This window comes from Alteromonas sp. 38 (assembly GCF_902506055.1).
GTDB classification, from domain to species: domain Bacteria; phylum Pseudomonadota; class Gammaproteobacteria; order Enterobacterales; family Alteromonadaceae; genus Alteromonas; species Alteromonas lipotrueae.
This window is the reverse complement of sequence record NZ_LR733300.1, coordinates 1,211,099-1,268,769: the sequence shown is the minus strand read 5'-3', so window position 1 is coordinate 1,268,769 and position 57,671 is coordinate 1,211,099. Positions and strand designations below refer to the sequence as shown.

Annotated in this window: 44 protein-coding genes, 3 tRNA genes, 1 other RNA gene and 1 pseudogene (2 of these 49 running past the window's edge); 22 read left to right on the top strand and 27 right to left on the bottom strand. The window is 43.5% G+C overall.

The window, feature by feature from the left end; genetic code table 11:
* Positions 1-1,007 carry the 5' portion of a serine hydrolase gene (locus tag FLAVO9R_RS05420; RefSeq protein ID WP_159529482.1) on the bottom strand. 577 nt of this gene lie to the left of the window's left edge, so 1,007 of the gene's 1,584 nt are visible here — the first part of the coding sequence; its start codon is at positions 1,005-1,007; the stop codon falls past the left edge of the window.
* 263 nt (positions 1,008-1,270) lie between these two features.
* Here FLAVO9R_RS05420 and FLAVO9R_RS05415 point away from each other — a divergent pair, with 263 nt between their 5' ends.
* The 5 genes from FLAVO9R_RS05415 to FLAVO9R_RS05395 all read left to right on the top strand — a co-directional run bounded on the left by FLAVO9R_RS05415 (position 1,271) and on the right by FLAVO9R_RS05395 (position 7,610).
* Positions 1,271-2,338, top strand: a complete 1,068-nt coding sequence (locus FLAVO9R_RS05415; protein ID WP_159529480.1) for a S66 peptidase family protein — start codon at positions 1,271-1,273, stop codon at positions 2,336-2,338.
* 178 nt (positions 2,339-2,516) lie between these two features.
* On the top strand, positions 2,517-3,695 hold the full coding sequence (locus FLAVO9R_RS05410; protein WP_159529478.1) for a DUF819 family protein: 1,179 nt from the start codon (positions 2,517-2,519) through the stop codon (positions 3,693-3,695).
* 7 nt (positions 3,696-3,702) lie between these two features.
* Positions 3,703-5,094, top strand: a complete 1,392-nt coding sequence (locus FLAVO9R_RS05405; RefSeq protein WP_159529476.1) for an SH3 domain-containing protein — start codon at positions 3,703-3,705, stop codon at positions 5,092-5,094.
* A gap of 20 nt (positions 5,095-5,114) precedes the next feature.
* Complete coding sequence (locus FLAVO9R_RS05400) at positions 5,115-6,206, top strand: dipeptide epimerase (RefSeq protein ID WP_159529474.1); 1,092 nt, start codon at positions 5,115-5,117, stop codon at positions 6,204-6,206.
* A gap of 201 nt (positions 6,207-6,407) precedes the next feature.
* A complete protein-coding gene (locus FLAVO9R_RS05395) occupies positions 6,408-7,610 on the top strand; it encodes an anhydro-N-acetylmuramic acid kinase (RefSeq protein WP_159529472.1) in 1,203 nt (400 codons plus the stop codon).
* A gap of 25 nt (positions 7,611-7,635) precedes the next feature.
* Here the strand turns inward: FLAVO9R_RS05395 and alr are convergent, their stop codons facing one another.
* On the bottom strand, positions 7,636-8,712 hold the full coding sequence (gene alr, locus FLAVO9R_RS05390) for an alanine racemase (protein WP_159529470.1): 1,077 nt from the start codon (positions 8,710-8,712) through the stop codon (positions 7,636-7,638).
* Between the two features lie 352 nt (positions 8,713-9,064).
* On the opposite strand from alr, the gene FLAVO9R_RS05385 reads away from it, so the two are divergent.
* From FLAVO9R_RS05385 to murQ, 3 genes are read left to right on the top strand one after another with little or no spacing between them, the layout of a single operon-like run.
* A complete protein-coding gene (locus tag FLAVO9R_RS05385) occupies positions 9,065-10,633 on the top strand; it encodes a sodium:solute symporter (protein ID WP_159529468.1) in 1,569 nt (522 codons plus the stop codon).
* Positions 10,634-10,655: 22 nt separating this feature from the next.
* Positions 10,656-11,564 carry a BadF/BadG/BcrA/BcrD ATPase family protein gene (locus FLAVO9R_RS05380; RefSeq protein WP_159529466.1) on the top strand — a complete coding sequence of 303 codons (909 nt, stop codon included), beginning with the start codon at positions 10,656-10,658 and terminating at the stop codon, positions 11,562-11,564.
* Positions 11,565-11,571: 7 nt separating this feature from the next.
* Positions 11,572-12,495, top strand: a complete 924-nt coding sequence (murQ, locus tag FLAVO9R_RS05375) for an N-acetylmuramic acid 6-phosphate etherase (RefSeq protein WP_159529464.1) — start codon at positions 11,572-11,574, stop codon at positions 12,493-12,495.
* Positions 12,496-12,561: 66 nt separating this feature from the next.
* On the opposite strand, the gene FLAVO9R_RS05370 is transcribed toward murQ, so the two are convergent.
* From FLAVO9R_RS05370 to FLAVO9R_RS05360, 3 genes are all read right to left on the bottom strand, one after another.
* Positions 12,562-13,437, bottom strand: a complete 876-nt coding sequence (locus FLAVO9R_RS05370; RefSeq protein WP_159529462.1) for a MurR/RpiR family transcriptional regulator — start codon at positions 13,435-13,437, stop codon at positions 12,562-12,564.
* 233 nt (positions 13,438-13,670) lie between these two features.
* Positions 13,671-15,545 (bottom strand): glycoside hydrolase family 3 protein, encoded by a 1,875-nt coding sequence (locus tag FLAVO9R_RS05365; protein WP_232370584.1) that lies wholly within the window; start codon positions 15,543-15,545, stop codon positions 13,671-13,673.
* A 212-nt stretch (positions 15,546-15,757) separates the two neighbouring features.
* Positions 15,758-18,763: a TonB-dependent receptor gene (locus FLAVO9R_RS05360; protein WP_159529460.1), complete on the bottom strand. Its 3,006-nt coding sequence runs from the start codon at positions 18,761-18,763 to the stop codon at positions 15,758-15,760.
* A 383-nt stretch (positions 18,764-19,146) separates the two neighbouring features.
* Here FLAVO9R_RS05360 and pbp4b point away from each other — a divergent pair, with 383 nt between their 5' ends.
* The 5 genes and pseudogenes from pbp4b to FLAVO9R_RS05335 all read left to right on the top strand — a co-directional run bounded on the left by pbp4b (position 19,147) and on the right by FLAVO9R_RS05335 (position 26,038).
* A complete protein-coding gene (pbp4b, locus tag FLAVO9R_RS05355) occupies positions 19,147-21,627 on the top strand; it encodes a penicillin binding protein PBP4B (RefSeq protein WP_159529458.1) in 2,481 nt (826 codons plus the stop codon).
* 344 nt (positions 21,628-21,971) lie between these two features.
* Positions 21,972-22,970 (top strand): glucosamine-6-phosphate deaminase NagB-II, encoded by a 999-nt coding sequence (gene nagB-II, locus FLAVO9R_RS05350; protein ID WP_159529456.1) that lies wholly within the window; start codon positions 21,972-21,974, stop codon positions 22,968-22,970.
* Positions 22,971-22,977: 7 nt separating this feature from the next.
* Positions 22,978-24,123, top strand: a complete 1,146-nt coding sequence (nagA, locus tag FLAVO9R_RS05345) for an N-acetylglucosamine-6-phosphate deacetylase (RefSeq protein WP_159529454.1) — start codon at positions 22,978-22,980, stop codon at positions 24,121-24,123.
* A 26-nt stretch (positions 24,124-24,149) separates the two neighbouring features.
* Positions 24,150-25,457, top strand: coding sequence for a sugar MFS transporter (locus tag FLAVO9R_RS05340; RefSeq protein ID WP_159529452.1), 1,308 nt, complete (start codon positions 24,150-24,152; stop codon positions 25,455-25,457).
* A 293-nt stretch (positions 25,458-25,750) separates the two neighbouring features.
* Positions 25,751-26,038 (top strand): annotated as a pseudogene (locus tag FLAVO9R_RS05335) (late competence development ComFB family protein).
* 28 nt (positions 26,039-26,066) lie between these two features.
* Here the strand turns inward: FLAVO9R_RS05335 and ffs are convergent.
* Positions 26,067-26,163, bottom strand: an RNA gene (gene ffs / locus FLAVO9R_RS05330) — signal recognition particle sRNA small type.
* Between the two features lie 85 nt (positions 26,164-26,248).
* Positions 26,249-27,307 carry a Glu/Leu/Phe/Val dehydrogenase dimerization domain-containing protein gene (locus FLAVO9R_RS05325; protein ID WP_159529448.1) on the bottom strand — a complete coding sequence of 353 codons (1,059 nt, stop codon included), beginning with the start codon at positions 27,305-27,307 and terminating at the stop codon, positions 26,249-26,251.
* Positions 27,308-27,501: 194 nt separating this feature from the next.
* On the opposite strand from FLAVO9R_RS05325, the gene FLAVO9R_RS05320 reads away from it, so the two are divergent.
* Complete coding sequence (locus FLAVO9R_RS05320; RefSeq protein WP_013785046.1) at positions 27,502-27,969, top strand: Lrp/AsnC family transcriptional regulator; 468 nt, start codon at positions 27,502-27,504, stop codon at positions 27,967-27,969.
* Positions 27,970-28,024: 55 nt separating this feature from the next.
* Here the strand turns inward: FLAVO9R_RS05320 and maiA are convergent, their stop codons facing one another.
* From maiA to pspA, 7 genes are all read right to left on the bottom strand, one after another.
* Entirely contained in the window at positions 28,025-28,681 is a 657-nt protein-coding gene (maiA, locus tag FLAVO9R_RS05315) for a maleylacetoacetate isomerase (RefSeq protein ID WP_159529446.1), read from the bottom strand.
* Between the two features lie 106 nt (positions 28,682-28,787).
* A complete protein-coding gene (locus tag FLAVO9R_RS05310; protein WP_159529444.1) occupies positions 28,788-29,798 on the bottom strand; it encodes a fumarylacetoacetate hydrolase family protein in 1,011 nt (336 codons plus the stop codon).
* Between the two features lie 207 nt (positions 29,799-30,005).
* A complete protein-coding gene (gene tyrR / locus FLAVO9R_RS05305; protein ID WP_013785049.1) occupies positions 30,006-31,562 on the bottom strand; it encodes a transcriptional regulator TyrR in 1,557 nt (518 codons plus the stop codon).
* Positions 31,563-31,739: 177 nt separating this feature from the next.
* The gene (gene phhA, locus FLAVO9R_RS05300) at positions 31,740-32,543 is read right to left on the bottom strand and encodes a phenylalanine 4-monooxygenase (protein ID WP_159534401.1); all 804 of its coding nucleotides are present in this window, start codon (positions 32,541-32,543) and stop codon (positions 31,740-31,742) included.
* A gap of 221 nt (positions 32,544-32,764) precedes the next feature.
* Positions 32,765-33,217 (bottom strand): envelope stress response membrane protein PspC, encoded by a 453-nt coding sequence (pspC, locus tag FLAVO9R_RS05295; RefSeq protein ID WP_159529442.1) that lies wholly within the window; start codon positions 33,215-33,217, stop codon positions 32,765-32,767.
* Positions 33,214-33,453 (bottom strand): envelope stress response membrane protein PspB, encoded by a 240-nt coding sequence (pspB, locus tag FLAVO9R_RS05290; RefSeq protein WP_013785052.1) that lies wholly within the window; start codon positions 33,451-33,453, stop codon positions 33,214-33,216. The genes pspC and pspB overlap by 4 nt, the downstream gene beginning before the upstream one ends.
* 120 nt (positions 33,454-33,573) lie before the next feature.
* Positions 33,574-34,257: a phage shock protein PspA gene (gene pspA, locus FLAVO9R_RS05285; protein ID WP_159529440.1), complete on the bottom strand. Its 684-nt coding sequence runs from the start codon at positions 34,255-34,257 to the stop codon at positions 33,574-33,576.
* Between the two features lie 199 nt (positions 34,258-34,456).
* Here pspA and pspF point away from each other — a divergent pair, with 199 nt between their 5' ends.
* The 6 genes from pspF to FLAVO9R_RS05255 are packed head-to-tail and all read left to right on the top strand — an operon-like array spanning position 34,457 to position 40,919.
* Positions 34,457-35,584, top strand: coding sequence for a phage shock protein operon transcriptional activator (gene pspF, locus FLAVO9R_RS05280; protein WP_159529438.1), 1,128 nt, complete (start codon positions 34,457-34,459; stop codon positions 35,582-35,584).
* A gap of 4 nt (positions 35,585-35,588) precedes the next feature.
* Positions 35,589-37,211, top strand: coding sequence for an ABC transporter substrate-binding protein (locus FLAVO9R_RS05275; protein WP_159529436.1), 1,623 nt, complete (start codon positions 35,589-35,591; stop codon positions 37,209-37,211).
* Positions 37,208-38,239, top strand: coding sequence for an ABC transporter permease (locus tag FLAVO9R_RS05270; RefSeq protein WP_201299238.1), 1,032 nt, complete (start codon positions 37,208-37,210; stop codon positions 38,237-38,239). The genes FLAVO9R_RS05275 and FLAVO9R_RS05270 overlap by 4 nt, the downstream gene beginning before the upstream one ends.
* Positions 38,226-39,119 (top strand): ABC transporter permease subunit, encoded by an 894-nt coding sequence (locus FLAVO9R_RS05265; protein ID WP_159529434.1) that lies wholly within the window; start codon positions 38,226-38,228, stop codon positions 39,117-39,119. Before FLAVO9R_RS05270 ends, FLAVO9R_RS05265 begins: the two co-directional genes overlap by 14 nt.
* 1 nt (position 39,120) lies before the next feature.
* Positions 39,121-40,116 carry a peptide ABC transporter ATP-binding protein gene (locus tag FLAVO9R_RS05260; RefSeq protein ID WP_159529432.1) on the top strand — a complete coding sequence of 332 codons (996 nt, stop codon included), beginning with the start codon at positions 39,121-39,123 and terminating at the stop codon, positions 40,114-40,116.
* Complete coding sequence (locus FLAVO9R_RS05255; protein WP_159529430.1) at positions 40,113-40,919, top strand: ATP-binding cassette domain-containing protein; 807 nt, start codon at positions 40,113-40,115, stop codon at positions 40,917-40,919. Before FLAVO9R_RS05260 ends, FLAVO9R_RS05255 begins: the two co-directional genes overlap by 4 nt.
* 160 nt (positions 40,920-41,079) lie before the next feature.
* On the opposite strand, the gene FLAVO9R_RS05250 is transcribed toward FLAVO9R_RS05255, so the two are convergent.
* The 10 genes from FLAVO9R_RS05250 to FLAVO9R_RS05205 form a co-directional block, all read right to left on the bottom strand.
* Positions 41,080-42,210, bottom strand: a complete 1,131-nt coding sequence (locus tag FLAVO9R_RS05250; RefSeq protein ID WP_013785060.1) for a sodium ion-translocating decarboxylase subunit beta — start codon at positions 42,208-42,210, stop codon at positions 41,080-41,082.
* 3 nt (positions 42,211-42,213) lie between these two features.
* Positions 42,214-44,010, bottom strand: coding sequence for a sodium-extruding oxaloacetate decarboxylase subunit alpha (gene oadA / locus FLAVO9R_RS05245; protein ID WP_159529428.1), 1,797 nt, complete (start codon positions 44,008-44,010; stop codon positions 42,214-42,216).
* Positions 44,011-44,035: 25 nt separating this feature from the next.
* Positions 44,036-44,296, bottom strand: a complete 261-nt coding sequence (locus tag FLAVO9R_RS05240; RefSeq protein ID WP_159529426.1) for an OadG family protein — start codon at positions 44,294-44,296, stop codon at positions 44,036-44,038.
* Positions 44,297-44,458: 162 nt separating this feature from the next.
* Positions 44,459-44,935, bottom strand: coding sequence for an acyl-CoA thioesterase (locus FLAVO9R_RS05235; protein ID WP_159529424.1), 477 nt, complete (start codon positions 44,933-44,935; stop codon positions 44,459-44,461).
* 191 nt (positions 44,936-45,126) lie between these two features.
* Positions 45,127-45,203, bottom strand: a tRNA-Arg gene (locus FLAVO9R_RS05230).
* 54 nt (positions 45,204-45,257) lie between these two features.
* A tRNA-Arg gene (locus FLAVO9R_RS05225) sits at positions 45,258-45,334 on the bottom strand.
* A gap of 41 nt (positions 45,335-45,375) precedes the next feature.
* A tRNA-Ser gene (locus FLAVO9R_RS05220) sits at positions 45,376-45,466 on the bottom strand.
* A 282-nt stretch (positions 45,467-45,748) separates the two neighbouring features.
* The gene (gene csrA / locus FLAVO9R_RS05215) at positions 45,749-45,940 is read right to left on the bottom strand and encodes a carbon storage regulator CsrA (protein WP_013785064.1); all 192 of its coding nucleotides are present in this window, start codon (positions 45,938-45,940) and stop codon (positions 45,749-45,751) included.
* A gap of 133 nt (positions 45,941-46,073) precedes the next feature.
* Entirely contained in the window at positions 46,074-48,671 is a 2,598-nt protein-coding gene (gene alaS, locus FLAVO9R_RS05210) for an alanine--tRNA ligase (protein WP_159529422.1), read from the bottom strand.
* A 231-nt stretch (positions 48,672-48,902) separates the two neighbouring features.
* Positions 48,903-49,352, bottom strand: a complete 450-nt coding sequence (locus FLAVO9R_RS05205; protein WP_159529420.1) for a regulatory protein RecX — start codon at positions 49,350-49,352, stop codon at positions 48,903-48,905.
* 104 nt (positions 49,353-49,456) lie between these two features.
* On the opposite strand from FLAVO9R_RS05205, the gene FLAVO9R_RS05200 reads away from it, so the two are divergent.
* Positions 49,457-50,731: a GNAT family N-acetyltransferase gene (locus FLAVO9R_RS05200; RefSeq protein ID WP_159529418.1), complete on the top strand. Its 1,275-nt coding sequence runs from the start codon at positions 49,457-49,459 to the stop codon at positions 50,729-50,731.
* Entirely contained in the window at positions 50,728-52,806 is a 2,079-nt protein-coding gene (locus tag FLAVO9R_RS05195) for a M13 family metallopeptidase (protein WP_159529416.1), read from the top strand. The genes FLAVO9R_RS05200 and FLAVO9R_RS05195 overlap by 4 nt, the downstream gene beginning before the upstream one ends.
* A gap of 164 nt (positions 52,807-52,970) precedes the next feature.
* Here FLAVO9R_RS05195 and betI read toward each other — a convergent pair whose 3' ends face one another.
* The 3 genes from betI to FLAVO9R_RS05180 all read right to left on the bottom strand — a co-directional run.
* Positions 52,971-53,552 (bottom strand): transcriptional regulator BetI, encoded by a 582-nt coding sequence (betI, locus tag FLAVO9R_RS05190; RefSeq protein ID WP_232370582.1) that lies wholly within the window; start codon positions 53,550-53,552, stop codon positions 52,971-52,973.
* A gap of 74 nt (positions 53,553-53,626) precedes the next feature.
* The gene (locus FLAVO9R_RS05185) at positions 53,627-56,041 is read right to left on the bottom strand and encodes a TonB-dependent receptor domain-containing protein (RefSeq protein ID WP_159529414.1); all 2,415 of its coding nucleotides are present in this window, start codon (positions 56,039-56,041) and stop codon (positions 53,627-53,629) included.
* A 185-nt stretch (positions 56,042-56,226) separates the two neighbouring features.
* Positions 56,227-57,671 carry the 3' portion of a SulP family inorganic anion transporter gene (locus FLAVO9R_RS05180; protein ID WP_159529412.1) on the bottom strand. Its footprint extends 193 nt past the window's final position, so the window shows 1,445 of its 1,638 coding nt (coding positions 194-1,638); its start codon lies beyond the right edge, outside the window; it ends in the stop codon at positions 56,227-56,229.

The following is a 57,671-nucleotide window of genomic DNA, read 5'->3' as shown; positions in this document are numbered from 1 at the left end:
TAGCCTAAAATATTTCTTAGTTGCCATCCCATTGCATAACTACGATATTGCGTATGGTCGAGTTGTTTATCATTTTTTGATATTTTCAATAATGTATTGGGGGACCACATTTCACGTAAACTCTCAGCTGAAAATACGGGCTTGTTTTGAATATCCATTTGGGTGTCAGCTAACCGAAAAGGTACTTGTTTATTGTTCGATGCATTGAGCGTTAATAAAAAATCGAGCCACTTGAGCATGTCACTGACGTTGCACACTATACCGCCCGCGGCTGCGGAAATCAGTCCCTCACCATTAATACTGTTGCGAGGAATTGAGTAAATTCCCATTTCATCATTATGGCCATAGGCATTTGCTACGTTGCTTAGCGTTGATGAAGGCATATCGCCAGCGAAGCACGCCATTCCTAGAGGCACAAAGATTCGTTCAGCAACAAAGTCTTCCCAACGCTGTTGGGCAATTTTAGCCACTACCTCTCCCGCGGTAATGTAAAGTACATTGTTGTACGCATAAGTATTCCTAAAGCTATATTCTGGGGAGAGGTAACGTAAATTATGAATCATCTCACTGCGTGAAAATCCGGAAGGCTCAGGCCAAATCATGCTATCTCCAGCCCCCGCTACCAAGCCACTACGATGACTCAGTAAGTCACGAATAGTGAATTCCGCAGTCACCCAAGGGTCCATCATCCGAAATCCAGGCAAGTGATCGATGACCTTGTCGTCCCACTGCAACTTCCCTTCGTCAACCAAAATAGCCAAACTGGCTGCCGTAAAGGCCTTGCTAGTTGACGCCAACCTAAAATAGGTACTTTTATCGACAGGAGAATTTGTTTCGCGATTAGCTATACCAAAACCATCGAGGTGCACTATTTTACCTTGATGGATCACACCCACCGCCATGCCTGGTGTATTAAAATGCAATAAAGCTCGATTGACCGCATTTGCCAAATCCTGTGTATTTAATTCGGTCGTTTTTCCAATGGCCCCGAGAGAAAACAACAACATACAAGACAAGCAAAGGGTTTTAATAGCTTTTTTGAATAGTGCATAGATAGAGTTGAACATAGGGTTTAAAAATACATATCTGCATGAGTGGTAATTACACCCTATCATAGAGTATTCTTATTTATACTAAAAATAAGAATTAAATATGAATGAGTGCTTATTTATCACAGTGATAAGTGGCGCACGTTTTCATTAAGATTACAGTACAGTCTATATCGAGATTGCAATACGACACTGCTCAACAATAGGAAACGGGAAGACAAATGACTCAAAGACGTGCCTTTATTAAAGCGATGCTACTTTCGGCTGTCGCCAGCGCTACGGCGTCTGCTAATACGCAAGACATGCTTACAAAAAGATCACCAAGTCTCTCGGGGCCAGCAATCAAACCAAAACGACTGGCGTCTGGCGATACCATTGGTTTGATCGCGCCAAGTAGCAATACTTGGGAAGATCAAGAAATCCACTTTGCTATGGATATATTGCATTCTTTCGGCTTTAACGTCAAACCAGGTAAGTATCTTTTTGAGCGTCATGGTTATTTGGCTGGAATCGACAAGCAGCGCGCAGCAGATCTCAACGCTATGTTTGCCGATAACAATGTGGACGGTATTATTTGTTTACGAGGGGGATACGGCTCACCACGTATTTTACCTGACATTGATTACGCACTAATTACCGATAACCCAAAAGTTTTCCTTGGTTACAGCGATGTCACAGCTTTACTCAATGCGATATATGCCCGCAGTGGATTGATGACTTTTCATGGCCCCATCGCTAAGCAAAATTTCTCGGACTATACCTTAGATAGTTTCAAAAAGGTGCTATTTAACCCCGAAGCGAATATCGAGTTGGCCGCCCCTCCTTTTTTTGAACCTGCGGAAGGGCATGCAGAGAAAGATAACCGACTCACAGTGATCAGCCCAGGTAAAGCCACAGGCAGATTAATAGGCGGTAATTTATCGCTGATGGTCAAATTAATCGGAAGCCCATATGAACCCGACTATAAAGGAAAAATTCTCTTCCTCGAAGATGTAGAAGAAGCACCTTATCGTATTGACGGTATGTTAACCCACCTCAGACTAACGCAGCACCTCAATGATCTGGCGGGTATTGTGTTTGGAAAATGCACACAATGTGAAGCCACAAACGCTAATTCTTTAAGCGTTGAACACGTATTACAAGACCGTCTAGGCGACTTAGGTATACCTGTATTAAGCGGCGTGATGATTGGTCATATTGACGATATGGCAACCATTCCACTCGGGGCACTAGCAACACTTGATGCGACCAATAAGCGTCTAGTGCTTAACGAAACGGCAGTAAGTTAACTACGCATTCATGAGTGATAACACAGAGCAATGTTTCAGGGTGACATCATACTTTCTCCCTAGTAACATTGCCGTCAAAGAATAATTAATTCAAAAAAAACAATTAACCACAAATATATATTTACAACAGTTGGCGGACTGGTTAATCTTGAGTTTTGGATATTGCTAGAGCGACTGAATGTTCACAACCGCCTTTCCTTATATAAGCATATTATTGTTTATTGCGGGTTCATTGTCTTTGCTCGAAGAGAAAACGCGTTGGAAGCTCTTTGACTACTTACCCTCAATTGTATTGCTCTACTTTGTGGTCATGCTGTTATCTACCCTAGGTCTCTGGAAAAAAACTCATGAAATAACAACCACTTACCTGCAACTGAAATCTAATTTACTTCCCGCTATGATTTTCCTCATGCTGTTAAATGCTGATTTGCGTAAAATTCGTAAATTAGGTGGGAAAATGCTGTTAGCTTTTTTTGCTGCATCAATCAGTATTGGTGTTGCCTTTGTGCTTGCCTATTCACTTTTTCATAACTACTTGCAAACAGATTCTTGGAAAACCTTCGCGGCCCTAAGTGGTAGTTGGATGGGGGGAACAGGAAACATGGCTGCAATTCAATTGGCGCTTGATGTGCCAGACGCTAGCATGGGCTACACCTTATTAATTGACTCTATTGACTATGCATTGTGGGTAATGCTGCTGCTTGCTCTTGTACCATTCTCGGCGAAATTTAATCAATGGAGTGGCGCAGACGGCAAAGCGCTAACACAGGTCAGCCAAGCATTAGAACGCGATGAAAAGCATAGTAAAAGTAACGTGAAAGCCGTGAACACGACGCAACTATTAGTCCTATTGGGCGCGTCTATGCTGGTATCGGTTAGTGCTCAATATATTGCCAGCCACATGCCAAGCAGCACCTTCTTCACCACTACCGCTTGGACAGTAGCCTTGGTCACTTTGACCGGTGTGCTCGCCGCATTAACGCCTCTGAGTAAGCTTAAAGGTGCAAATGAACTATCAGGCGTTATGCTCTACCTATTTATAGGGCTGATTGCATCAAGAGCGAATTTCAATGAACTGACTCAAGCGCCCATATACATAATCATGGGGCTGGTTATTTTATTGATTCACGGCATCTTAATGTTAATGGTTGCGAAGCTTTTAAAGTTGGATCTCTTCACCTGTGGTATTGCCTCCCTGGCTAATATCGGTGGAGTAGCATCCGCCCCTATTCTCGCAGCGTCTTATTCTAGAGCGCTCATCCCAGTGGGTGTATTAATGGCCATGCTAGGGTACATTGTTGGCACCGGTGGTGGCTTGTTAGTGGGTCGTATTTTGGCATGGATAAGTGGAGTCTAAAATTTTAATGAAAACTCGTCATTTTGGAATGAAAATCAGCACCGCAAGTTTGTTTTTTTTTTGCAGTGTCCTCTTTGCAGTTAAACCTGCCTGGTCTTCCGATGTACCTGGGGTCGATGTGATGCAACTCTCTGCTGAATACTGGATACAAAAACTAGAAAAACCACATACCCCCTTATTAAGTCCGACTGAAATAACCCAGTATAATCAGGCATTAATTGAATCTTCTCCTCACGTGGCTGACCCCCTGTTGGTATCTGAAACGTTGAGCAAGCAGACATTGTTAACAATGACTCAATCAATACGCAAGCCCCCTTCAAGCCCCAGATTCTATGCCGATGGCCAACCCGTAACTAAAACTGACTATGAAGCCTATGAGGGCAATATCGATTTAGCACAAATATCGAATGAGAATGCCATTCGATATGGGCTTGTAGTAAAGCGCGCCTCGCTAAGGAAGTACCCCACCAGCGACAGGGTTTTTAACGCTGAAATGGATACGGATTTGGATCGTTTTCAGGAAAGTGGCATATTCCCTGGCGCTGCCGTTGCCATCTTATTGACCAGTAAAGACAAAAAGTGGTTGTTAGTTCAAGCATATCACTATGTAGCGTGGATCGCCGCAGACACCGTTGCCATTGGGGACAAGCAACGAATTGCTGACTACGTTAATGCCGAAAATTTTCTTTTGGTAACAGGCAGCAAGATAAATACAAATTATGTACCCGACTTACCTGCTATTTCTCAATTACAACTGGACATGGGTGTACGCCTTCCTGTTGTGCCCCAAGCCGATATTCCCGATCAGTTATACGGGCAGAACCCTTACTCTTCGCATGTCGTTTACTTACCCACTCGTGATGATTCAGGGGCGTTACATATTGTAAAAGTCATGATTGCACGTAGTAACGACGTCCATTTAGGTTATTTGCCCTTCACGACGGCTAATATTGTCACACAAGCCTTTAAATTTTTAGGGGAAAGGTATGGTTGGGGTCATGATTATAATGGTCGAGATTGTACTGGCTTTGTCAGCGAAATTTATCAAAGCTTTGGGATCTTGATGCCAAGAAACTCCGGCGCGCAAGGAAACTCTGAATCAGGTATCAACTTTCGCTTCGATGAAGCCGCTGACAAACATGAAAAGTTAACCACCCTGTCTACTTTGCAAGTGGGGGACTTAATTTATATTCCCGGCCATGTACTTATGTATTTAGGGGAAGAAAAAGGAGTCCCTTATGTTATCCATGATGTAAAGGGATTAGCCTATTTCGATACTAAGGGCGAGTTTTATCGTGGCACACTCAATGGCGTGGCTGTTACCCCTCTCTTGCCCCTTCAAGTATCTGAAACCAAAAGCTACCTTGAGAGCACCTACAATATCAAACGTATTAGATAACCACTTTGAAGGGCGCCACAATGAAAATTACCGACATTAAATGCTATCGTTCTAAAGTACCACTTGTGACACCATTTAAAACGGCACTTCGCAGCGTTGACCATATTGAAGACTTTGTCATCATTATTGAAACCGATTCAGGCGAAGTGGGTGTCGGTTCCGCCCCATCCACCCCCATCATCACTGGCGATACACATGACTCCATTTATGCTGCTATTACCCAAATTATATTTCCTCGGCTAAAAGGGCGATATATAGCGGAGTTAAATGACTTACTCGCCCTTGTTCATACTAGTATATTGACAAACTACAGTGCCAAAGCCGCTGTAGAAACAGCTTTATATGACCTATGGGGGAAATTGAACAAAGCACCTTTGTATCAGCTATTCGGTGGAAAAAAATCTGAACTCCATACCGACATCACCATTAGTGTTGATAGCATCGACAAGATGTTGCAAGACTGTGAACTCGCCTTGGAAGCAGGTTTCGGCGTACTTAAAGTTAAAATAGGTTTACACCTTGATGATGACATAAAGCGCATAAAGGCAATTCATGATGGGGTACGTAATCGCGCGAAACTGAGACTCGATGTTAACCAAGGGTGGACCGCAAAACAAACCGTGTTCGCGGTTAATCAACTAGAAGCGCAAGGGGTAAATTTAGAGTTAATTGAACAACCCGTTAAAGCCAACGATATTCAAGGTATGCGTTTTATTTCTCAGCATACCGTTACTCCTATTATGGCTGATGAAAGTGCGTTTTCTCCTGAACAAGTCATTGAACTTATTACCACAGGTGCTGCTGACATCATTAACATTAAGCTAATGAAAACGGGTGGTTTATCTCGCGCTATTCGCATTGCTGACATCGCAGATACCTACCATATTCCTTGTATGATGGGCTGCATGCTAGAGGGTAATATTGGTGTAACTGCAGCGGCACACTTGGCCGTGGCTCGCAGCAAAAATATTAGTTTAATTGACTTAGATGGCCCTATTCTTGGGCAGTACGACCCTGTCTGTGGTGGCGCTAATTTTGAAGGTGCAAAGGTGACCTTGTCTGATGGCTATGGTTTGGGTATTGAAAAAGTAGATGGGCTTATAGACTTCTAAATATCGGTATTCGTTAAAAGCGCTTGCTATCGCTGTTGCGCTCAATAAGGCAGCGGTATGCGCTTTAGAGAACGTTAGACATATCGTGACGCAATGCCTTCAGTGTGTTGTCGTAAGACAGTGAATGGCACCAATTAACCAGGCCAGCGTATAGGCTAGAATGCTGCTAAATGAATATTTTCGAATAAATACAGGACCTTTATGCACCCCCATATTAACGCGCTTTATACGCTTTCCAACAAATATGAACGCTTGATCATTGGGTTGATGAGTGGTACTTCGTTAGATGGCCTTGATGTCGCATTATGTCAAGTTTCTGGATACGGGTCCAATACGACTATTACCCTGCTCGAATTTGAAACCATGCCCTACAGCCAAGTATACCGCGATAATGTTAAGCACATTTTTTCTAAGCCTGTAGGTGACATAGAGCATTTATGTATCATGAACGCGTGGATTGGCAGAGAACATGGCCGGTTAGTGAATTGCTGTTTAGCACTGTGGGGGCTGCAAGCAAGCAATATTGATTTGATTGCTAGTCACGGACAAACGATTTATCACTGTCCTGCTGACATGCACAAGAAACCTGATTTGCCCAACGCGACACTACAAATAGGTGATGCAGATCATATCGCGATGATTACCGGTATTATTACAGTAAGTGATTTTAGACAAAAACACCTAGCTGCTGGTGGTCAAGGTGCCCCACTCGTTACCTATGGCGATCACTTGATGTTTTCTAGCGCCAATGAAAACCGCATTATGTTGAATATAGGTGGCATTACCAATTTTACCTATTTACCCAGAAGTGATAACCCCTCTCCTATTTTCAGTAGTGATATTGGCCCTGGCAACACATTGATGGATGCCTTTGTTTCTGCTAACTACAACGGCCTAACATACGATCGAGATTCAGCACTAGCAAGCAAGGGTAATGTCAATGCCAACTTATTATCCATACTTAAGAGCCATCCATTCTTCAAGCAAACATTCCCAAAAACCACAGGGCCAGAACTGTTCAATTTGGCCTATTTAGACGTGTCACTAAAACAGGCGAAATGCTGTAACCTAGGCCAAGAAGACATACTAGCGACACTTAATCAATTTTCAGCCGACACGATTTTTAATGCCATCGAAGATTGTGTAGATAACCTCGCTGACGTAACGGTGTATGTTAGTGGCGGAGGGCTCCACAACCCTTTACTGATGAAGAATTTACGTAAAAAATCTGCTGATCTAATCATTCAATCAACACGTCAATTAGACATAGATCCCGATGCAAAGGAGGCGATATTGTTTGCCTTACTTGCTAACGAGTGCGTTGCCGCAAAACAGCAAACTTTTCAAACTAAAAGCGCCAATATTCCTGGCATTACTATGGGGAAAATCAGTTTCCCCGATTAATTTATCTTCGTGGCAGAAACCACAATCATATGGAAAGGTAATGCCGCTTGACTCGGGCAGACAAACCAGCCAAAAGTGCATAGGAAATAGTATTGGCGTGTTGAGCCACGGTTTCAACCGCAACATTATTACCCCACAGTTCGACTTTATCACCACAATTTACCGGTCCAACATCAGTAACGTCAAAGGTCACCATATCCATCGACACGCGACCAACCAATGGGACGGTTTTCCCATGAATATATCCCGGAGTACCCACTTGTGCATGGCGAGGGTAGCCATCCGCATAACCTATAGCAACTGTTGCTATGGTACTAGTACGACTAGCCTGCCATGTTTGACTATAACCAACAAACTCACCCGCTTGTATGGTTCTAACTGCAATGACATTCGCTTCTAAATGCATTACCGGCATAAGATGCTTACCTGCACAAGCCGCTGAAGGTGATGCACCGTAAAGTGATAACCCTAAGCGGTTCCACTTTCCATGTGCGCTAGGTAACGTTTGAATTGCTGCAGAATTAGCAATGCTAATTGGTAGATCAAATTCATCGGCTAATTGTTTGAGTGCAGTGACTTGCTGCTGCGTAAAAGGGTTGTCTATCTCATCTGCACACGACAGATGAGTAGATAGCACCATATCAGCTGGTAATTCTGCACGATACGTTCGTAACAACGCCCGCGCAGTATCGACACTAACGCCTAAACGATGCATGCCAGTGTCAACCTTCAACCAAAAGGTCGGCCTTTGTGTCACGGGTAGCGACATTACTTCAGTGAATTGTTGAGCACTATGTATTGCCAACCAAAAATTGAGCGCCCGCGCTAGGCGTATTTCTTCGCAACTCATTGGCCCCTCTAAAAGTAAGATAGGATGCGTAATATCGTGCTCCCGCAAATAATACGCTTCATCGAAAAAAGCAACCGCAAACGCATCGACCATGGGAGCGAGGGCGCGGCTTACCTGAGCAGCTCCATGTCCATAAGCATCGGCTTTAACCACAGCAATTGTTTTGCTGTTTTCTGCTAACAGATCGATACAGCGATAGTTATTTTTTAACGCTTCTAAGTGAACTTTAGCGATTGTTTGTCTACCTATCATGACATCACATTTTTCTAGATTTCTCTCTATTCTATCTGCTTCCCCTCGCCAAAAAAAGATAAAAAATAATAGAAAAGAAAAACAACAAGAATAATATATTCATCGCTTATTTGTATCGTTATAGTTCTTAAGCTTCGTTTAGTGATGTCTCAACCAAGGCTATTTTGTCTTTCAGACAGATTTCTTAGCAAATATAGATACACCATTTTCATTATTAATAAGAAAACTTTCGCCATCTAACAGTCAATGTTGATAGCAAAGAACTAAAATAATCATTTTTTCTTTATATACACTATTTAAGGAATAATATATTCTATGAAAATATCGCTAATTAATCGGAACATTTCAACATATGCTAGAACAATATAGTGGCTTAGATTGGTTCGTTTTTGCTGCTTACAGCATATTAATTGTAGGATCTGGGTGGTTATTTAATCGAAGGTCAAACAGCAGCCAAGAGTACTTTCTTGGCGGCCATGCTATGCCAGTATGGGCTGTTGCTATTTCAGTTTTAGCCACCTCGCAATCTGCAGCAACGTTTCTGGGAGGGCCTGATCAAGGTTATCGAGGCGATTTATCTTATTTGGCTACCAATATAGGTGCCCTTATCGCCGCACTTTTTGTCTCCTATTTTCTTATTCCTCGCTTCTACCAGCAAAATGTATTCACTGTTTATGAGCTACTTGATAAACGGTTCGGTCACAAATCTAAACAACATGCAGGCTTAATGTATTTGTTTGGCCGAGTATTCGCTAGCGGAGCGCGCTTATACATGGCATCTATTGCTGTATCCATGATCTTATTTGGTGATATCGCAGCCCTTCACGTGATTCTCGCGATAATACTTTTAGTGATTACAGGGTTAATCTATACCGTTTATGGCGGTATTAAAACCGTCATTTACAGTGATGTAATTCAATCCATTGTTTATATTACTGCAGCGTTAGCGGCTATCTACTGTTTATATACCGCTATTCCCGCCGACTTTTCAACCATCCTAAGTGTGCTGAACTCTCCCGGTGACGGCATGACATCGAAGCTCGCCTTACTCAAGTTTGACCTTGATTTTACTTCCGCGGGTGTATTTAACTTTTGGTCACTACTCACGGGACTGGTATTGCTAAATATCGCGGCGTTTGGTTTGGATCAAGATATGACTCAGCGCGTCCTTACGTGTAAAAATGCCCGCGATGGCAGTAAAGCCATTATTTACTCTGTACTGCTCACTATTCCCGTCATGTTGATATTTATCAGTATAGGGTTGCTATTATTTATCTATTATCAGCGCCCAGATATTATGATGGGAGGACAGCAAAACGAAGTGGTACCAAGCTTTAACGGTGAACCCGTTACCATTTTCATGTATTATGTGTTGAATGAATTACCTAGCGGGGTGAGAGCCCTTATAACGATAGGTATTATCGCTGCTGCGCTTTCCACTTTAAATTCCGGTCTAAACTCCATGTCTTCCGTTATTGTTCAGGATATTTATCGCCCTTGGCAAATACGTAAAGGTAGGCAACATTCAGAACGACATTTCGTTAGAGCAGGTCAAGCCGGCATGGTGCTAGTGGGGACAGCGCTAGCTGCAATGGCAAGTCTCTGCTACTTTTGGCAACAACATTCGGATATCCCCTTACTGCAATTTGCATTAAGTGTAATGGTTTTTTCATACTGTGGCTTGCTTGGGGTTTACTTTACGGCGCTCTTCACTCAGCGTGGAACACCAGGGTCTGTGCTAGTGGCCTTAGTGAGTGGTTTCTTTATCACATTGTTGTTTCAACCCTATGTGCAGGAAAGTCTTTTGCCTGCTGAGTATGTGGTTAACCTTGGCTTCAGTTGGCAGCTATGTATAGGCACAGCTATCACCTTTTTGATTTGCGCGAGCACTAACGCCGTAGCCAAAGAAGACATTGAATAATGCTTTTCAAGGACTGCAAGAAATGAGTAACACGGCAAAGTATCTATTAGGACTGGACGGCGGCGGTACAAAAACAATTGCCAGATTGATCCAAGTAGACAGCGGACAAGAATGGAGCGCGAAGTGCGGTGCAACTTCACTGACCAATAATTTTGCGCTTGCCGTTGAAAATATAGCGAAGATCTGCAACACCTTATTTGCTCAAGCTCATTGTGCGCCGGAAAACGTCTATGCCGTGTTAGGACTAGCCGGAGCGTGTAATGAAAAGGTCAAAAATACATTGGAGGCAACCCTGCCCCTTCACTTTTGTCATGTTGAAGTCGTGACAGATGCGAAAACGTCATTGTACGGCGCGAACATGGGTAAACCGATTGCCGTTGTGGCATTAGGCACAGGCTCTGTGGGAATGCGATTACTTGATGACAATACTGAGGTATTGGTAGGAGGATGGGGGTTTGTTCATGGTGATGAAGGTGGCGGGGCACAGCTGGGGCTAATGGCGGTTAAACAGCTTATGCATGAAATTGATGCCAATAATCAACACCACTGTCCCTTAGGCCAATATCTTAGTAAGCAGCTCGGTCAAGATAGGCAAAGCCTTCAACAGTGGTTAGCCAAATCAACCCCAACCGATTTTGCTACATTGACAGAGGCTATTTTTGCCCTGAAGACACACTGTGAGGTTGCTAATAATGTATTGGCAAGACATGCAGAAAATGTCGAAAAACTAATTTCTATGACAGTATCAGACACAAACTTGCCACTGGTACTAATGGGTGGACTAGCAAAACCCACCATAGGTTTACTATCCAAAACTGTTGTTGGCAGTATGGTAGATGCCAAGGGCGATTCTCTAGATGGAGCATGTTTGCTCGCCCTGCAAAATTATCAACGAATGAATGGTGATGGATTAACCTCTTATGCGCAATGAAGGCAGTATGAAGCAAAACGAATTATTAGTAGAACTGAATGCTATTTTGTCTGAGAGACGAAACAGCGAAACCATGAATATTGACTTGTTAAGTACAGATGAAATTCTATCCAAAATAAACGATGAAGATCATAAAGTAGCTGAAGCTGTCAAAGTCGCCATTCCTGATATCACTCTGGCCGTTGATAATATTGTAAGTGCGTTTAATGATGGCGGAAGACTTATTTATCTTGGAGCTGGAACTAGTGGGCGATTAGGTATACTGGATGCTGTGGAATGCGTACCTACATTTAGCGTACCAGAGACTATGGTTGTGGGCATTATTGCAGGCGGTGAAACTGCGATACGCAGCGCTGTGGAAGGAGCTGAAGACGACCAAGAGGCCGCGGTAGCTGACTTACAAGCCATTGGATTCTCAACTAAGGATATATTGGTCGGCATTGCGGCAAGTGGGCGAACGCCCTATGTTCTTTCTGGGCTGCGATACGCACGTGCAATGAAAGCGAAAACAGTGTCAGTGAGTTGTAACCCAGACTCTCCCATCGGCGAGCAAGTAGATGTCAACATTTGCGCCGCTGTAGGCCCTGAAATTTTAACTGGCTCGACCCGCATGAAATCGGGTACTGCTCAGAAGATTATTCTGAATATGTTAAGCACAGCCAGTATGATTAGAATTGGCAAAACCTACCAAAACTTGATGGTTGATGTAAAAGCCAGTAACAAAAAGCTGTATGCGAGAGCTATTAACATCGTTATTCAAGCGACGGGTTGTAATGAGGCGCAAGCAGTCGAAGCACTCGATGAAGCAAACTTTGAGACCAAGGTCGCTATACTGATGATTCTAGCTGATCTTAGCGCGGTTGAAGCGCAACAGATTTTGCAACAGAACAACGGTTTTTTACGTAACGCTGTAGACATGAAAGGCAAGTAAGTGACGCCGCTGAGTTAACCTTCGGCGTCCCATAAAGTCCGATATTCTCAGCACCAGCCCGTAACGCTAGCTGTCACTGAGCTTTGGTGATACCGATTCGGGCAAATCTTTGTATTTATTGACCGAGGCATTTGTTTTTTCGAGAATTTGGCGGCCGGCCCGAGAAGTCTGGGTGATGGCAATAAATAAGATATCGATGATAAACTCCTGAGACGTTCTGGATAATATAGAAGAAAGTCGTGCTTCTTCATCAGCAATAGAATGTAATTTAATATCTGCCATATCAGATATAGGAGTGTTGCCAAACCGAGTTGTCGATATAACCTTACACTTGTTCATTTTAGCCTGATGCACAATGTTGACGATTTCTTTCGTACTGCCTGACTCACTAATGGCAAAAACCACATCACTACTGTTTAGCGTAGCTATCAACGCCAACTGCGCGTGAGAGTCTGGCTCCTGAATAGCCATCATGCCTAGTTTTTGCAACTTATACGCGAAATCTTTACCGACCAATGACGATCCTCCAACACCGCATATCACTATACGTCTAGCGGCCATCAAAGCTTGCTCAGCCTCAAAAAAAACGCGTTCTTCGTTAAGTGCTAGCGTTTCATTCAACACCGACACTTTGCTACTCAAAAGCTTCTGCGACATCTGTACGAAATTATCACTAATGGTGATTTTCCCGTGCAAATTTTCACTGGTTGTCGCACTGTTTAAGGCATCGATAATACCAAGTTTGAATGCCGGGTAGCCTTTGTATCCCAGTTTTTGGGAAAATTTTACTACGCTTGATTGACTAACACCTGTGACATTAGCGAGTTCTTGTGACGACAATTCGCGAATAGCATTAGGCGAATCAAGCGCAAACTTTGCCAGCTTAAGTTCACTGATAGAAAATGAGCTTTTAATCGCCTTTATTTTCGTGAATGTAGACATGAAACCTCATAAATATTTTATTACAAAATCGGGAATAGTTTTAACTCATTGGCTCAACGCTTGCAAACTAAAACGTAATAATTATCGCGGTTTCATGATTCCCCTTTAAATATGCGGGATAAAAAAGAAAGAGAATTTTACGAGGCTATTGTTTTTGAATAATAAAAGGAAGCAAGTTGAGAAATAAATTATTATTGTAACTTACTTCCTTAAGGGGGAACGCACTGACTTCCTTAGTATTCAATAGTGACAGGGAGGGTCCCGGTAGCCGGTTTATTTCCAGTGAGTACATCAGCCAACGCATTGAATATTGGGCCTTCATATTCAGTAATAAGCCGCCCATAACCATCAAAGTAAGTCGCTTTGCTGGCGTTATATGAAAATGAGGCTAACACTGCATCGGAGTAAGGGGCGAATTGAGGAACGTTGTAGGGCGTTCGCAAACTGATGAAAACCGTTGCTTTGCTAGATGCTTTAGCCATTTTTAACACCTCGATTTGCAACGCAAGTTGCTGTGCTTTCGAAGGTCGCTGTAACCATTGACTAATATCATCCATACCGCCCATTTCAACTAATCCTTGATCGGGTAAAATATCAGCAACTATAACCATATCGGCCTTTTTGATTAGTGCACTATTATCGCGATCAGTTTCTGTGGCTAAACCATCGCAGTGTATTTGTGTATCAGGTAGCCTACGCTTTAACGCTAGTGTTAAAGCCATACACTTGCTGGTATCAGGCATAATCATATACACCCTTTTCACTTGGTCGGTCATAGGTAATACACCGACATTTTTAATGTCGACAATCGCGCTGTCGGCTAATGCTTGTTCGACTTCACGATGCGCGGCTATCCCTAGCGTTTTTTCAGCCAAAGAGATGGCCTCATCAAGCGATAGGCTATTGGTTTGATGTATCTTGTACGCTGCTTTTAACGCATAAATCCGCTGAGTTGATTGTACTATCTCGTTCCGATCTAAACGGCCTTCATGCACGGCTTGTGCGATACTCTCAATTAACGTTGTTAGTTTAGTGATATCAGCAGAGTTTCTTATCGCTAGGGGCATCAATGCAATATCAGCCCCAGCAGCAAAGGTCTGGATGACAGCCTCAGTTTCGTCAAAATAGTGTGCTATCCCCGACATATTCAGTGCATCGGTTACAACCACCTGTTGAAAACCCATTTTTTTGCGTAGTAATCCGGTAAGGATCTTCCGTGACATGGTCGCGGGTAAAATCACCTTTTCGCCGTTCTTCGCCGTAAATTGGGTATTGTCTAACTGAGGGTATTGTATATGCGCCGTCATGATCATCGCTGGCGCATCATTATTGATAGCATATTGAAAAGGGTATAAATCAGTAGCTTCTATCTCGTTAAGAGCATGCTCTACCCGTGGCAAGCCAGTGTGACTGTCTACGTTAGTATCACCATGGCCTGGAAAATGTTTCAGTGTAGCTATCATACCTTCACGTTGCATTGCAGCCATTTGTGCCGTGCCCAAGGCCGCAACGTCATGTGGATTTTCACTAAAGGCTCGCACATTTATAACTGGGTTGTTTGGGTTGACGTTAACATCTACTGTTGGGGCGAAATTGACGTTGAAACCGAGAGACATAAGTTCCTTTGCCAGGATTTCACCGGTTTTTGTCGCAAATTTTACACCGTGCTGTTCATAGCTTGCACCAATCGCCATATTACCGTCGAAAGACGTAGCCAATGATCGAGGTATGCGTACAACCCTCCCCCCCTCTTGGTCTATAGCAATGAAAAGAGGCGCGTGATTACCTTGTTTTGCTGCACGCTGTAAATCACGATTTAACTGTAAAATTTGCTTTGTATTTACGAGATTGTCCGCAAACAGCACTACCCCACCGATTCCTGTTTCACTGATAGTTTCAGCAAGCGCCGGTGGCAACGTAGTCATCGCTGTAGTACAGACTTCAGACTGCTTAGGCTCTTCACAATAATACCTAAAATCTAGCATTATCTTTTGTGCTATTAATTTATTGAGTTCAGGATCTACAGGCTGCGTAATGGTGCAGGAAACAGACAATACACAGCTACATACTAAACATATTTTGGTCACTATTAATGTTAACGGTCTCACTGTATTTATTCCTACATCATGTTCTGTTGACTGGCAATGAACCGGCAATATAGCAAGGTTTTCGCAGTAATGATAATTTATCTTAAAATAAACTAACCTTAAGAATTATATATTCCAAAAGACTTTTTTTCCAAACATCAGTCGTAAAAAAACCCCGTGGGATGCGGGGTTTTTCGTTATCACGCTATACGTGTATGCCTTTAACAGTCTTATTAAAAAGCAAGGTTAACTGACAATTGAACACGGCGCGGATTAATTAAGTTTCTCGCCTCACCAAACGTGGTGCTGGAAAGAATTGGATCATAATCATACCCGGTTTGCTTATTGAACACGTTATATACTTCAGCTCTAAACTTAAGCACTACTTCCTCGCTTACATCGAAGCTTTGCGCGTAGTTTAAATCTAGTTGCCAATGACTTGACTCTCGGCGGCTACCAGCAGGTTCAGCATAACGAATGGTATCGCTTGAATAACCGTATGCCCCGCCGTCCCACGCTTCCCAAACATCGCCAGATTGAAACACGAAGTTAAAGCCAACATCAGCGTTCCAACTGGTAGTATAGTAACCAAGCGCTTTTAAGACATGAGGTCTATCACCGTTAAGCGTGCCATATTTTCCATCCCATAACATACGGCCCATGCCATCACCTAGGTTAGATGAACCGACAAACAAGTTGCCATCTGACCCTGTGCTGGTGATGTCTTGGTCGTAATTTCCGAAATAGTGGCTCCATACATAAGACATGTTAATATAGTAGTTATCTCCGGTGTAATCACCTTCAATACTCCACTCGTAATACGTATTTTCAGAGCCATCCATTTCAGCAATAACATATGAAGAACCACCGACTTCTGCACGGTATGCATCTAAATCTTCAATATATAAGCCTTTTGCAGCCAAATGCTCTGGCACGCCACCAAATGGGCCATATTCTCCGTATAAACGGGCTCCATTAGGTACATCTTCCCATGCATGAAACGCTTTGCGTTGACGAACGTGAGTACGTACAAAAAACTCGTTCGACACGTACTTAGTCATCCCAATAGTAATTTCATCGGTACGACGTGCTTTCAAATCATCCTGGAAGAATTTACCTGACGAACCATTAGCCGTGGTGTTGCCAATAAATTCACCTTCGCTATCAAAATAAACAATCTGAGTTGATTGGTTGTTACGATCCCATGATGCCGCACGAGCCAACGACGTGGTATCAGGGTTATAGCTAGCAAAGTTGGCGAATATAGTGTCGTCTTCATTGTAAGCCCAAGTGATGCCCAAACGTGGTTGGATCATATCGAGGAAGTCCAACTCATACATTTTGTACTTATGACCTGGAGCCAATTCGTAACCAGATACATTGCTTGAGTTTTCTTTAAGGCCTTGACCATACAACACATCATTACTGAACATGAAACCAATATTGTAAGTAAAATCACCGTGTTCAATGGTGTCATTCACTTCAATATTAATGTTCTCAGAAGAAGAAGTCAGCGGATTTAATTCACCCTCTGATAGGCTATTTGAATAAACCGATGCACTATAATAAATGGGAGTATCCGTTTCAAACGGCGTATCAGGGTTTAAACCACCAATATAGTTAATCGTTCCCCATCCATTAGATGTGCGCGTTAGTACTTCTTCATTTTCTTTCCATTGAAATCCTAAGTGAATGTTATGTAACGTATCACCCACTTCCATTTCATGGTCAAGTTTTAGTTCGAAGCTCTTACGATAAAAATCTTGGTTGTTGAAATATGACCCGCCACCTATATTTCCGCCGCCGACCATAGTGCCACCACTATCGTAACCATACGTATCAATTAGCGCCTGTGCAGTGACGTTATCATAGCCCTCATCGGTCTTAACTAAAGGAACGAAAAAGTTACCTTGCTGAGCTAGATTGTTAATGTCCAGCGAGCCACCAATAGATGGATTAACATCAGCAAAAGTGGTGTCTGGGCGCCCAGAGTTTTTATTGCTAAAGTCACTATATTGGAACGACAACACTGTGCTATCGCTTAATACATAAGAGCCATCAAAAGTGAATATATCTTGCGAAACATCACTACCTTCCGACGTTGAATCGGCACCAAACGAATTAACAGATTCACCTTGTGTCTTTTTATCGGAAGTACGATAACTTAAGTTAAAAAGTAAATCGTAGGTGGGAGCCCACGTCAATTTACCGAAGTACTCATCACGCTCACTGTTATATTGTTTAACTGCACCATACGCATTTTCTTTATTGTCGTACGTTACTTCGGGTCCAAAGTACGATCCATAAAAGAACAATGTGTCTTCAATTAACGCGCCACTCATATTCGCACTGAACCACGTTTTGTCTTCTTCAAAGGTTTCAGTTGAGCTTTCTGTTGTTTTCTTATCTGACGCTAAACTCGCTGGTTCTATACGATATTCAATACTTGCATGAAAATCGTTGGTACCCGATTTAGACAGCGTATTTACCGAGATACCACCCGCGCGGTTAAAGCCAATCGCTTTAGAGCCGCCACGGTCAATTGACACGTAAGCTACGTCTTGAGTAGAAGGTTCTGAGGCGAGGTTGCCGTACATAGGTAATGACACGTCAACACCGTCAAAGCCATATTTATTATCTCGACCTGAGCCACCCGCTGACGGCCCCAATGTGCTATTTTCAGAATACTGAACACCTGGGATAATAGCCAACAACGAACGATAGTCCTGACCTGAAGGTACATTAGCCAACACATCTTTACCTAGCGATGAATTAATCGAAGAGTCCCCGGCACGACTAATACGGGCACCTATAATTTCAATCACTTCTGTATTGTCTGGCGCACTAGCGTCAAACTCAACATCCACTCTGGCGGTTTGGTCAAGCAACACATTAACCGTTGTCTGACGCACTACACCATCTGATGAAGTGAACGTTAATACGTAGGAACCTGGTTTTAATGCAGGTAGCACATAACTACCATCTGCCTTGGTTTGGACCGTTCTTGGTTTTGGCATGACATCGCTCGATGCTACCACCTTCACATCCGCAACAGATATACCTGATACTTCTGAAACGACACTTCCTTTTATACTGCCCGCCTGTTGTGCCATCGCAGGTGAACTGATAAGTGCGCCGGTTAACATAACTGCAGAAATAGAAGCTGCTTGTGCGCCCCATGCTTTACGGACAGCCTGAGAGAGGCGCCGCTTTATAAAACGATTATTATGTGTAGCCATGTGTTCCACCTGTTGTTTTCAACTATAATTTTTATTTGACTCTTTTATTTTCATACCACTTGTTGTTTATTTCACTTACCTACTCTAATGGTTGATAACTGAACGTTAGAGCATTTAACAAACATTAACCAAGCAGGTCAAGAATAATTTTTTCCAAAAATAATAAAATGAAAAAATAAATTATAGCTTATTGCATCATAATCAATCATAAATGCCCTATTCACTATATGCTCTACATATTTACTTTAAATCAATATCTTGCCTCTTTTAAGTAGGTACTTTTATTTGTAACAATAATTATATTAGGCGGAAAAAATAGGTGGGATAATTATTCCACTTTGATATATTAATCATAATTATTTATTCTAAATGAGACAATAATCATGCTTTTGGGCTCTATATTTCGACGCTCTCGTTCATTTAACCGGAGCTTCGTGCGCAAAACATTTTGGCTTAGTGTCGTATCTTTGCTTTTAGTCAGTTGCACAAATCTTCCGATTTCCTTCATCCAATCAGAAAATTACAACCAACGTATTAATTTTCTCGTCATGCATTACACCGCCATCGATTATGAAAAATCAATTGAAGCATTAGTAGAAGATGGGGGGTTAAGTGCTCACTATCTTATTCCAGAACGTCATGATCCTAGTTACACCAACCAAGACCTTAGTGTCATACAATTATTAGATGAGTCAGATAGAGCATGGCATGCAGGAAAAAGTCATTGGCAAGGCCGAGAGCAACTTAACGATCAGAGCATTGGAATAGAAATCGTGAATGTGCCTCATTGTATGAGAGATACGTCTAGCGCTATTACGCAACAACGAGAAAACAGCCCTCAGCGCTTATGTGTATTTCCTGATTATGACTCTGAGCAGATCGAGTTGCTGATTGCATTATCTAAAAATATTTTACAACGCAATCCAGACATTTCCCCAACTGAGGTTGTAGGACATTCAGACATCGCACCTACCCGTAAAAACGATCCAGGTCCACGATTCCCTTGGTACCAACTTTATCAGGCGGGCATAGGTGCTTGGTATGATAACGACACATTAAAAAAATACTGGGAACGGTTCAATACTCAACCTATCAGTGTGGGCTTGATGCAACATGCATTGCAAACTTATGGCTACGGGGTTGTTGAGACGGGTATCACCGATAACGCTACATTCGATAACGTATCAGCTTTTCAAATGCACTTTCTGCCTTGGTCTGTAAATGGAAAAATTGATAGTAAAACGGCAGCGGCACTGTTTGCTCTTATAGAAAAATACTTCCCTTCAAAAATTGATGCTCTAATAAAAAGGCATGAGGCAGAACAGCGCCCTGCTGTTGCCCCCGCCCCCTTGGAGCAACATAAAGTTAATGCAATATTTCCTACACTAACACCCAGCTCACGTCAATGGGTTAACAATCGTTACACGTTTAAAGCATACAAAGGCGAAGGGCATATTATCATCGATAATGTCGATGCAAAAAGTGCTGACATCTATGTGAATGGACAAAAACTCAATATCAAAAACTCGCTGCAAGCAAGACAAAAATATTCGTACAGTTTAGCCCGAAGAACTAGGACGGGACAAAACACCCTTCGGGTTGAAAATGTGATGCCAGAAGGTAGTTCGCTGCGAATAAAAATTCCCTATCCAACACTCAAAGATTCTATACAGAAGTACCAATCTACCTTTGCAAAAGTTGACGCCTTAATTAACAACGATGTTAATGCAGGCTTTCCTGGCGCTGCCTTATTGGTAATTAAAGATGGGAAAATAATTAAACGGTCAGCCTACGGCTATGCCCGTAAATACGCAGATGGAGGACAACCATTAAGTACCCCGGTCAAAATGACCACCCATCATATATTTGATTTAGCCTCCAATACAAAAATGTTTGCCACTAATTTTGCACTCATGAAGTTAGTCTCAGAAGGTAGGGTCGACGTCACTCATCCTATCAGTGAATATTTGCCGGAATATCAAGGGCAAGGTCGCGAAACAAGATTAGTAAGGGATTTACTAACTCACACAGCTGGTTACGCGCCTCACGTGCGCTTTTTTGATAGAAATAATAGTCTTGGCCCATCCTTTTTTTCACAAGATAAAAAGCGCACTGAGCAACTCATCATGACCCGTGTCCCATTTGATGTTGGTCGTAATGTAAAGACAGTATATAGCGACACTGACTACATGTTGCTTGGCATGTTGATTGAGCGCCTCACCAACATGCCGTTAGACCAATATGTAGAACAGGAAATATATCACCCCTTGAATCTTAGTCGCACGCTATTTAACCCATTACGCAAAGGGTTTACGCCGTCTCAATTTGCCGCCACTGAAATACGAGGCAATACCCGCGGCGGAGCGGTGACTTTCGACAATGTACGTACCCATGTTTTACAAGGAGAAGTACATGACGGAAAAGCCTTCTATTCCTTTGATGGAATCGCCGGACATGCAGGACTTTTTTCTGACGTGGATGAGTTAGCAATATTGGCACAAACCCTATTAAATGGCGGCGGTTACGGTGATACAAAAGTGTTTGAACAAAGTGTTCTCACTCAATTTGTGAAACCAGAAGAAAATAACAATAGTTTTGGCTTGGGCTGGCGACGTGCCGATCGAACGCAGAACAAATGGCATTTCGGCCCCTATGCGAGTCAATATGCTTACGGTCATACCGGCTGGACAGGAACAGTAACGGTAATTGACCCTCTGTATGATTTAGCCATTATACTGTTAACCAATAAACGCCATAGCGAAGTGCAAGCAGATGGGGAAACATTTGCCAGTAGTGAATTTGAAACTGGCAAGTACGGTAGTGTGGTCAGTTTAGTGTACGAAGCCTTGCTTGAAAATGAGTAGTTAGATTATTTCAAGCCCCATCCTTTTAATTTATTCATTTGTCTGCCGGTGGGCAGAAGTACCTTTGCGGTATGAACTTGCCCGCCATCATTCCCTGTAGTATCAAACTCACCGTGCCAACAATTAAATATATTATTTTAAAAATAAATAATTGAGATAATACTTTATTCCACTCACTGTATGGTGCAGTATAATTACTTAACAGCTTTTGGGAAACACGAAGACATAAGCACGTTGACGAAAACTTAGGAGTGACTAGCTTAACCTGACTGCCTAATTAAGCTTAACAATTTCGGTTCAAACTATTGATTACACGATAATTAGATTGTTACTTGGAGACTTTCATGAGTACTAGTATTATGGCGCAAGAAGCGCTTTCTTCACCCGATGTGATTGCCAAGCAACTGGTTGCTAATCGTGATAGTTGCGAGTTGTTAAGTGAAAAAATACGTCAATTTTCACCCTCTTTGGTTTATGTCATTGGCAGGGGTTCATCGGATCACGCCGGCGTATTCGCAAAATACCTGATTGAAATAGAGTTAGGCATACCTGTCGCTGCGGCAGCCCCCTCAGTCAGTAGTATTTACAATACACAACTGTCTCTAGAACGGGCGCTGGTCATTGTTATATCACAATCGGGACGCAGCCCTGATATTTTAGCCCAAGCCCAAGCCGCCAAAAATTCAGGGGCGCTTTGTATAGCTTTGGTTAACGACCAACACTCTCCGTTGGCGAATATGGCCAACTTTGTATTACCCTTACATGCAGGTGAAGAGAAAGCCGTAGCCGCAACGAAAAGCTACTTGGCGACACTCAGCGCATTATTGCAGCTAGTGGGCCATTGGAAACAGAGCGCCTGTCTGCTAAATGCTTTAGATGAGTTGCCCAAACACTTGCATCAAGCGATTGATTGCTCTTCTCAGTTAAACTTCGAATATTTGCATGCTTTACGTCATTGCGTAGTCCTGGGAAGAGGACTTGGTTATGCTGTATCAAGAGAAATAGCACTGAAGTTAAAAGAAGTATGTGGTATTCATGCAGAAGCATTTAGCAGTGCCGAATTTCTACATGGCCCTGTTACGCTAGTTGAGAAAGCGTTATCTATTATTGACGTTAGTGTGCAGGATGAGTCAATCTCTTCTCATAAACAACAAATCGCTGAGGTAGGAAAGCGCGGCGCCACGTTAATTCATCTTTCTCAAGCTGGCTTTAATATGCATCCTCGTATTGCTCCTTTGTCTATATTACAGCGTTTTTATATCGATATAGAATACATTGCAAAAGAGATGGGCTTAGCTCCTGACAACCCTGTCGGCCTTAAAAAGATCACAAAAACGGTGTAACCCAATTGTGTTAAAAACCTATCAAGCTACGTCTGTATTTACCGGGCAGCAATTTCTAGATAACGCCTATATCACTATTGAAGATGGTGTGATCAAAACGGTTAGCCAAACACACCCCGGTGGCAATATTACCTCGTTGCGGGGGGTATTAACCCCTGGTTTTGTTGACGTTCAGGTCAATGGGGGCGGAGGCGTATTATTTAATAATACACCGACGTCTGAAGCATTATCTTTGTTGAGTGCCGCCCATACTACATTCGGCACGACCTCAATGTTACCTACATTAATCACTGATGACGTTAACGTCATGACTAACGCAGCGCGAGCTATCAGTGAAACCATTGCCTGTGACGACTCTAGTGTTATCGGGTTGCATTTTGAAGGGCCACATTTAAGTAAGCCTAAAAAAGGGATCCACCCTGCAGAGCATATACGTCTTATCAGTGATGCAGAATTAACGCTGTTTTGTCGCCAAGATTTAGGGAAAGTGGTTGTCACGCTGGCTCCTGAAAATGTACCCAGTGATATAATTCGTGAATTGGTTCAGCGAGGCGTCATTGTTTGTCTAGGACACTCTAATGCTGACGCCGAAACGGTATTGCAAGCGCTGGAAGCTGGCGCCACTGGTTTTACTCATTTATTTAATGCCATGTCACCTTTAACCAGCAGGGCACCTGGCATGGTGGGCGCAGCCATGCTTGATCAACATAGCTATTGCGGTCTTATTGCTGACAAACATCATGTGCATCCTTTGAGTTGCCAATTAGCGATAAAAGCTAAAGGGTTTAACAAAATAATGCTCGTGACTGACGCCATGGCTCACGTGGGCTCATCACTAGAGACTCTATCCTTTTTCGACACTGAAATCATACGCCATGGCACTAAGTTAACCCTACCAAATGGCAATATTGCAGGGTCAGCATTAGACATGGCCAGTGCGGTACGACACTGCCATCAAGATTTCCACATCCCATTAGCAGAAGCGCTTTGTATGGCGACAAAAACACCGGCTAATTTTCTAGGTATGGCTAACTCAATAGGTCAATTAACGCCGGGGTATCAGGCAAATATGGTGTTACTAGATAGCTCGCTTCACGTTGTCTCTGCTTGGATTAAAGGCCAAGTAAAACATACCGCACATTCCGATAAATAGTCACGATAAACCCAAAAGGCAGCGCTATGCGTCCACTCACAACAAAAGAACTTTTCCGTTCACGTCTCATCCCTATGGGTATTATTGGAGGCTTGTTCTTTATATTTGGTTTTATTACATGGTTGAATGGCGCACTTATTCCTTTTCTACAGATAGTCGGCCAACTCACCGAAACCCAAGCTTTGCTAGTCGCCTTCTCTTTTTATATTGCCTATGTAGTAATGGCATTACCTATGGCTTGGGTAATGGAGCGCACAGGATACAAGCAAGCTATGGCTTTAGGCCTAGTGATGATATCTATCGGCTTTCTTCTTTTTATACCCGCAGCGCATAGCCAGCTATTTACTATTTTTTTATTTGCCCAGTTCGTTATAGGCACGGGGTTAACCATTCTGCAAACCGCATCTAATCCTTACATCGTCAAAATAGGCCCTAAAGAAACCGCTGCAGTGCGTATTTCAATAATGGGGTTGCTCAACAAGCTAGCTGGTGTTATCGCACCCTTGGTGTTTACTGCTCTCGTATTGGGCAACTTTCAAGGGATAGCAACGCAATCTATCATGGCATTACCTGCCGACCAGCAAGTGGAGCAAATAAGCCACCTTTCGAATGCGCTGATCAAGCCTTACTTCGGGTTAGCGATGGTGCTATTAGTGCTTGCCTATTGCATCAAGCGTTCCTCATTACCTGAACTTGAATTGGAAAAGACGTCATCTCAAGATGACGATATGAAAACCTCTATTTTCCAATTCCCACAACTTACTTTAGGCGTGCTGACGCTGTTTATGTATGTGGGCGTAGAGGTGATCGCAGGAGATACCATTGGCTTGTTTGGTTCAAAACTCGGCGTTGAGAATGCGACATCATTAACCTCGTACACCATGTTTTTTATGGTAATGGGCTACCTATCAGGGCTTGTCCTTATTCCCAGAGTCATCAAGCAACAATCCGCCCTAATGGCGTCCGCTTTGTTAGGCATTGTTATTTCACTTCTCGTGGTGAACTCAGATCCCAATCAATCGGATCTCTCTGGACTTCTGTGGGGATGGCTAGGTATACCACTTTTACCGAACACTGTAACGTTAATCGCGCTATTGGGCTTGGCTAATGCCTTAGTGTGGCCGGCTGTATGGCCATTGGCGCTGGATGGATTAGGCTCGTTCACTGCGAGAGGAGCCGCTTTACTAATCATGGGGATTGCGGGTGGCGCCATATTACCTTTGCTGTACGGCACATTGACGGAATACGTCGGAGGACAAGATGCATACTGGATCATGCTTCCCTGTTACCTTTTCATTTTATTTTACGCCGTCAAAGGTCACAAACTGCGTTAGGCATCTATAAGCGAATACGTAATCTGTTTAGTGACTATTCACAGGGCTCCTGACACACCTGTAAATTGCCTCGTCAGGGCCCTAGCAAGGTGCTAACTACTTTGATAGTTACCCTTACTTTAACACCTACTACAATCTTCAAAGTATACGTGCGTCTTCGCGCTCTTAAAGAAGTACTAACATCGCATACTAAACATCGACAAAATACAGACTATAAATTATTTAAGGTTTCGTTATTTAATCTATACATACCCATTCATAACCCAGCAAAAAACTCACACGAAGGCATAACTATGAAGCTTGATGATGAGATTCATAATTATTATGAACACCTTATATTGGAGCTGCCAACAGAGCTAGGGCTAAATAGCACTAAAAGTTCTGATTGCTTAGCTGACTTATGCTGTCTGGTGCTAAATCAGGAACCACCGCGCTACATTCGTTACGAAGGTGATATGGCATTTTACTTCCCTCAGAGTGAGCGAAATTAAATGGAGGTGAATGTAACTTATGCGATCGTCAATGCCCTGGAGTTCTTAAGTGATATAGAAAAAACATCCGAAAGCGGAAATAAGGAATAAATAAAACAGGGGAGGAAATTGGGTAGCGGGCACCCAGCCACATCCCGGCACATGAGTCGTCTGCTACGGCTGCTCCCTTCCGGGCCTGACCGAGTTCACAGTGTATCATTGCCGGAGGACCAAAAGCCCACCATAGAACGTGAATAAAATACTAAAAGGGTTCAGCAGTTTTAAGCGCAGGGCGCATCAAGACTACTTGCCCGATAGCTTTCAATCCTTTAACGAAAATCTCTCTTCTGCAATGATGTTTGCCACACGATTTGTGGCTGCTTTTTGGGCATCAGCACGGGTATAAATCTCTTTTAGCGTCGTACCAATGTCTTCAATATGCTTGCGTAGCGCTGCGTTCGTGCTCTTTTCCATACGCTGATGGAAGATATCGATAATGCCACCTGCGTTAATCACATAATCAGGCGCGTACAAAATACCTCGTTCGACTAACATATCGCCAATTTCTTCGCGTGCAAGTTGATTGTTCGCCGCGCCAGCGATGACCTTAGCTTTAATCATCGGTAATGTTTGGTCATTAATTGCCGCGCCTAATGCACAAGGTGCTAGTACATCAACGTCCAGCCCTAAAATTTCTTCAGGCGCTACCGCCGTAGCACCCAGTTCTGCCACGGCCTTTTCAACACCTTCGGGGAAAATATCAGCAACATAGAGCTTTGCACCGGCTGCATGAAGGTGTGACGCAAGGCGATACCCTACATGCCCCATACCCTGAATCGCTACGCTTACACCCTCTAAGCTGCGATTCAATCCGTGTTCTACACTGGCTCTTAAGCCTACAAACACGCCGTAAGCGGTTGATGGTGCAGGGTTGCCGTCAGGTTGCTCGTCAGCGTAATGATATTGCGCGTTTACCCCAGCAATGTAATCAGACTGAGTCGCCATGGTTTGTAAATCGGTAACTGAAATACCTGAGTCTTCTGCGGTAAAATATTTGCCGCCCAATGAATCAACGAATTTCCCCATGGCTTCCATCATTGCCGGCGTTTTTTGTTTGCGAGGATCACCAATTATGACTGACTTACCGCCGCCTAATGCGATATTAGCCATCGCGGCTTTGTAAGTCATTCCCTTAGAAAGGCGGAGTACATCGGTAAGTGCTTCTGCACTACTTACATAGGGCCACATTCTACAACCACCCAATGCTGGGCCTAGGTTTGTGTTGTGTATGGCAATAATGGCACTTAAGCCTGCTTCTTTATCGTGATAAAAAGCGACATGCTCGTGATTATCAAACTCTATGTGATCGAAAACCGACATACTTTCCCTATTAATAATGTGATGGATTTTGCCCAAGTGTAGCCCAACAACCAGAGGACACGCCTTGCTAAGTTGATGACCGGCCCTCGTAAAGTGAAATACACAAAGTATGAATACTATTTTTCTAGGATATCTATCCTAGAATTTATTTTTCTATATAATAAACATCATAAAAACGACGGAAGCTGCGTTCAATGAAATTAGATAAATTCGATCGTGAGATTTTACGAGTACTTCAACAAGATGCCACTGTCTCTATGGCTGAGTTGAGTCAAAAGGTTGGGCTTTCCCATACCCCATGTTGGCGACGGGTAAAACGAATGGAAGCCGACGGTATTATCATCGGCAAAGTCACCCTATTAAACAGTAAAAAATTGAACCTTGGGGTGTCTGTTTTTATTTATGTCACACTTAAAAATCATGATGGCGACTCCCTTACCGATTTTGAAAATGCAGTACAAAGTATTGATGAAATTGTTGAGTGCCACACCACCAGCGGTGAGAAAGACTATTTGCTTAAAGTGATTGTGGAAAGTATTGAAGAATATGAATTTTTACTGAAAACGAAGCTTACTCACCTTCCTTTGGTTGATCATGTCAGCTCTACCTTCGCATTAAAACAAGTGAAGAACACCACTGAGCTACCCATCAAACGACAGTAGGTTTCATTGAAACCTACGCCCTGCTGCTTATCGACTGCCCTACTTTCTCACTTTATTAAAGCACGCTGTCAACTTGGTTCTCAGGCAGGGCTTTTTCAAAAGCAGGTAATGCATTGCAATTGTCTGTTATTTTTTGAATAAGCGGATATCGTGTCATATCCACATTAAAGCGATGCGCGTTATAAACCTGCGGTACCAAACACAAGTCAGCCATGGTCACATCAAAGTCAAAGCAATACTTACCCGCTTGGGTTTGTAGCCGCTTTTCAATGGCATCGAAACTCAGCGTTATCCAATGCGCCGCCCATTTGTTTACACTTTCTTGTTCGGCACTATATTCATTCTTAAGCTGATTGAGTACACGCAGGTTACTTAAAGGTTGAGTGTCACATGCAATATCCTGAGCCAGCGCCCTTACCCTTGCTCGTTCTGTCTTATGTGATGGTATTAATTGATACGGCGAGGGAAAGCGTTCATCTAAGTATTCGATAATGGCTAAAGATTGATTAAGAATGATATCTTCGTCATCGTCAACCAAAGTAGGCACTAGCTGAGCGGGGTTTAGCTGTTTATAGGGCGCGCTGTGCTGCTGACCACCTTCATTGACTAAGTGCACAGGCACGTAGTGGTACTCTACACCTTTTAAATTAAGTGCAATTCTTACTCTGTAAGACGCCGTTGAGCGCCAGTAACCGTATAAAGTTAAACTCATAAATACCCGCCGCCTTACGTGTGTGTTGTATTACTCATTATAATCATAGCGTAATTTCCAAGGAGGAGAGTACATGCTACCACTCCTTAATTTCGCTCTTTTAGATTTAGCTTAAAGGCTTAACCTGTTGCTCGATAGCACCGAAAATGCTTTGTCCTTTACTATCGAACATTTCTATCCTAATTCGATCGCCAAATTGCATAAAGGGAGTAGCTGGCTTTCCGTCCCTGATGGTTTCAATCATGCGCACTTCAGCAATACACGAGTAGCCAAGGCCACCTTCAGCAATGGCTGAGCCGTGATCAGTACCTTGTTTGTTCGATACGGTACCGGAACCAATAATGGTGCCAGCGCCTAAATTTCGACTCTTAGCTGCATGTGACACCAGCTTAGCGAAGCTAAATGTCATGTCTTCACCTGCTTGTGGTTTACCGAACAACTCACCGTTGTAGGTAGAACGAAGCGGTAAATGCACTTTTTCTTGTTCCCACGCATCCCCGAGCTCATCGGGTGTTACTGCCACGGGTGAAAAGCTAGAGGCAGGCTTTGACTGGAAGAACCCAAATCCTTTCGCCAACTCACCTGGAATTAATCCCCTTAGCGATACATCATTCACAAGCATTACCAATCTAATTCGCTCTGCCGCTTGCGCATCTGTGCAAGCCATTGGAACATCGTCGGTGACAACGGCGACCTCACCTTCAAAATCAATGCCCCATTCATCGCTGGGCAGAATAATGTCGTCACAAGGACCGATAAAGTCGTCAGATCCCCCTTGGTACATGAGTGGGTCGCTCCAAAAGCTTTCAGGAATTTCTGCGCCTCGCGCTTTTCTTACTAGCTCTACATGGTTCACATAAGCACTCCCATCAGCCCACTGATAAGCGCGCGGTAAAGGAGACTCACAGCGGGTAGCATCAAATTCGATACTTTCTATTACCCCATTGTTAAGCTGTTCGTAGCGCATCTGTAACTGCGGAGCAGTGACCTGCCAACTGTCGAGTGCTTGTTGCATTGTGTGAGCGATATCTTCTACTGAACAAGTACGCGTTAAATCTTTAGATACCAACATTAAACAGCCGTCTCGGCTATCATTCTTATATGTGGCTAGTTTCATAAATTAAATCCCTACTGTGATCAGCACTTTTGCGTATGTAACATTTATTATTCTTTATGCATCACCCGTAACAAGATGAAAAGTCATGAGCGCGTGACAAAAATTTTAACTGTAAGCTTGGTTGTACAAAAAAAGGCGGCACTTCCCTCTGAAGTACCGCCCTTATTAGCTAAGCAAGGCAACGTAAATTTAACGAAACAGTGAAACCTACATTTTTATTGATGCTTTATTAATACCGTACTCACGTAATTTATTCGCAATCGCGGTATGACTTAACCCCAACTTCCTCGCCAATTGACGCGTACTCGGATAGAAAGGATAAAGCCGTTTTAGTAAGTCTTTTTCAAATTTTTTCACTTCATCGTCTAATGTGCCTTCAAAGTTTTCATCGATAAAGGTCACACTAGGGGCACAACTAGGAAGCTGAATATCTTCTTTGGTTATTTCCTTGCCATCTAGCAATGACAACGCTCTGAACAGTGCATTTTGAAGCTGACGGACATTGCCCGGCCAAGGATATTGTTGCAAGAAATCAACGCAGGACTTACTCAATTTAGCCGGCCTACGACCCAGCTTTGTACTGTGCTGGGCAATAAATGATTCGGCTAGTGGAACAATATCGTGTCGGCGTTCTTTTAACGATGGCATCACTAAGCTCAATACATTTAAGCGATAATACAATTCTTTGCGAAAACGCCCTTCTTCTACCAATTGACCTAGGTCGCGGCAGGTAGTGCAAATAAAACGAACATCTACAGTAACAGGTTCCGCATCGCCTACTCGTCTAAATTCACCGTCTTCTAACACCCGTAGTAGTTTGGCTTGTAGCTGAGAACTCATGTCAGCAATTTCATCAAGCAGCAGTGTGCCGCCTCTTGCTTGCTCTAGCAGACCTTCTTTAGCATTAGGTTGATTAAAAGCACCTTGCGCATAACCAAATAATTCAGTTTCCGCCACGCTATCAGGTAGCGATGCACAATTTAGCGCTAAAAACGCGCCCTCACTGCGTCGACTGGATTGATGACAAGCGCGGGCAATCATTTCTTTACCCGTGCCTGTTTCACCGAAAATAAGAACCGGTGCATCAAGATCAGCAATACGTTTTGCTTCACTCACCACACGTTTCATCGCCTGAGATTCCACGACGAATCTATCAAAACTGTCAGTCGGCGATTGATGGAATACACTAAACTGTTGGCCTAACCGCATTTCTGATTTCAGAATAACCACCGCACCGGCCATAATAATGTTGTTATCACCGTCAGGCACGGTAATAGGCAACATATCAGCCACATAGTCTTGTTGGATAAACTTTACCTTGGAGGACTGAGCGCGAGGCAACTTTCCATCCATCCAACGGGTGAAGTTAAAGCCCTTCACTACTTCGCCTATTTCAATGCCTTCAACATCGTGGACGCTCTGCTCTAACCCAGAGGTTACTGCTTCATTGCACAGTAAGATATGCCCTCTCGCATCAATAGAAAACACCGGATCAGGAAGCGTGCGCAATATGGCAGAAAGCTGAGTTTTTTCTCTTTCACTTGGCATAAAATGCGTCGTTTTAACGTCAGAAATACCATCGATGCGACGAATTTTGGGCATTAGATGCTGGAAGTCTGCAAATTCAATATTGGGAAAATTAAGAAAAATTTTACCTGTTTCATCAATCTCAATACCTCTTAGATCGATTTCGTGGGTAACGAGGATATCCAACACATCTTGAGTAATACCCAGTCTGTCCTGACAACTGATTTCTAATCGCATGGGTGTGACTTCACATCTCTTGTAAACTTATATGTACACAATATCACACTTTTACAAAAAGATAACAAGTTAATTATGCCAGATTGTCTCCTTGGAAGGCTGGGTTACTAAGCGATTCGGCGAAGTGGAAGGTGTGAAAACGTTTCCCCCCACACCGCGGCGTAACAAAATGTTAACTTATGCCTGCTTTTTAGCGTCAAATAAGGCGGGATATAGCCCAAGCCCCTTCGCTTTATTCACTAGGCTCATGATGTCCATATTGGCCAATTCAAACAGATAATCAAAGTCAGGAAGTACGTAATACAAGGGCTGCATGATATCAATTCTATAGGGTGTACGAAGGGCATCGGTGGCGGTAAGCGGCTTTCTAATAGCGTCGCTGCTATCCAGCGCATATAGCGTTTCACCTGGTGAAGACAGAATACCTCCACCATAAATCTCCAGTTTTTCTGGATTAGCTTTACTTCGAACTAACCCAAACTCAACCGTGAACCAATAAAGTCGTGCTAGATAGATTCGGTCCTCTTTGCTAGCCGCTAAGCCGAGCTTCCCATAGGTATGGGTGAAGTGCGCGAAAGCTGGATTCGTTAGCAAAGGACAATGACCGAAAACCTCATGAAAAATATCGGGCTCTTGTAGGTAATCAAATTCGTCTTTCGAGCGAATGAAGGTTGCAACAGGAAACTGTTTGTTGGCTAATAATCTAAAAAATTCGCCAAAATTGATGAGCGCAGGAACCTCGGCAGTTTTCCAGCCAGTTTTTGCCAATAATACTTTATCGATATCCGGTAGCTGAGGAATGCGATCATCAGGCAGTGCCAGTAACGACAACCCCTCCATATACTGTTCGCAGGCACGGGTTTTCAACAACGGAATTTGCCTTGCGTACAACTCTGCCCAGATTTGATTTTCTTCTTCTGACCAGTTTATAACGCCTTTATTGTCTGAGGATTTTGATTGATAAACACTAGATTTTGCCATAACTACTTTCGACATATTCAATAAATGACTTCTGCCAATCAGTCTAATGAAATGCGCGCTTACGGGAAGTGTTCACCCATTCTTGCCGTGCCGCCAAGCCGTAACAACTTATTTACAAAAAAACCTAACATAATGCTTTACATACAAAAAACCGCTCTTAAAGAGGAGCGGTTTTGCATTTATCGGGGAGTCGCTAGCGAATGTGATTCAATGATACTTGACTACAATCTACTGATTTCTCGGTTAAGTTCAAATTCCCTTGAGGTCACATACGTTTCCATCTTGCGTAATCGTACTTCCGATTTCTGAAAACGATTACGAATATCGTGAAATGCCTGTTTAGGTGGCTCACCAGACTGCCAAACTTTTGTTTTCACTTCGACCTTATGACGACTATTACTTGATGTGGCCGTTGTATTTTTCCAACCCTTGCCGCGGCTTTGCTGAACAGTGGTTTGCTCCTCTGAAGCATCACCTAAAGGCTTCTTATCTAAGATGAACCAGCCCGCTATATACGCAACAAACATGAATGGACCTGCTAATAAGAAAAAGCCTGTCACCGCTAGAATTCGCACCAACCATGTCTCTAAACCAAAGTAGTGCGCTATTCCTGAACATACACCCGCTATTCTTGCGTTGTCTGTATCGCGGTATAGCTGTTTACCGTTTCTCATGCGCGATTCCTCCATTCTGGGGCTTCACTGTCTAAGATAGCCTCCAGAGTTTGAATTCTATCGCTCATTTTTTCAGCTTGTTCAGCAAGTGATTGTAATGAAGCTTGCTCTTCAACACTCAACCCTTGATTGACTTGTTTTTTGCTGCGGTAATGCAGAATTAACCAAATCGGTGCCACAAAAATCATAAAAATGACCAAGGGCATTACCAACATTGCAATGATACCTTCATCCATTGTAAATACCTCCAAAAAACCCCGATTAGCCTGCTCAGTGCCCTAGCACCAAATACCTGATGCATTGTGCAAAACGCATAGCGTAATGCACTTAGTACCTAAGCAGGCTACCTGTAATTATTATTCTGATGTTGAAGATGAGCTTGTGTCACCTTTCACTCTTGCTTTAAGCGCAGCTAGTTCTTCGTCTATCTTATCGCCTGTCTCTAATTCTGCAAATTCATCATTTAAGGTTTTCTTACCTAGGTCGTAAGCATCTACCTGCGACTCTAAATCGTCAATCTTACGCTCGTATTGTTCGAAGCGCCCCATAGCTGAATCTACTTTTGTGCTATCTAGCGTGCGTTTCACTTCTAAGCGTGAACTCGCCGTTTTCTGACGCATGATAATCGCTTTTTGACGACTCTTCGCATCAGCTAGCTTGTCTTGAAGCTGACCAATCTCATCTTGAAGCTTGCTAATTTGCTGTTCAACAACCGTTAGCTCGTTAGTTAGCGTTTCAGCAGCTTCTGCTGATTTCTTTCTTTCTTGCAGTGCTGCGCGGGCTAAATCATCACGGTCTTTGCTTAACGCAAGTTCCGCTTTCATTTGCCAATCGTTAGCGTCTGCTTCGTATTTATTAATTTGGCTTACAATTTCCTTTTTGTTCGCCAACGTTTTAGCCGATGCTGAGCGCACCTCTACCAATGTGTCTTCCATTTCCTGAATAATCAACCGGACCATTTTCTCCGGATCTTCCGCTTTATCTAAAAGCGCATTAATATTCGAATTCACAATGTCAGTGAAACGCGAGAAGATACCCATAATAATTACCTCATAGTCGAAAACTGGTTGTACCAAGATAAACGTGTAATAAGACTATTCAATATGCTTGCCAGTTTTTTGAATTACCCTAACTTGATAATTTTAAAAGATATTCGTTTGGTTTAAATAATGCTCGAACAACAAGTTTTTTTACTCTACACTATTAATTGGTCGAAATGACTAATATTTGAGGGATTTAATGAGTAGGTATCGTCAGCAGGATAATTTGCTAGGTCAAGCGAATAGTTTTTTAGAAGTGCTAGAGCAAATTTCACAAATAGCACCACTGGATAAACCCGTATTGGTGATAGGTGAGCGCGGAACCGGTAAAGAGCTTATAGCAGCACGTTTACACTTTCTGTCTAAGCGCTGGGATCAAAATTACGTCAAGCTTAATTGCGCCGCACTTAACGAAAGCTTATTAGAAAGTGAGTTGTTCGGCTATGAAGCTGGTGCATTTACTGGCGCAGCAAAGCGCCGTGAAGGTCGTTTCGAAATTGCCCACAATGGCACACTGTTTCTTGACGAGCTGGCGAACACCTCTGGTTTAATTCAAGAAAAATTATTGCGAGTAGTGGAATACGGCGAATTTGAACGTGTGGGCGGCAATAAAACCGTTAAAACCGATGTCCGCTTGGTTGCTGCTACAAATGAAGATTTACCCGCCCTGGCTGACGCTGGTGAGTTCCGTGCTGACTTACTCGACAGGCTCGCCTTCGATGTTATTACTATCCCTCCTTTAAGAGAGCGACGTGAAGATATCATGATGCTTGCTGAGAACTTTGCCATAAGCATGGCAAGAGAAATGGAAATGGAGCTTTTTAGCGGCTTTACTGAAAAAGCAAAACGCACCTTGCTTGATTACGAATGGCCCGGGAATATTCGAGAACTTAAAAACGTGGTTGAACGTGCGGTGTACAGAACGAACAACCCACATTTGCCCGTACACGATATTGTTCTCGACCCTTTTGAATCTTTATTTAGGCCAACCTCTCGCATTAAAACCAATGATAGAACCTCGGCTACATCTGAAGCAGAACCAACAGTGCCTGCCAGCATAGAGAACATAGCCTCCAATAATGAGCCTGCGGCAACTTCATCGCCTGCTGTATTACCGTCGTTACAACCCGATACGGTAGAATACCCTATCGATTTAAAAGACCGCTCTCAGCAATACGAAATTGATATGATTAAACAAGCATTATCAGACAGCCAATTCAATCAGAAAAAGACTGCCGAGAAGCTTAGTCTCACTTATCATCAACTTCGAGGTTATCTAAAAAAATACAACCTGTTAGACTCTTCACCTGAATCGATGGAGTGCTAACTGAATGCCTGTAAAACCGCTTTTTTACGCTGCCTTTACTGTTGTTATGGTAATGCTGGTAGCGGCCTGTTCAAAACAAGATGAACATGCATTTTATAATAGCGGTTTAGTCTATTGCTCTGAAAGCAATCCAGTGACGTTTAATCCTCAGTTAGATACGTCTAGCACCACAACCGATGCGTCATCGCATCAGTTGTATGACAGGTTACTCGATTTCAACCCTGATTCTGGCCGTATCATACCGAGTATTGCGAGTAGCTGGTTGGTCTCTGATGACGGCTTAACGTATACTTTTCAACTCAGAAAAGACGTAGAGTTTCATACTACTAGCTATTTCACGCCGAGCAGAAACTTTAATGCCGACGATGTCATTTTTAGTATTGATAGGTGGCGACTTACTTCACACCCTTACCATTACGTATCTGGCGGCCGTTACCCGTACTTTGAAAGTTTGGGGCTTGCACAGAATATCGCCTCTGTTGAACGGGTAAACGGGTACAGGGTAGAAATAAATCTAAAGCGCAGAGACAGCTCTTTTTTAGCGAATTTGGCTACGGACTTTTCGGTGATGTTGTCACAAGAGTACGGTGAGGCATTGTTACAACAAGGTCTGCCTAATCGTATCGATCAATACCCTATTGGTACAGGTCCATTCAAATTCGAAAACTACCGAAAAGATCACTACATTCGCTACCAACGTCACCAAACGTATTGGGGTGAGCAAGATAATGCGGAACGTTTAATTTATGATATCACCCCGAAGAGCTCGTTGCGTTTGGCTAAGTTAATGACCGGTGAATGTGACGCGACGGCTTTTCCAGCACAAACTGAATTAGAGGTTATCCGCTCTCGCGACGATTTACTATTGGCTGAAAAGCCCGGTTTGAACGTGGGATTTTGGGCATTTAATACCCAGCGCCCACCTTTCGACAACCCTGATGTTAGGCGCGCGTTGGCCGCGGCTATCGATAAAAACACGCTGTTAGAAGCGGTTTATTTCGACAGTGCTACCCGTGCTAAAACGTTGCTACCCGCCGCCAGCTGGGCCTTTCAAAACGATGCGGATGATACGGCTTACAACCCTGTACTAGCGAGAAAGCTGCTTGAAAATGCAGGCGTGGAACCTGGGTTTACCATGACCATATGGGCCATGCCTATTGAGCGTGCTTATAACCCTAATGCAGCGAAAATGGCAGAGCTTATCCAAAGGTATCTTCGAGATGTGGGCGTTATCGCCACTATTGTTAGTTACGACTGGGCGACATTTAGACGCCACTTGCAAGAAGGGCTACATGACTCGGTATTAATAGGCTGGTCGGCCGATAATGGCGATCCTGATAATTTTTACCGACCATTACTTAGCTGTGGCGCCATACCCTCTGGAACTAACCGCGCCATGTGGTGTGATAACGATTATGATGAACTTTTAGATAAAGCGTTGCAGACAGAAGACCTTGAAGCGCGGCGTTTAATCTATCAACAAGTGAATAGACTGCTTTACGAGCGATTGCCATTAGTGCCTATTGCCCACGCATATCGTTATCAAGCCTATAGAAATGAACTTGAAGGCATGACCATAAACCCGTTTGGCGGTGTTAGATTTGGCGGAGTAGGTAAATCACTGTGATTCAAATATTATCGCGATACGGTGTATTGTTTATCTTAACCCTTTTGGTGTTAACCGCCATGTCATTCTCGCTGGTGTATCTATTCCCCGGTGATGTACTAGAAAACCTTACCGGAATTGTGCCGCAGAACGAGATACAACGTGAGGCGCTTATGCGCCAATTTCGACTAGACCAACCCTACATAGTACAGTTTTTTTACTATTTATCGTCGTTGTTACAAGGCGATTGGGGTTACAGCCTAGCATCAGGATTGCCCCTTAGAGAAGAAATTGGTATCGCCATGCCCGCTACTATCGAGCTCAGCGCCTATGCAATGTTGATGGCACTTTTCGTTGGCATCCCCTTGGGATATTACGCAGGGCTTAAAAGTTACTCTACCACCGACCACACTATCAATGCACTGAGCATTACAACGTATTCTTTCCCTGTATTTTGGCTGGCACTCATTCTAATCCTATTTTTTAGTTTACATCTTGATATTGCCCCTTTGTCGGGTCGAATTAGTTTATTGTTCGATATTAAACCTGTAACTGGCTTTGTGCTTATAGATATTATGCTAGCAGAGGGTATCGATCATGGGCTTGCCTACCGGGATGCTATTTCTCACCTTGCGTTACCTACAGTGGCAATAGGCGCAATAACAACCGCTTCAATGGTGCGTATTACCCGTCGTTCGGTCATTGATGTTATTCACCGCCCGTATATTGTAGCCGCTCGTTCTAGAGGTGTGTCTGAATGGCAGATTTTCTTTAGGCATGTATTACGCAATGCGTTACTGCCTATATTGCCCTTGATGGCAATTCAAATTACCACACTCATCACCAATGCCATGATAGTAGAAACTTTATTTTCATGGCCAGGTATTGGTAGCTGGTTAATTCAAGCAATTTATCAACGAGACTTCCCTGCGCTTCGTGTAGGAATGTTGGCTGTATCAACCCTCGTTATTACGTTAACAATTATGGTCGACTTGTTTAACCGCATTATCGATCCTAGCCGAGAAAAGTACGAACGTGCCACAGTTTAGTTTATACGAAGAGGAGTTTCATCCATCTCCCTGGCAGCGCACTTGGGCAGCTTTCCGTAGCAGCCACATTGCGATTGTTGGTCTTATTTTGCTTGGTTTCTTTGTGATTTTTTCGTTGTTCGCACCTGTGGTTTCACCCTATAACCCGGCGGAACAGAATATAGATGCGTTACTTATTGCCCCAAGTTGGGAAAGCAGTGGGTCAATAACCCATTTGTTCGGCACCGATCCCCTTGGCCGCGATGTTTTCTCTCGTATTATTTATGGCTGCCGCACTACATTAGGGTCGGGGTTTCTTATGGTAGTGCTTGCCATGCTTATTGGCGTGAGTATTGGAACATTTGCAGGTATGTTACGGGGAGTGCGTTCAAGTATTGTGAACCACTTGCTAGATGCCTTAATGGCCATTCCAACTTTGCTAATTGCTATTATTATCGTGGCAATTCTTGGCACAGGGTTAGTCAATAGCATGTGGGCTATTACCCTTGCGCTCATTCCACAATTTGTTCATCGTACGCGCACATTTGTGCGCGCTGAAATGAAGAAAGAATACATTATGGCCTCGAAATTAGATGGGGCGAATAAATGGCAATTGTTTGTGCATTCTATTCTTCCTAACATGACAGAAATGCTTGTGGTGCAAGGCACTGTGGCACTATCGATTGCGGTTATCGATGTATCTGCACTCGGCTTTTTAAATTTGGGAGCACAATCACCTTTGGCCGAGCTTGGCGCTATTTTGGGTGATGGACTTGATGTGGCCTACTTAGCGCCTTGGAATGTAGCATTGCCTGGGATTGCGATTTTCTTATTGGTGTTATCGATAAATATTGTGGGGGACGGACTACGTTCTGCACTCAGAAAAAGAGTGAGCCACTAATATGCCCATGCTAGATATTAAAAATTTAACCTTAGAAATGGTGGATGGTGACACCACCATTAAGGCTCTCGACAAGGTAAATTTAACCGTTAATACTGGTGAAATTAGAGCTCTGGTGGGTGAGTCTGGCTCGGGGAAAAGCTTAATAGTGTCTGCCATTTGTGGTGCCCTGCCCTCGCAGTGGAGAATGACCGCAGATCGCATGAGCTGGAACGGTGAAAACCTATTAAGTATGTCTAAATATCAGCGCAGAGAAGTGATGCGCCGAGATATTGCTGTTGTATTTCAAAATCCTCAAACTAGTTTAGACCCCTCTGCCACTTTAGGTGAACAGCTTGAAGAAAGTATTCCCGATGAATTTGTGGAAGGCTACTGGTTTTGGCAACGTGTGCAACATAGAAAACGCATAGCCATAAGCACAGTACACAAGGTGGGCATAAAGCAGCACAAGCATTATTTAAATGCCTATCCACACCAAATTCCCAGTGATATTGGGCAAAAATTTATGATCGCCATGGCCTTGGTATCTCAGCCGAAACTGTTAATTGCTGATGATCCCACCCGTGGGATGGAGCCAACCACTAAAACGCAAATTCTTAAGTTATTTACTCGTTTAAACCAAACCCGTTCATTAAGTATTTTGTTTGTGAGTCATGATTTGCTGGCTATTGCCAGTATGTCACATTCGATGACGGTGCTTTACGCTGGGCAAACGGTAGAGTCGGGTAAAATGAAGCATATAAAGAAACGCCCGCTTCACCCTTACACCAAGGCGTTGTTAGACAGTGCGCCGAGCTTCAGGAAAGATTTACCCCCTAAGTCACAACTTCCTACGCTGGGTGGGTCTATTCCTACATTGCAGCATTTACCTATTGGGTGCCGGTTAGGCCCACGCTGCCCCCGAGCACAGCGTGCTTGTGTTTCTAGACCTGCAGTAAGATATATTCACGACCATACCTATAACTGCCACTTTCCGCTGCATATGGAGAAGTTATGACAGATATTATGCAGGTAGATGGATTAACGTTTAGGCATAACGATAAGAAACGTTGGCTAAAAAAGCCTGAGATATTTGAATTAGGGCCTATCGATCTGACTGTACAGCGTGGCGAAACTATCGCGATTATTGGTGAAAACCGCGCAGGTAAGTCACTGTTAGCCAAATTACTGGTAGGGGCTATCCCTGCTGATGAAGGGGTTATTGAACTTAATAGTCACAAATATTTGGCGAAATACAACCAACACAACAATCAACAAAAACGCACCCACGACATTCGTATGATATTGCAGCACAGTAGTGAGTCGATGAATCCTTCTGTGCCCGTGGGGAAAGTGCTCGACGAACCTCTTCGTTTAAACACAGAGTTAACGGAAGTGGAACGTAAATCCCTTATTGAAGAAATGCTGACAAAAGTGGGCTTGCTACGAGAACATTATTATTTTTATCGTCATATGCTGTCTGACGGCCAACAACAGCGTGTATCCCTCGCGCGCGCCATTATATTAAAGCCGAAAGTCCTTATAGCCGACGAACCGTTTGCGGCCCTAGATCCGTCTATACGCTCGCAAACGGTAAACCTTATTTTGAAGCTACAACAAGAAATGGGGTTGGCATTTATTTTTATTAGCCATAATTTGGGAATAGTTCGACATATCGCCGATCGGGTCATTGTGATGGAAAATGGCAATATTGTAGAAGAAGGGAAAACAGAAACGATTTTTCGTTGGCCCCAACATGCCATTACTAAAAAACTCATTGTGGCTTATCAGTCGTTAATTACGAACAATACCATTAGTTAGCGTTAGATGAGGTTGCTTTGAAGGTGCTTGAATTATTTCTATAACGCCCCTTACACTGCGCTTTAAATAAAAAATGCGGCCTAGGCCGCATTTTGCTATCCATAAGAGCGAGTTTATTTAACCTCACCCTGTTGCCAATTATAGTAAGAAGGCTTTCCCATTAACCTACTAGCGCCAGCAAGATACCCGCAGCAACAGCTGAACCAAGTACCCCGGCCACATTGGGCCCCATGGCATGCATCAATAAGAAATTATGAGGGTTTGCTTCAAGTCCAACTTTATTCACAACCCTAGCTGCCATCGGTACCGCCGATACGCCAGCGGCACCAATGAGTGGATTAATTTTACCGCCACTCATTCGGCTCATAAGCTTAGCCATTAACACGCCTGTTGCCGTACCAATAGCAAACGCTACAGCACCTAAACCAAGAATACCCAAGGTTTCAACGGTTAAAAATTTCTCTGCAGAAAGCTTTGAACCTACCGCTAACCCTAAGAAGATAGTGACAATATTAATTAGCTCATTTTGCGCTGTTTTGCTTAGCCTATCTACTACACCACACTCTTTCAGTAAATTACCAAAGCAAAACATACCCACTAGAGGCGTTGCTGAAGGCAAAAACAAAATTGTGAGGAACAGTGTAGCCAGTGGGAAGATAATCTTCTCACGTTGCGATACAGGGCGTAATTGCGCCATTTCTATGGTGCGTTCTTCCTTGCTGGTTAAGGCTTTCATAATCGGTGGCTGAATAATAGGTACCAGCGCCATATATGAATAAGCTGCGACCGCAATAGCCCCTAATAAATCGGGCGCTAATCGAGAGGCCAAAAAGATAGCCGTTGGACCATCGGCACCGCCAATGATAGCAATCGCACTGGCATCTTTGAGGGTAAACTCAAAGCCAGGGATCATGTTGAGTGCAATAGCACCGAACAAGGTTGCAAAGATACCAAATTGCGCAGCAGCCCCTAACAGCAACATTCTAGGGTTTGCAATTAACGCACTAAAGTCCGTCATCGCGCCCACGCCCATAAAGATAAGCAGCGGGAAAACCCCAGTATCTATACCGATAGCATAAATGTAATGAAGCAGTCCTCCCGCCTCTGAAAATCCTGCCAATGGGATATTGGTTAACAAGGCACCAAACCCAATAGGGATTAACAACAGCGGTTCAAACTTTTTCACAATAGCTAAGAACAGCAATAGAAAACCTACTGCCATCATTATCAACTGGCCTGACTCAAAATGCGCCAGTGCAGTGCTGTCCCACAGCACCATCAACTTATCCATGAATTACCCCAACGCAATAAGTGGTTGGGCACTGGCTACGGCATCGCCTTCACCTACAAGTACTTCACTAACGGTACCGGAAACCGCAGAGCGAATTTCAGTTTCCATTTTCATGGCTTCCAAAATAATAACCACATCACCTTCGTTCACTACATCGCCAGCTCGCACAAGTATTTTAAACACATTGCCAGCCAACGGCGCGTTAATGCTTTGGGCACTTTCACTACTACCAGCAGATGCCGGCTGAGGTGCAGCTGTAGATGGCTGACTTGGCGTTATGCTAGATAATTCACCCGATGCAGCTACTTCAACATGGTATACCTTACCTTCAACTTTTACATCGTAAGCCGCCGGTGCCCCCGTCGCTGAAGCAGGCGCCGCCGCTGGCGCACTTGTTGCCACATCGGCCTCTGAGCCAGGTGCAGGTTCAAATGCGTCAGGATTGCCACGATTCTCTAAGAACTTCAGCCCTATTTGTGGGAACAAGGCATAGGTAAGCACATCGTCAATCTTAGCATCTGACAGCGTAATGCTTTTCTCAGATGCTAACTTAGTAAGCTCGGTTTCAAGGCTCTCTAGTTCAGGCGCAATATTATCTGCCGGGCGACAGGTAATGGGCTGACCACCATCTAACACACGCTCTTGTAACTCTTTGTTCACTGGCGCAGCCGTAGCGCCATATTCGCCCTTAAGGACACCAGCCGTTTCTTTGGTGATGCTCTTATAACGTTCACCGGTAAGTACGTTCAATACAGACTGCGTACCTACAATTTGCGACGTTGGGGTGACCAACGGAATAAAACCTAAATCTTCGCGTACGCGAGGAATTTCTTTTAGCACTTCTTCAAACTTATCTTCAGCGCCTTGCTCTTTTAATTGGCATTCCATGTTGGTTAACATGCCGCCAGGTACTTGAGCTAGCAAGATACGGGCATCAACCCCTTTCAAGCTACCTTCAAATTTACTGTATTTTTTGCGCACGCCACGGAAGTAGCTGGCGATTTCTTCAAGATCGGGTAATGACATGCCCGTATCTCGTTCTGTACCCTCTACAATAGACACCATAGTTTCAGTCGCGGTATGACCGTAAGTCATACTCATTGAAGAAATGGCCGTGTCGAGCATGTCGATGCCAGCATCAATGGCTTTTTGGTAAGTGGCCGTGCTCAACCCTGTGGTGGCATGGCACTGCATAGCAATAGGCACACTGACGGTTTCTTTCAACCCTGTAATTAAGACTTCACAATCGTAAGGCTTTAACAGCCCCGCCATATCTTTTACGCAAATAGAATGAACACCCATATCTTCAAGTTGCTTAGCCATATCTAGCCAAAGCTGAAGGTTGTGCACTGGGCTCACGGTGTAGGAGATTGTGCCTTGCGCATGAGCACCGCTGTCGACGGTGGCTTTAATCGCAGTTTTCAGATTACGCATGTCGTTCATAGCGTCGAAGATACGAAATACATCAACGCCATTTTCATGTGCTCGCTCGACAAAGCGCGTCACTACATCATCAGCATAATGGCGATAGCCTAATAAGTTTTGACCACGCAACAACATTTGTTGCTTCGTGTTTGGCATTGCCGCTTTAAGCTTGCGAATGCGATCCCAAGGATCTTCCCCTAAATAGCGAATACAGGAATCAAATGTCGCCCCGCCCCAAGATTCAACAGACCAAAAACCTGCTTTATCCAGTTTTTCGGCAATAGGCAGCATATCTTCTATACGCATACGCGTAGCAAGTAGCGATTGATGGGCATCACGCAAGACTAGCTCGGTTAAGGCCAGTGGCTTAGACATGGTAACTCCTGAATGATTTGTTTAATTAATTTTTATTGGCTTGACGATGAGTATGAACAGCAGCGGTAATAGCAGCAACAACCTTACCATCGATACCAGCTTGAACCGCTTTTCTTCGAGGTGCAGCATACTGCGGTGCAGCTTCGCCAGGGAATGCTTCACAAAACTTTGCAATTAGGTGAATTCCGACGATTAGCAATGCTAAGAATGAAAAAACAAATACCATTCCTATAAGCATCAGTGAGCCGGCTTCAAACAGCAAACTGGTAACTGATTCTGTTTCCATGGTGAACTCTTCAAAAATTTCGTTGTGAATAAGTATCATGTGAAGTTGTAAAACACAACCCAAAAGCAAGTGAAATGCATATAAAATCACACTTTATGCTATTAAATACCAATAAACTAACTATTTATGCTAAGCCAATGGATATATTTTCACAAAACATACCTAATGAACTCCTGTGGTTTCCGTGAAATCCATATCAAGTTGTTTAGCGAAATTTTTAGCATGCATGGCAACGAGCTCTAATTGGAAGTCGTTCTCATCTTGAGGAGTATAAGAAGGTACATGAACCGGACGACCTTCTTTATCAATCGCCATGAAGGAGATGAAGCAGCGATTGGCGACTGTCATCTTACTTTCTGTTGCTTCACCAGAACTAACAGAAACATAGATATGCATACTAGAGGTACCTGTGTGCACAATAGAGGCGGTTAACTTTACCAGTTGCCCCACTTTAATTGGTTTAATAAAACGAATACCGTTGGCTGATACAGTAACGCAATATTCCTTCGACCACTGCGCCGCACAGGCATAGGCCGCCTGATCTATCCACTTCATCACCACACCACCATGAACATTACCACCAAAGTTCACGTCGGTAGGTTCCGCTAAAAATTGAAATGTTATTGTTGCAAGTGACATTAGTACTACACCTTCATAGAGAAACTGCTGTTTTCAAATGTTAGTTCATAATTCGAACAGGAGTTAGTGCAAGGCAGCGATAGGAGACTAAAGTGTATAGTTAGGTTGAAGCGAATTGTGCAGATTTGTAAAAGAATAGAAAGTTAATCAGCAGAAATAAAAAAACCCACCAGATGGTGGGTTTTCTTATATGGCGCGTGTGGAAGGATTCGAACCTCCGACCGCCTGGTTCGTAGCCAGGTACTCTATCCAGCTGAGCTACACACGCGTAAACTTTTTTACTTTAAGGTGTTATCCTCAAAGGTGACGCATTTAAAAGAAGTGGCGCGTGTGGAAGGATTCGAACCTCCGACCGCCTGGTTCGTAGCCAGGTACTCTATCCAGCTGAGCTACACACGCGCAATAAAACTTTTGTTGACCGTCACACCATCAACGAACAATGGCGGAGAGGGAGGGATTCGAACCCTCGATACCAGTATTAGGTATGGTTCCTTAGCAGGGAACTGGTTTCAGCCACTCACCCACCTCTCCTTAAGTGGTGCCGCATTTTACGGATTCACTGGCCGGAGTCAAACCTTTTTTAGATAAAAATGTTTACTCGCTGTCATTTTGTACGATTCGTACAAAAAACCTGTGTTTTGGTTAGGTTATAATCAAATTCTAGCGGGTTAATTTTAGATTGCACGCACTAATGCGAAATGAACCTTTTTAGTAAATTTCGAAAAAAAACTACTTTTTTTGAAATTAATTTTAAAAAAGGCCCAGAAACAAAAAAGGCCAGCATAAGCTGACCGATTTTTGTGCAGAGATTGATTACTCAGCCGTTCCAGGTTGTCCACCCTTCTCAGCTTGAATTCTCATGTAAATCTCTTCACGGTGCACAGAAACTTCTTTTGGTGCATTCACACCAATTCGGACCTGATTCCCTTTAACACCTAGTACAGTGACAGTTACATCATCACCAACCATAAGTGTTTCACCAACTCGACGAGTCAAAATAAGCATTCGCTTGCTCCTGTTCCTTAATACTGAACATATCCTTAATTACTCCGCCACTCATCGGCACGACCCGACGGTAGCAACAGTGATTCCATGTTTCTGTGTCACTTCAAAAACTCACTGCAAGTTTCAGATTTGATTATAGCTTATCTTCTAACCAAGCGTTAACTGATTCTAACGCAGTGCTTAGATGCTCTGGCTTATCGCCACCCGCTTGAGCCATATCAGGGCGACCTCCCCCTTTTCCGCCAACCTGTGCGGCAATAAAGTTAACCAGCTCGCCTGCTTTCACTTTACCGGTAAGGTTTTTCGTCACCCCAGTGATAAGATTGACCTTATCTTCACTTGCCACACCTAATACTACGATGCCTTCGCCAATTCGGTTTTTAATATCATCCATCATTGAACGCAGTGATTTTGCTTCAACACCTTCCAACTTAGCAATAAGTACTTTTACACCATTTATTTCAATAGCGTTACTAAGCATATCAGCACCTTGCTGACTCGCCAGTTTTTGTGTCGCAGAAGTGAGAGATTTCTCTAATTCTTTAGTATGAGCCTGCACCGCAGCAACACGTTCAACCAGGTTTTGCGTATCGGCTTTTAACAAACCAGACAGCGCTATCAGCGTTGCTTGCTGGTCTTGAACATAGTGTAGCGCTTGCTCACCGGTAATTGCTTCTATACGGCGTACACCTGATGCTATACCCGCTTCGCTGGTGATTTTGAATAAACCAATATCGCCAGTACGGTTAACATGCGTTCCACCACATAGTTCTACAGAGAAAGGCCCCATAGTGACTACACGTACTTTCTCGTCGTACTTTTCACCGAATAATGCCATTGCGCCTGATGCTTTGGCTTCATCTAAATCCATTAGTTGGGTTTTCAACGCATGGTTTGCACGAATTTCTTCGTTAACTCTGCGCTCAACCTGAATAAGCTGAGCGGGTGTTACCGCTTCAAAGTGAGAGAAGTCGAAACGCATACGCTGCGCTTCTACTAATGAACCTTTTTGCGTGACATGGTCACCTAACGTCTCGCGAAGTGCTGCGTGAAGTAAGTGTGTAGCACTGTGATTCTTCTTCACAGCATCACGGTTTGAATTATCAATCGCAGAAGTAACTCGCTCACCTTTTGTAATGGTGCCCTTCACTTTCCCTTTATGCGCAAAAGCATTACCCATTTTTTGGGTATCGGTAACAACAAACTCGCCATTTGCTACCCGAAGCACACCCTTATCACCAGACTGTCCACCACTTTCAGCGTAGAAAGGCGTTTGGTCTAATACTACGACCCCTTCCTGACCGTCTTCTAAACGCTCACAAAACGCATTATCGGCAATAAGCTCTACAATATTTGCTTCGCCTTCAACATCACTGTAACCCGTGAATGATGTCGCATGGTCTACAGTAAGCGTATTGTTATAATCGGCACCAAAGTTACTGGCTTGTTGCGCACGGGCGCGCTGCGCCTGCATTGCACTTTCAAAACCATCCACATCAATTTTTAAATCGTGCTCACGGGCAACATCGTTAGTTAAATCTGTGGGGAAACCGTAAGTATCATAAAGCTTAAACACCACGTCACCTGGAATAGTGTCACCTTCAAGGGTTTCTAGCGTATCGTTTAGCATTGCCATACCACGGGCTAAGGTTTTACTAAACTGCTCTTCCTCTACTCGTAATACTTTTTCAACTACCGGTAATTGGTCTACAAGCTCTGGGTAAGCTTCACCCATTTCTTTGCTTAGTGCCGATGCTAGTTTGTAGAAGAAAATATCGCTGGCACCTAACTGGTAACCATGACGTACTGCACGGCGAATGATGCGGCGAAGCACATAGCCTCGGCCTTCATTAGAAGGCATTACGCCATCACAAATTAGGAAGCTACAAGAACGGATGTGATCAGCGATAACCCGTAAAGATTTATTCTCTAAATCTTCGCTGCCAACAATTGTAGCCGCAGCTTGAATTAGGTTTTGGAATAAGTCGATTTCGTAGTTGCTATGCACGTTTTGCAAAATAGCTGAAATACGCTCAAGCCCCATACCGGTATCGATAGACGGCTTAGGCAATGGTTCCATCGTGCCATCAGCTTGCTTGTTGTATTGCATGAATACCAGGTTCCAGATTTCGATGAAACGATCGCCATCTTCTTCTGGTGTTCCTGGAGGCCCGCCCCAAATATGCGCCCCATGGTCGTAAAATATTTCTGAACACGGACCGCATGGTCCCGTGTCACCCATAGACCAGAAGTTATCTGATGTACTGATACGGATTATCTTTTCTTTGGGAACACCAATGTGGTTTTCCCAAATATCAAAGGCCTCTTCGTCTTCTGAATAAACGGTAACCAGAAGCTTTTCTTTGGGAAGGCCGATTTCTTTTGTTAAGAAATTCCATGCAAACTCAATGGCTTCTTTTTTGAAATAATCACCAAAACTGAAGTTACCTAGCATTTCAAAGAAAGTATGGTGACGGGCGGTATAACCAACGTTTTCTAAATCATTATGCTTACCACCAGCACGAACACAGCGCTGAGAAGAAACCGCACGGGTATAACTGCGTTTTTCCGCACCTAAAAACGTATCTTTAAACTGGTTCATTCCCGCATTAGTAAAAAGAAGGGTTGGATCATCTGCTGGCACGAGAGACGAGCTAGCCACGGGCTGGTGACCATGACTCTTGAAATAATCTTTAAACTTTTGGCGTAAGTCAGCAGTTGATAATGTCATTGAAAACCTAACTTCCTTAATACATTGAATGAAAATGTGCGGGATTGATGCCACTGGCAGATTAATCGTTCTATCAATTGCCTAGTTTAAGGTGCATTTCATACCCTCGCACGGATGTGCGCAACAATACCATGGTTAGCGCTTTTTTGTTAAGCCCATAGCCTGCTCTAGCAGTATAAATAAGCCCTTTTATACCCGTTATAAAGGGCATAAATGAATTTTATGCGATTTTTATTCACCCTTGACGGCAAATTCGATGTGTTCGCTATAAAAACCTCGATATTGGAGAAACTGCTTTTGCTTCATCAGTAGCTTAAAATCGGTTTCTTTGAAGTGGCCAAATTTTTTATCTTTAACCCATTTTGCTTTTTCAAACCAGTCAGGTTCTATTTCATCAAGGGCGCGTTCAGCGGCAAGTTCATCTACCCCGTATTGCTGCAAATCGAGTTTAATTTTTCTTGGCCCAGAGCCCTTCATATACAGAGCGCGGGCACGACTTTCGGCAAACCGCTCGTCACTTTGAATATCTGCCTCCCTAAAGGCTTCCAGTACAGGCATAAAAGCATCACTTTCGATGCCTTTTTGTGAAAGCTTGCGGCAAACCTCTGAAAAGCTATGCTCTCGTCGTGCAAGCATGCGGGTAATCGCGTCGGTAATGAATTTCCTGTCAAATTCTGACATTTTATTAATCGAAACCTTCTTAAAATACTTTTCAATCTCGTTATATTACTATTAATGGTAATCTTTAGCGTCGTTGAACGAAAGTGAATAAAGTAAACGTAAGCATGGAATATAAGGTAAAAGTTGTCAGTGCGGTGTCGGATGTTCCCCAAGCTACATGGGATGCGCTTGCCGAAGGCGAAGGCCCATTTTTACGTTACGACTTTTTAAATGCGCTAGAACAAAGCGCGTGCTGCGATGAAGCGTCAGGCTGGATACCGCAGCACCTTTTAATTGAGCAAGTGCCTATTAATGACCAAGCCTCGATTAACGAAGAGACACTCTCCGCGTCAGTTGAAAGCACGGTAATAGCCATTATACCCGGCTATTTAAAAACGCACAGTTACGGCGAATATGTATTCGACCATTCATGGGCAAATGCATATCATCAACATAGTATTCCTTATTACCCGAAATGGGTTGCCGCTATTCCTTTCACGCCGGTCTCTGGTTCGCGAATACTAACGCATGAAAAGGCGCCCTTTAGTGACGCGCTTTTAGCCCTTATTTCTCAAACCGTGCAGTCCATGGGCGAAGAAGCCGTCTCTTCCTGTCATTGGCTATTTACTAATAGCCGCACTCAAGCGTTACTCGCCAATCATTCAGGCTTGCTCACCCGCTACGCCGTTCAATTTCAATGGCACAATTATCAATATACCAATTTCGACAGTTTTTTGAATGCGCTAACATCACGCAAGCGCCGAGACATGAAAAAAACACAGCGAAAGCTTGTTGAACAAGGCATTCACTACCGCCATTTAACCGGCAGTGAAATAACCGATGAGGTCCTCGATTTTTTCTTGCAGTGTTATCAAGCAACGTATTTAAAGCGCAGCGGGCATACAGGCTACTTAAACGAGACGTTTTTTCGGCAGTTACGTAACACCATGGCCAAGAATATGCTTATTGTCACTGCATACAAACATGACTCTCCTATAGCCAGCGCTTTGTTCTTTTTTGATGATACTGGCTTATATGGCAGGTATTGGGGCGCGTTAGAGGAAGTCAGCGGCTTACATTTTGCGTGCTGTTATTTTGAAGGTATTGCTTTTGCCATTGAAAAAAAACTTCCACTTTTTAACCCCGGCACTCAAGGCGAGCATAAAATCCTTCGCGGGTTTGAACCTATCTACTGCCAATCGCAACATGAACTATTTTCGGCCCCCTTTCATGATGCTGTAGCATCATTTTTACAACAAGAATCAGAACATATTGTGGCTTATTTCAATCAGGCCCAAGATGTTTTACCTTTTAATAACGATATAACACCTACCCTTAAAACGACAAACACCCCTAATCCTTTATTAGCGGTGAATAATCATAATGAGAAAACGATATGAAACAAAAACTACTCGCGCTAGCCATAGCAGCATCGCTGGGTTTAGCAGGCTGTGGTCAGCCAGAACAAAATAAACAACAAGCAGCTGACAAGATGGCGATGGAAGAAGAAATGGGTCAGGCTGAACTCGGTTCATTTGGCGTAGATTTATCTGCCCGAAACGAAGCGGTTAAACCTGGCGATGATTTCTTCATGTACGCTGGCGGTACCTGGTACGACAATTACGAGCTTCCTGCAGATAAAACCCGATTTGGTGCTTTTACTGCCCTGGCCGAGCGCAGTGAAGAGCAGGTTAAAAATATTATTGACGGGTTAATGGAAAAAGAAAACTTGAACGCTGATGAGCAGCTTGTTCATGATTTCTTCGTCGCCTATATGGATGTAGAAACCCTTAATGAAAAAGGCCTTACACCTATTTCTGATGTGTTGTCCTCTATTGATGCTATTGCTTCAACTAAAGATTTGACCGAAGTATTTGGTAAAAGCTGGCTCACCGGTGCTAGCTCTCCTATTGATACTGGCATGTGGTACAACCGTTTAGATCCTAATGAGTACCAGCTTAGCGTTGGTGTTGGTGGCCTTAGCTTACCCGATCGCGATTACTACATTAGCGATCACGAAAGGTTCGTAAAAATTCGTGAAGCTTACCTTGCGCACATTGAACAGATGTTAAACTTTGCAGGCGTTGAAAATACCGCAGAGGAAGCAGCCACTATTCTTCAACTTGAAACCGAAATAGCAAACATCCAGTGGCCGCGTGAAAAACGCCGCGACCGCGACCTTACATTGAATCAAATTGAACGCAGTAAACTTACCGATGCTTATCCTCAATTTGATTGGGACACTTTTCTAGCACAAACCGGCTTTCAAGCCCCTGAACTTAATATCACCCAACCTGAGCCTATCAAAGATGTCATTGATATTATCAATGAGACCAGCCTTGATGACTGGAAGGCTTACCTGACTTACCACACCATTAAAAACAACGCAGGCTTACTATCGGAAGATATTTATTTAGCCAACTTTGATTTCTATGGCACTACGTTAAGTGGTCAGCAAGAGCCTCGCCCTCGCTGGAAACGAGCTGTCAGCCAAATGGCTGGTACTGAATCTTTAGGGTTTGCCATTGGTAAGATATACGTTACTGAGTATTTCCCTGAAAGTTCGAAAGCACAAATGGCAGAGCTGGTTGAAAATTTACGCACTGCACTAAATGAGCGTATCGATAACCTTGATTGGATGGGTGAAGATACCAAGGTTAACGCGAAAGAAAAGCTTATGGCGTTTCGCCCTAAAATTGGCTACCCCGACAAATGGCAATCTTTCGACGGCCTAACCATTAACAGCGATGACTTGGTAGGAAACGTGCGCAACCTTAGAGAATTTTTCAAAGCTGAAGGCATTGCGAAAGAGCTAGAAAAAACCGACCGTGAGCGTTGGGGCATGACCCCGCAACGGGTTAACGCGTATTACAATAGTTCGTTTAACGAAATTGTTTTCCCTGCCGCTATTCTTCAGCCGCCGTTTTTCGATCCTAACGCTGATGCCGCAGTGAACTATGGCGCAATTGGTGCGGTTATTGGCCATGAAATGGGCCATGGTTTTGACGATCAGGGCTCTAAGTCTGATGCTAATGGTATTCAGCGTAACTGGTGGACTGACGAAGACCGCGCGGCATTTGAGAAAAAAGCCGACATGTTAGCCGAGCAATACAACCAATATGAGCCGATTGAAGGTAACTTCGTTAATGGCCGTAATAGCTTAGGAGAAAATATTGGTGATGTAGGTGGTTTATCGATGGCTTATCATGCTTACAAACTAAGCTTAAATGGTGAGGAAGCGCCGGTTATTGATGGCCTAACTGGCGATCAGCGTTTCTTCCTTGCATGGGCACAAGTGTGGCGTGAAAAGCGTACCGAGGAAAGCATGTTAAACCAGCTACGTGGTGGAACGCATGCTCCGGGTCGTTACCGTGCACAAGCCCCACGCAACCACGACGCCTGGTATGAAGCTTTTAACGTGCAACCTGGCGATGACTTGTATCTTCCGCCAGAAGAGCGTGTTCGTATTTGGTAACGTAAATTGATACCCATGCGGACGTTTGGTCCGTGTGGGCTTCGTTGATGACAGTAATTTTTAATTGCAGCTTTTATGACTAAAGGCTTTTAACGTCACCTTCGCTTTTAACGTCACCTTCCCGGCGACTTACATACCGATTTTACTGGTAATAAGACACCGGTTTATTGATATTGAGATAGCACCAATCGTACATAACGCTTAACTGCATTGCTTGCCTTAGTCACATTTTCCTTAGTATTTTGCTCTTCACCTTCAAGGGCATTACGTAACCAAAAACCATCAATCATGGCTGCGGTAGACAATGCTGCCTCTTTCGCATGCTCCCTAGGAATAAGCTTTGTAAAACTATAAGTTAGGTTGCTTTCTAATCGTTTGTGGTTAATGCGCTGAAGTCTATGTAAGCCCTCATTATGTAACGACAAAGCCCAAAAGTTTAGCCATGTATTCGTTGCCGATGACTCTTGCTGCTCAACCGAAAAGTTGCTTTCTATAATGGTGTCAATACGCTCTAAATGACTACTAAAACTCCCTTGGAGTTTAAGCTTTTCAAGCAGGTATCGCATAGCGGCTTCAATTAACCCCTGCTTACCACCGAAGTAATGGCTAATAATACCGCTTGAAAGACCCGCTTGTTTGCTAATTAAACTAATTGTGGCGCTGTGAAACCCGTACTCAGCTATGACCACCAAGGTGGCATCAATTAGCTGTTTCTTTCGAATGGGCTCCATTCCTACTTTAGGCATGTAACTACTCCATACCGTATGAACCGCTGTAACGCACTCGAAATGTGCGTTACAGCAGCTCGTCTTACAGTGACTTAAAACGTTAAACGCGCATTAATGGCAACCGCGCGTGGCGCACCTATCCAAAATGCATTAGGGGCAATGGTAGACGCATAATCTTCATCTAGCACGTTGTTTACGGTTAAGCGAACTTCAAGTTCTTCCATTCCTTGACCTATATTGCTAATGTAACCACCAAGATAAAGGTCGCTAACTAAATAGTCATCTACTTCAGCCGTATTGTAAATATCGATGAAACGAGAGTCGACATACTTTGTCGATATACCTGCGAAATAATTGTTTTTACTCCAGTCTAGGCTAATAACTGCCATGGTATCTGGCGTACCAATAACCGTATTTCCTTTTACGGCTACCAGTGAAGTCTCAGCGTTAGTAGTATCGGCAATAGCGGCTTGTGCGCTAGCCAGTGAGTCATACTGCGTACCCGTGCCACCAATGGTTTCAATGTATTCCGACTCGCTTAATGTTAGTGACGTAAATACAGTAAGGTTATCGGTAATCGCAAAGTCTGCAGACATTTCAAAACCGCTAGACTCAATACCACCCACATTTCTATATCCACCTGCCGCGGCTTCTAAGAAGTCGATGCCGCTAGCAGTTTCATTGCTGGTGAATTGAATGCGGTTATTAAACTCAATGGTGTAATAAGTAATATTAGCATTGAATTTAGCACTTGAATAACGAAGACCCACATCAATGTTCTCTGCGGTTTCTGGTTCAATGAAGCGTAAATCCGTGTCGTCGCGTTCAAGTTGTGCATCTTTAATTGAAGCGAAGTTTTCACCGTAACCAGCGAAGAGTTCCAAGCCATCTACTGCGATAGGCGCAACAAAACCGGCAGAAAATAGCGTGTCAGAATCAGAATTAACATCTAGGTTGTTAGCGCTGTCGAAATTATCGTTTTTAGCAATATCAACGTTGAAACGCTTAGCGCCTAGACGTACTTTCGCTACCCCGAAATCAATTTCGTCTTCTACATAATACATTAGAGTATCAACTGGGAAGCTGCGGTCATACTGTACCCAGTAAGGCGAGTTATTAAAATCGTAACCAATCACTGAGTCGGTAATTTTATGCCAATCTCGGTATTCATCACGCTCATAATCTTCCCACCATAAACCAAAGCGAAGCGTGTTATCGAATTCACCTAACTTAGCGTACCAGATACCATCTGCATTAAAACCGATACGTTCTTTGTTGTAGTGGGTGTGTCGGTATGAGCCAACGGGAATTGCACCTTGTTCATGACAGCTTGGATCGTACTGTGCGCCCGCGCCACCATAAGGAAAAGTAATTGAGCTTGCGCAGCCAGCAATAGGAGAAAGCTGCATGCCATCGCGGTCGACAAAATAAATATTGCCAAGTGCGCTCCCACCGTAAACCGTATTCCCATTGACCAACTCTGAATGACCTTCAGTGCCGTCATCTTTTACGTCTACAAGGTAAGGCGGTACCCAATCACCACGCCCTTCGTTCTCATGATAATAGGCACTAGTAGAAATATCGACCGCGCCAACAGAGAATTCAGCTTTTAAGTAAGCCAATAGGTTTTCCCGTAGCGTAGACCAGCCTCGACGATAAGATTGATCTTGGTAAGGAATTCCCGTCCACTCGCTGGTAAGCTGATCCCAGTCAGGGTTTTGCGCATATTGTTCCAGGCTATAGATACGCTGGTAGTTATCTTCATGGGTATCGTCATACGAGACGTAACCAGTTAACGCAACGTTTTCCACCATAGAGGTAACTTTCAGCGCTAGATGGTCACGGGTGTTTTCAGCTACCTGATCCATGAAATCACTGCTTTCTTGTGTAGAAAGACTAATCCAGGCATACGTATCTTTTAAGATCTCGCCAGTGTCATAACGCACATAGTATTTTGACGCATCAAATTCACCCGCCGTAACACTCGCAACAAAGCCTTCTTCCTCACTAGGATTGATAGTAGTGAAGTTTAGGGTGCCACCCAGCGCTTCGTGAGAGCGAGAAGCAATATCGGACGTACCTTGCGATACTTCGATGGTTTGTAAGTTTTCGGTATCGATATAGCGGTTTGCTTTAGCGCCACCGCCATAATTTGAATTTCCGTTGGCAATACCATCTACTGTCATGCCAATTTGTTGTTCGTTTAGGTTAACTTGAAAGCCACGAATAACAATAGAAGTGGACCAATCATCGGCCCCAAATGTGTCCCCTTCGTTAATTAACACACCCGGTAAGTTATCTACCACAGCAAGCACACTGCTTAAATTAGCTTGTTGTTTTTGCATATCTTCAGAGGCGGCGTTATTAGCGTATGACACGCTTCGGCCAACAACTGTAATTTCTTCTATTTCATTAGATTTATCTTCGGCTATAGCTTCGGCGTGGCTATTCGATGTGCCTGATAAACCGGCCAGCACACTAAGTGCAATAAGATGGTAACGCGTCATGTGTATTGTTCCCTTTTTAATCTACTTGAGTGTTTTTCACCCAAGTAGATTAAAAAGCGGATGTGACAGTTACGTTAAGTTAAATTGAACATTCAATTAATAAAAAGTGACAGGCGATGAAAAAAGTGCAAAAAAAAGGCCCTTCATGAGAAGGACCTTTATTAAATAACTTAATTATCAGTAAGTTAAGATTGTGATATCGCGTTAAAATTAACTTCTTGATTTGGTGGTTGCGTCACTTTTTTTTTCGCATAAAGCAATGCATCGTGCAAATTGTCGTAAATAACGATACCTGGATGATTCACACAGATACTTTCTAACACTTCGTTCACCGCGGTATTAGCACCGCAAATCACTAATTGTCTACCTGCCGCCATGGCATCCACGGTCACTGTCTCTACCGCCATTGCTGCAGACACATCCACAGTAGGCACACGACTGAAATCTAAGATCATCACCTTTGAGCCCGCTTTTACGTTGTCTCGTACATGGTGACCTACATCAGCAGCGGCACCAAAACTCAATGGACCACCGAAGCTGAATATAGAGACCTTGCCCTTAAGCGACTCAAGTAACGCATTCTCTTCTGGATCGTTAAGTGACTCTGGAATTTTGCGAAGCTCTTCAAGTTGCAACTGAGCAATTTGACGTACGTAAGCTAAAGCCGCAAATACCACACCCACACCCACAGCAGTGATAAGGTCGACAAACACAGTTAGTGCAAGTACCAAAATCATCAGACCGAAGTCCCAACGAGGCCCCTTGTGAGCACGTTTCAAGTAGCTCCAATCAATGATGTCTAAACCCACTTTAACCAAAATACCAGCGAGTACAGCATGAGGAATTTGCGCCGCGAGCGGGCTAAGACCCAAGACTATCGCAAGTAATACCAATGCGTGAACCATACCCGAAATACGGTCTTTACCACCGCTACGAATATTCACAACCGTTCGCATGGTTGCACCTGCTCCCGCAATACCACCAATGAAACCCGCTACAGTGTTACCAATACCCTGACCGATTAACTCTCTATTACTATCGTGACGGGTACGGGTCATGTTGTCTGCTACCAATGACGTCAACAAACTATCGATAGCGCCAAGTACTGCAAGAATAAACGCAGCTTCTAAAATTAATAATGCTGTACCTTGCTCGAATACTGGCATTTGGATGCTTGGTAAGCCCGTAGGAATTTGACCTAAGATAGGTACAGATAACGCCAAGCTTGCAAGAGTACCAATGATAAGTGCTGCTAGCGCACCCGGCACATATTTACCTAGTGACGCAGGCCATTTGTAGGCAATGATTAATGTACCAATACCTAAGCCTAGCGTTGCAAAATTAATATCTGCAAGTGCTGTGGGTAGATAGCTTAATGCGCCAATAGTGCCACCTGGAGGCTCATGCCCCAACAGGCGGCCTAATTGTAGAATGATAATAATGGCACCAATACCCGACATAAAGCCTGAAATAACAGGGTATGGAACTAGGCGGATATATTCCCCAACTTTTAAGAAGCCGAAGATAATTTGAAAAATACCGGCGAGTATAACTGCGGTAAAGATCAAGCTTGCATCGCCTGAGAGGCTGGCAAACAAACCTGCTAATACAACAACCATAGGCCCTGTAG

Coding starts and splice junctions, on each gene's coding strand:
- pbp4b (WP_159529458.1), top strand. CDS start 19,147: ATGCTTTTGGGCTCTATATTTCGACGCTCTCGTTCATTTAACCGGAGC.
- murQ (WP_159529464.1), top strand. CDS start 11,572: ATGAAGCAAAACGAATTATTAGTAGAACTGAATGCTATTTTGTCTGAG.
- pspA (WP_159529440.1), bottom strand. CDS start 34,257: ATGGGTATCTTCTCGCGTTTCACTGACATTGTGAATTCGAATATTAAT.
- FLAVO9R_RS05415 (WP_159529480.1), top strand. CDS start 1,271: ATGACTCAAAGACGTGCCTTTATTAAAGCGATGCTACTTTCGGCTGTC.
- FLAVO9R_RS05235 (WP_159529424.1), bottom strand. CDS start 44,935: ATGTCACTTGCAACAATAACATTTCAATTTTTAGCGGAACCTACCGAC.
- nagB-II (WP_159529456.1), top strand. CDS start 21,972: ATGAGTACTAGTATTATGGCGCAAGAAGCGCTTTCTTCACCCGATGTG.
- FLAVO9R_RS05275 (WP_159529436.1), top strand. CDS start 35,589: ATGCCTGTAAAACCGCTTTTTTACGCTGCCTTTACTGTTGTTATGGTA.
- FLAVO9R_RS05400 (WP_159529474.1), top strand. CDS start 5,115: ATGAAAATTACCGACATTAAATGCTATCGTTCTAAAGTACCACTTGTG.
- FLAVO9R_RS05380 (WP_159529466.1), top strand. CDS start 10,656: ATGAGTAACACGGCAAAGTATCTATTAGGACTGGACGGCGGCGGTACA.
- betI (WP_232370582.1), bottom strand. CDS start 53,552: ATGCCTAAAGTAGGAATGGAGCCCATTCGAAAGAAACAGCTAATTGAT.
- FLAVO9R_RS05240 (WP_159529426.1), bottom strand. CDS start 44,296: ATGGAAACAGAATCAGTTACCAGTTTGCTGTTTGAAGCCGGCTCACTG.
- FLAVO9R_RS05395 (WP_159529472.1), top strand. CDS start 6,408: ATGCACCCCCATATTAACGCGCTTTATACGCTTTCCAACAAATATGAA.
- FLAVO9R_RS05310 (WP_159529444.1), bottom strand. CDS start 29,798: ATGAAACTAGCCACATATAAGAATGATAGCCGAGACGGCTGTTTAATG.
- FLAVO9R_RS05185 (WP_159529414.1), bottom strand. CDS start 56,041: ATGACGCGTTACCATCTTATTGCACTTAGTGTGCTGGCCGGTTTATCA.
- FLAVO9R_RS05360 (WP_159529460.1), bottom strand. CDS start 18,763: ATGGCTACACATAATAATCGTTTTATAAAGCGGCGCCTCTCTCAGGCT.
- csrA (WP_013785064.1), bottom strand. CDS start 45,940: ATGCTTATTTTGACTCGTCGAGTTGGTGAAACACTTATGGTTGGTGAT.
- phhA (WP_159534401.1), bottom strand. CDS start 32,543: ATGGCAAAATCTAGTGTTTATCAATCAAAATCCTCAGACAATAAAGGC.
- FLAVO9R_RS05340 (WP_159529452.1), top strand. CDS start 24,150: ATGCGTCCACTCACAACAAAAGAACTTTTCCGTTCACGTCTCATCCCT.
- FLAVO9R_RS05325 (WP_159529448.1), bottom strand. CDS start 27,307: ATGTCGGTTTTCGATCACATAGAGTTTGATAATCACGAGCATGTCGCT.
- alaS (WP_159529422.1), bottom strand. CDS start 48,671: ATGACATTATCAACTGCTGACTTACGCCAAAAGTTTAAAGATTATTTC.
- FLAVO9R_RS05195 (WP_159529416.1), top strand. CDS start 50,728: ATGAAACAAAAACTACTCGCGCTAGCCATAGCAGCATCGCTGGGTTTA.
- alr (WP_159529470.1), bottom strand. CDS start 8,712: ATGATAGGTAGACAAACAATCGCTAAAGTTCACTTAGAAGCGTTAAAA.
- FLAVO9R_RS05320 (WP_013785046.1), top strand. CDS start 27,502: ATGAAATTAGATAAATTCGATCGTGAGATTTTACGAGTACTTCAACAA.
- FLAVO9R_RS05205 (WP_159529420.1), bottom strand. CDS start 49,352: ATGTCAGAATTTGACAGGAAATTCATTACCGACGCGATTACCCGCATG.
- FLAVO9R_RS05370 (WP_159529462.1), bottom strand. CDS start 13,437: ATGTCTACATTCACGAAAATAAAGGCGATTAAAAGCTCATTTTCTATC.
- FLAVO9R_RS05385 (WP_159529468.1), top strand. CDS start 9,065: ATGCTAGAACAATATAGTGGCTTAGATTGGTTCGTTTTTGCTGCTTAC.
- pspF (WP_159529438.1), top strand. CDS start 34,457: ATGAGTAGGTATCGTCAGCAGGATAATTTGCTAGGTCAAGCGAATAGT.
- oadA (WP_159529428.1), bottom strand. CDS start 44,010: ATGTCTAAGCCACTGGCCTTAACCGAGCTAGTCTTGCGTGATGCCCAT.
- FLAVO9R_RS05200 (WP_159529418.1), top strand. CDS start 49,457: ATGGAATATAAGGTAAAAGTTGTCAGTGCGGTGTCGGATGTTCCCCAA.
- FLAVO9R_RS05410 (WP_159529478.1), top strand. CDS start 2,517: ATGTTCACAACCGCCTTTCCTTATATAAGCATATTATTGTTTATTGCG.
- FLAVO9R_RS05405 (WP_159529476.1), top strand. CDS start 3,703: ATGAAAACTCGTCATTTTGGAATGAAAATCAGCACCGCAAGTTTGTTT.
- FLAVO9R_RS05260 (WP_159529432.1), top strand. CDS start 39,121: ATGCCCATGCTAGATATTAAAAATTTAACCTTAGAAATGGTGGATGGT.
- tyrR (WP_013785049.1), bottom strand. CDS start 31,562: ATGCGATTAGAAATCAGTTGTCAGGACAGACTGGGTATTACTCAAGAT.
- FLAVO9R_RS05250 (WP_013785060.1), bottom strand. CDS start 42,210: ATGGATAAGTTGATGGTGCTGTGGGACAGCACTGCACTGGCGCATTTT.
- maiA (WP_159529446.1), bottom strand. CDS start 28,681: ATGAGTTTAACTTTATACGGTTACTGGCGCTCAACGGCGTCTTACAGA.
- pspB (WP_013785052.1), bottom strand. CDS start 33,453: ATGGATGAAGGTATCATTGCAATGTTGGTAATGCCCTTGGTCATTTTT.
- FLAVO9R_RS05255 (WP_159529430.1), top strand. CDS start 40,113: ATGACAGATATTATGCAGGTAGATGGATTAACGTTTAGGCATAACGAT.
- pspC (WP_159529442.1), bottom strand. CDS start 33,217: ATGAGAAACGGTAAACAGCTATACCGCGATACAGACAACGCAAGAATA.